Annotated in this window: 47 protein-coding genes (2 of these 47 only partly in view); 27 read left to right on the top strand and 20 right to left on the bottom strand. The window is 72.0% G+C overall.

Features of this window, described 5'->3' with window-relative positions; genetic code table 11:
* Window positions 1-649, top strand: the 3' portion of a protein-coding gene (locus tag AW270_RS06635) for a choice-of-anchor I family protein (RefSeq protein WP_157521740.1). 881 nt of this gene lie to the left of the window's left edge; only the last 649 of its 1,530 coding nucleotides appear in the window; its start codon lies off the left edge, out of view; it ends in the stop codon at window positions 647-649.
* A gap of 18 nt (window positions 650-667) precedes the next feature.
* Window positions 668-2,230, top strand: coding sequence for a serine/threonine-protein kinase (locus AW270_RS06630; protein ID WP_061291763.1), 1,563 nt, complete (start codon window positions 668-670; stop codon window positions 2,228-2,230).
* 1 nt (window position 2,231) lies between these two features.
* Here AW270_RS06630 and AW270_RS06625 read toward each other — a convergent pair whose 3' ends face one another.
* The 5 genes from AW270_RS06625 to AW270_RS41735 form a co-directional block, all read right to left on the bottom strand.
* The gene (locus tag AW270_RS06625; protein WP_169807264.1) at window positions 2,232-2,924 is read right to left on the bottom strand and encodes an RloB family protein; all 693 of its coding nucleotides are present in this window, start codon (window positions 2,922-2,924) and stop codon (window positions 2,232-2,234) included.
* Window positions 2,914-4,143, bottom strand: coding sequence for an AAA family ATPase (locus tag AW270_RS06620; RefSeq protein ID WP_063819136.1), 1,230 nt, complete (start codon window positions 4,141-4,143; stop codon window positions 2,914-2,916). Before AW270_RS06620 ends, AW270_RS06625 begins: the two co-directional genes overlap by 11 nt.
* A 66-nt stretch (window positions 4,144-4,209) precedes the next feature.
* A complete protein-coding gene (locus AW270_RS06615) occupies window positions 4,210-4,860 on the bottom strand; it encodes an HAD family hydrolase (RefSeq protein ID WP_061291757.1) in 651 nt (216 codons plus the stop codon).
* Entirely contained in the window at window positions 4,857-8,690 is a 3,834-nt protein-coding gene (gene hrpA, locus AW270_RS06610) for an ATP-dependent RNA helicase HrpA (RefSeq protein WP_061291755.1), read from the bottom strand. Before hrpA ends, AW270_RS06615 begins: the two co-directional genes overlap by 4 nt.
* Window positions 8,691-8,738: 48 nt before the next feature.
* Window positions 8,739-9,188 (bottom strand): winged helix-turn-helix domain-containing protein, encoded by a 450-nt coding sequence (locus AW270_RS41735; protein WP_061291753.1) that lies wholly within the window; start codon window positions 9,186-9,188, stop codon window positions 8,739-8,741.
* 102 nt (window positions 9,189-9,290) lie between these two features.
* Here AW270_RS41735 and AW270_RS06600 point away from each other — a divergent pair, with 102 nt between their 5' ends.
* Window positions 9,291-10,190 (top strand): diacylglycerol/lipid kinase family protein, encoded by a 900-nt coding sequence (locus AW270_RS06600; RefSeq protein WP_061291751.1) that lies wholly within the window; start codon window positions 9,291-9,293, stop codon window positions 10,188-10,190.
* An 83-nt stretch (window positions 10,191-10,273) separates the two neighbouring features.
* On the opposite strand, the gene ppgK is transcribed toward AW270_RS06600, so the two are convergent.
* Window positions 10,274-11,512, bottom strand: a complete 1,239-nt coding sequence (gene ppgK, locus AW270_RS42080) for a polyphosphate--glucose phosphotransferase (RefSeq protein WP_063819119.1) — start codon at window positions 11,510-11,512, stop codon at window positions 10,274-10,276.
* A 283-nt stretch (window positions 11,513-11,795) separates the two neighbouring features.
* The gene (locus tag AW270_RS06590) at window positions 11,796-15,191 is read right to left on the bottom strand and encodes a discoidin domain-containing protein (RefSeq protein ID WP_061291749.1); all 3,396 of its coding nucleotides are present in this window, start codon (window positions 15,189-15,191) and stop codon (window positions 11,796-11,798) included.
* Between the two features lie 524 nt (window positions 15,192-15,715).
* Between AW270_RS06590 and AW270_RS06585 the strand changes: the two genes are divergently transcribed.
* The 9 genes from AW270_RS06585 (at window position 15,716) to AW270_RS06545 (ending at window position 34,108) form a co-directional block, all read left to right on the top strand.
* Window positions 15,716-20,929, top strand: a complete 5,214-nt coding sequence (locus AW270_RS06585) for a non-ribosomal peptide synthetase/MFS transporter (RefSeq protein WP_245674591.1) — start codon at window positions 15,716-15,718, stop codon at window positions 20,927-20,929.
* Window positions 20,926-21,246, top strand: coding sequence for an acyl carrier protein (locus tag AW270_RS06580; protein WP_061291745.1), 321 nt, complete (start codon window positions 20,926-20,928; stop codon window positions 21,244-21,246). The genes AW270_RS06585 and AW270_RS06580 overlap by 4 nt, the downstream gene beginning before the upstream one ends.
* A complete protein-coding gene (locus AW270_RS06575; RefSeq protein ID WP_157521739.1) occupies window positions 21,234-22,472 on the top strand; it encodes a glycosyltransferase in 1,239 nt (412 codons plus the stop codon). The genes AW270_RS06580 and AW270_RS06575 overlap by 13 nt, the downstream gene beginning before the upstream one ends.
* Window positions 22,469-25,504 (top strand): non-ribosomal peptide synthetase, encoded by a 3,036-nt coding sequence (locus AW270_RS06570; RefSeq protein ID WP_061291741.1) that lies wholly within the window; start codon window positions 22,469-22,471, stop codon window positions 25,502-25,504. Before AW270_RS06575 ends, AW270_RS06570 begins: the two co-directional genes overlap by 4 nt.
* A gap of 76 nt (window positions 25,505-25,580) precedes the next feature.
* Window positions 25,581-28,076 (top strand): glycoside hydrolase family 3 C-terminal domain-containing protein, encoded by a 2,496-nt coding sequence (locus AW270_RS06565; RefSeq protein ID WP_061291739.1) that lies wholly within the window; start codon window positions 25,581-25,583, stop codon window positions 28,074-28,076.
* Between the two features lie 114 nt (window positions 28,077-28,190).
* On the top strand, window positions 28,191-29,078 hold the full coding sequence (locus tag AW270_RS06560; RefSeq protein WP_061291737.1) for a GNAT family N-acetyltransferase: 888 nt from the start codon (window positions 28,191-28,193) through the stop codon (window positions 29,076-29,078).
* A 101-nt stretch (window positions 29,079-29,179) separates the two neighbouring features.
* Entirely contained in the window at window positions 29,180-30,517 is a 1,338-nt protein-coding gene (locus AW270_RS06555; RefSeq protein WP_245674590.1) for a DUF1996 domain-containing protein, read from the top strand.
* A gap of 124 nt (window positions 30,518-30,641) precedes the next feature.
* Window positions 30,642-33,047, top strand: coding sequence for a helix-turn-helix transcriptional regulator (locus tag AW270_RS06550; RefSeq protein ID WP_061291735.1), 2,406 nt, complete (start codon window positions 30,642-30,644; stop codon window positions 33,045-33,047).
* Between the two features lie 41 nt (window positions 33,048-33,088).
* Window positions 33,089-34,108: a hypothetical protein gene (locus tag AW270_RS06545; RefSeq protein WP_061291733.1), complete on the top strand. Its 1,020-nt coding sequence runs from the start codon at window positions 33,089-33,091 to the stop codon at window positions 34,106-34,108.
* Here the strand turns inward: AW270_RS06545 and AW270_RS06540 are convergent.
* From AW270_RS06540 to AW270_RS06530, 4 genes are all read right to left on the bottom strand, one after another.
* The gene (locus tag AW270_RS06540) at window positions 34,081-34,752 is read right to left on the bottom strand and encodes a lasso peptide biosynthesis B2 protein (protein ID WP_061291731.1); all 672 of its coding nucleotides are present in this window, start codon (window positions 34,750-34,752) and stop codon (window positions 34,081-34,083) included. The two genes, AW270_RS06545 and AW270_RS06540, sit on opposite strands and share 28 nt — an antisense overlap.
* The gene (locus AW270_RS06535) at window positions 34,749-36,263 is read right to left on the bottom strand and encodes an asparagine synthase-related protein (protein ID WP_061291729.1); all 1,515 of its coding nucleotides are present in this window, start codon (window positions 36,261-36,263) and stop codon (window positions 34,749-34,751) included. The genes AW270_RS06540 and AW270_RS06535 overlap by 4 nt, the downstream gene beginning before the upstream one ends.
* 151 nt (window positions 36,264-36,414) lie before the next feature.
* Window positions 36,415-36,558, bottom strand: a complete 144-nt coding sequence (locus AW270_RS39445; RefSeq protein ID WP_169807263.1) for a hypothetical protein — start codon at window positions 36,556-36,558, stop codon at window positions 36,415-36,417.
* A 61-nt stretch (window positions 36,559-36,619) separates the two neighbouring features.
* Entirely contained in the window at window positions 36,620-37,747 is a 1,128-nt protein-coding gene (locus AW270_RS06530; protein ID WP_218009113.1) for an ROK family transcriptional regulator, read from the bottom strand.
* Between the two features lie 204 nt (window positions 37,748-37,951).
* Here AW270_RS06530 and AW270_RS39440 point away from each other — a divergent pair, with 204 nt between their 5' ends.
* From AW270_RS39440 to AW270_RS06490, 8 genes are all read left to right on the top strand, one after another.
* Entirely contained in the window at window positions 37,952-40,438 is a 2,487-nt protein-coding gene (locus AW270_RS39440; protein WP_061291726.1) for an ABC transporter substrate-binding protein, read from the top strand.
* Between the two features lie 93 nt (window positions 40,439-40,531).
* The gene (locus AW270_RS06520; RefSeq protein ID WP_061291724.1) at window positions 40,532-41,293 is read left to right on the top strand and encodes a DeoR/GlpR family DNA-binding transcription regulator; all 762 of its coding nucleotides are present in this window, start codon (window positions 40,532-40,534) and stop codon (window positions 41,291-41,293) included.
* The gene (gene pfkB, locus AW270_RS06515; protein ID WP_061291723.1) at window positions 41,290-42,228 is read left to right on the top strand and encodes a 1-phosphofructokinase; all 939 of its coding nucleotides are present in this window, start codon (window positions 41,290-41,292) and stop codon (window positions 42,226-42,228) included. Before AW270_RS06520 ends, pfkB begins: the two co-directional genes overlap by 4 nt.
* Before the next feature lie 56 nt (window positions 42,229-42,284).
* Window positions 42,285-43,382 (top strand): mannitol-specific PTS transporter subunit IIC, encoded by a 1,098-nt coding sequence (gene mtlA / locus AW270_RS06510; protein WP_061291721.1) that lies wholly within the window; start codon window positions 42,285-42,287, stop codon window positions 43,380-43,382.
* 5 nt (window positions 43,383-43,387) lie between these two features.
* Window positions 43,388-43,699: a PTS sugar transporter subunit IIBC family protein gene (locus AW270_RS06505; RefSeq protein WP_061291719.1), complete on the top strand. Its 312-nt coding sequence runs from the start codon at window positions 43,388-43,390 to the stop codon at window positions 43,697-43,699.
* Window positions 43,692-44,129 (top strand): PTS mannitol transporter subunit IIA, encoded by a 438-nt coding sequence (locus tag AW270_RS06500; protein WP_061291717.1) that lies wholly within the window; start codon window positions 43,692-43,694, stop codon window positions 44,127-44,129. Before AW270_RS06505 ends, AW270_RS06500 begins: the two co-directional genes overlap by 8 nt.
* Window positions 44,126-45,151 carry a zinc-dependent dehydrogenase gene (locus tag AW270_RS06495; protein ID WP_061291715.1) on the top strand — a complete coding sequence of 342 codons (1,026 nt, stop codon included), beginning with the start codon at window positions 44,126-44,128 and terminating at the stop codon, window positions 45,149-45,151. Before AW270_RS06500 ends, AW270_RS06495 begins: the two co-directional genes overlap by 4 nt.
* On the top strand, window positions 45,151-45,420 hold the full coding sequence (locus AW270_RS06490; RefSeq protein WP_061291713.1) for an HPr family phosphocarrier protein: 270 nt from the start codon (window positions 45,151-45,153) through the stop codon (window positions 45,418-45,420). The genes AW270_RS06495 and AW270_RS06490 overlap by 1 nt, the downstream gene beginning before the upstream one ends.
* A gap of 64 nt (window positions 45,421-45,484) precedes the next feature.
* Here AW270_RS06490 and AW270_RS06485 read toward each other — a convergent pair whose 3' ends face one another.
* From AW270_RS06485 to AW270_RS06475, 3 genes are read right to left on the bottom strand one after another with little or no spacing between them, the layout of a single operon-like run.
* Window positions 45,485-46,147, bottom strand: coding sequence for a hypothetical protein (locus AW270_RS06485; protein WP_061291711.1), 663 nt, complete (start codon window positions 46,145-46,147; stop codon window positions 45,485-45,487).
* A gap of 16 nt (window positions 46,148-46,163) precedes the next feature.
* Complete coding sequence (locus AW270_RS06480; protein WP_061291709.1) at window positions 46,164-46,532, bottom strand: MmcQ/YjbR family DNA-binding protein; 369 nt, start codon at window positions 46,530-46,532, stop codon at window positions 46,164-46,166.
* A 34-nt stretch (window positions 46,533-46,566) separates the two neighbouring features.
* Window positions 46,567-46,977: a MarR family winged helix-turn-helix transcriptional regulator gene (locus AW270_RS06475; RefSeq protein WP_245674589.1), complete on the bottom strand. Its 411-nt coding sequence runs from the start codon at window positions 46,975-46,977 to the stop codon at window positions 46,567-46,569.
* Window positions 46,978-47,029: 52 nt separating this feature from the next.
* On the opposite strand from AW270_RS06475, the gene AW270_RS06470 reads away from it, so the two are divergent.
* Complete coding sequence (locus AW270_RS06470; RefSeq protein ID WP_061291705.1) at window positions 47,030-48,778, top strand: ABC transporter ATP-binding protein; 1,749 nt, start codon at window positions 47,030-47,032, stop codon at window positions 48,776-48,778.
* Here AW270_RS06470 and AW270_RS37540 read toward each other — a convergent pair.
* Together AW270_RS37540 and AW270_RS06460 are read right to left on the bottom strand one after the other, a co-directional pair.
* Window positions 48,747-49,421, bottom strand: a complete 675-nt coding sequence (locus AW270_RS37540) for a DUF6518 family protein (protein ID WP_061291703.1) — start codon at window positions 49,419-49,421, stop codon at window positions 48,747-48,749. The two genes, AW270_RS06470 and AW270_RS37540, sit on opposite strands and share 32 nt — an antisense overlap.
* Before the next feature lie 23 nt (window positions 49,422-49,444).
* Entirely contained in the window at window positions 49,445-50,188 is a 744-nt protein-coding gene (locus AW270_RS06460) for an SDR family NAD(P)-dependent oxidoreductase (RefSeq protein ID WP_061291701.1), read from the bottom strand.
* A 71-nt stretch (window positions 50,189-50,259) separates the two neighbouring features.
* On the opposite strand from AW270_RS06460, the gene AW270_RS06455 reads away from it, so the two are divergent.
* The 3 genes from AW270_RS06455 to AW270_RS06445 are packed head-to-tail and all read left to right on the top strand — an operon-like array spanning window position 50,260 to window position 52,399.
* On the top strand, window positions 50,260-50,694 hold the full coding sequence (locus AW270_RS06455; RefSeq protein ID WP_061291700.1) for an Rrf2 family transcriptional regulator: 435 nt from the start codon (window positions 50,260-50,262) through the stop codon (window positions 50,692-50,694).
* An 8-nt stretch (window positions 50,695-50,702) separates the two neighbouring features.
* Entirely contained in the window at window positions 50,703-51,362 is a 660-nt protein-coding gene (locus tag AW270_RS06450; RefSeq protein WP_061291698.1) for a ThuA domain-containing protein, read from the top strand.
* Entirely contained in the window at window positions 51,347-52,399 is a 1,053-nt protein-coding gene (locus AW270_RS06445; RefSeq protein ID WP_061291696.1) for a Gfo/Idh/MocA family protein, read from the top strand. Before AW270_RS06450 ends, AW270_RS06445 begins: the two co-directional genes overlap by 16 nt.
* A 41-nt stretch (window positions 52,400-52,440) precedes the next feature.
* Here the strand turns inward: AW270_RS06445 and AW270_RS06440 are convergent, their stop codons facing one another.
* Genes AW270_RS06440 through AW270_RS06430 form a run of 3 tightly spaced genes read right to left on the bottom strand, consistent with a single transcriptional unit; the run spans window position 52,441 to window position 55,369 of the window.
* A complete protein-coding gene (locus tag AW270_RS06440; RefSeq protein WP_061291694.1) occupies window positions 52,441-53,154 on the bottom strand; it encodes a response regulator transcription factor in 714 nt (237 codons plus the stop codon).
* A complete protein-coding gene (locus AW270_RS06435) occupies window positions 53,124-54,239 on the bottom strand; it encodes a hypothetical protein (RefSeq protein ID WP_157521737.1) in 1,116 nt (371 codons plus the stop codon). Before AW270_RS06435 ends, AW270_RS06440 begins: the two co-directional genes overlap by 31 nt.
* Window positions 54,236-55,369: a sensor histidine kinase gene (locus AW270_RS06430; RefSeq protein WP_157521736.1), complete on the bottom strand. Its 1,134-nt coding sequence runs from the start codon at window positions 55,367-55,369 to the stop codon at window positions 54,236-54,238. The genes AW270_RS06435 and AW270_RS06430 overlap by 4 nt, the downstream gene beginning before the upstream one ends.
* A gap of 149 nt (window positions 55,370-55,518) precedes the next feature.
* Here AW270_RS06430 and AW270_RS06425 point away from each other — a divergent pair, with 149 nt between their 5' ends.
* The 3 genes from AW270_RS06425 to AW270_RS06415 all read left to right on the top strand — a co-directional run bounded on the left by AW270_RS06425 (window position 55,519) and on the right by AW270_RS06415 (window position 57,433).
* The gene (locus tag AW270_RS06425; RefSeq protein ID WP_061291688.1) at window positions 55,519-55,734 is read left to right on the top strand and encodes a hypothetical protein; all 216 of its coding nucleotides are present in this window, start codon (window positions 55,519-55,521) and stop codon (window positions 55,732-55,734) included.
* Between the two features lie 13 nt (window positions 55,735-55,747).
* Window positions 55,748-56,665, top strand: a complete 918-nt coding sequence (locus tag AW270_RS06420; RefSeq protein ID WP_061291686.1) for an alpha/beta hydrolase — start codon at window positions 55,748-55,750, stop codon at window positions 56,663-56,665.
* A 72-nt stretch (window positions 56,666-56,737) separates the two neighbouring features.
* A complete protein-coding gene (locus AW270_RS06415; RefSeq protein WP_061291684.1) occupies window positions 56,738-57,433 on the top strand; it encodes a helix-turn-helix transcriptional regulator in 696 nt (231 codons plus the stop codon).
* Here AW270_RS06415 and AW270_RS06410 read toward each other — a convergent pair.
* Window positions 57,415-57,671: the 3' portion of a VOC family protein gene (locus tag AW270_RS06410; RefSeq protein ID WP_061291682.1), read on the bottom strand. Its footprint extends 100 nt past the window's final position; only the last 257 of its 357 coding nucleotides appear in the window; the start codon falls outside the window, past its right edge — the gene reads right to left on this strand; the stop codon is at window positions 57,415-57,417. The two genes, AW270_RS06415 and AW270_RS06410, sit on opposite strands and share 19 nt — an antisense overlap.

The following is a 57,671-nucleotide window of genomic DNA, read 5'->3' as shown; positions in this document are numbered from 1 at the left end:
GGCCCGCGGCCGCACCTACGTCGTGGCCGCCAACGAGGGCGACGCCCGCGACTGGGAGTGCTTCGCCGAGGAGGCCCGCGTCAAGGACCTCAAGACCACGCTCCCCGACGCGCTCAAGGCCGACGCCGAGCTGGGCCGCCTCACGGTCACCTCGACCTCGCCGAAGAACGCCGAGGGCGTCACCACCGAGCTGCACGCCATCGGCGCCCGCTCGATCTCCGTCCGCGACGCCGACGGCCGCCTCGTGTGGGACTCCGGCGACCAGATCGAGAAGCTCGTGGCCAAGGAGCTCCCGGCCGAGTTCAACTCCGACCAGGAGAACACGTCCTTCGACAGCCGCAGCGACAACAAGGGCCCCGAGCCCGAGGGTGTGGCCGTCGGCGACGTCCGGGGCCGCACCTACGCCTTCGCCGGCCTGGAGCGCGTCGGCGGCGTCGTGGCCTTCGACGTGACCGACCCCCGCCGCCCGGCGATCGCCGACTACGTGAACAGCCGTGACTTCACGGGTTCGGTGGAGGGCGGCACCGGCGGCGACTCGGGCCCGGAGGGCGTCCTGTTCGTCCCCGCCTCCGACAGCCCGACCCGCAAGCCGCTCCTGGTGGTGGGTCACGAGATTTCCGGCACGACCGCCATTTACGAGATCCGCTGACGGTCTACGGTTTGGGGCATGGTGACCCCGCTTGACCCCGACGACCCGCGCTCCCTGGGCGACTACCGGCTGACCGGACGCCTCGGGGAGGGCGGGCAGGGGGTCGTCTACCTGGGCACGGCGCCGTCAGGACTCCCGGTGGCGGTGAAACTGCTGCGGGGCGCCGACGACGGCGTCCGCCACGCGCTCTCCCGCGAACTGTCCGCCCTGCGGAACGTGGCCCCCTTCTGCACGGCCCGGGTCCTGGCCGCCGACGTCGCCGGGCGGCGGCCCTACGTGGTGTCGGAGTACGTGGACGGACCGTCCCTCCAGGAGCGGGTGACCTCCGCCGGACCGTTGACCGGCGGGGAGCTGGAGCGCCTGGCCGTGGGGACCGCCACCGCCCTGGCGGCCATCCACGCGGCCGGGGTGGTGCACCGGGACCTCAAGCCCGGGAACGTCCTGCTGGGCCCGGACGGGCCCCGCGTGGTCGACTTCGGCATCGCCAGGCCCAGCGAGAGCGACACGATCACCGGCGGGCTCATCGGGACCCCCGCCTACATGGCCCCCGAGCAGATCGCCGGCCGACCCGCCTCGGCGGCCTCCGACGTGTTCGCGTGGGGGGTGACCATCATCTTCGCGGCGACCGGGCGCGCGGCGTTCGGCGCGAACTCGGTCGCCTCGGTGCTGCACCGCATCATGACCGTCGACCCCGACGTGAGCGACGTGCCGTCACCGCTGCGGGAGCTGGTCACCCGGTGCGTGGCCAAGGACCCCGCTTCCCGGCCGACGGCCCGGGACGTGCTGCTGACCCTGGTGGGCGCGGCCCCGGACCCGCTCAGAGCCGGCGAGGCGGCCGCCCATGGGGCGGCGGGCCCTCCGGGGGGTGGGCCTCACGATCCGGCGCAGGGGCGTTCGGGGGCCGGGCCCTACGATCCGGCGCCCGGGATATGGGCCGGTGATCCGGACCGGCGGCAGTTCACCCAGCCGCCCGAATGGGCGGGGCACGCCACTCATGGCTCCCCGGCCCCCGCTTCTACCGGTGCCCAGGCCCCTAACCGCAGGGCGCTCGCGTTCGTCCTCGCGGCGCTCGGCGCGGCCCTGTTCGCGGTCGGCGTCGTCGTCGTGCCGCCGCTGCTCGCGCCCGACCAGGAGACGAACACCACGTCGACCGCGTCGACGCTCACCCCGGAGAGCCCCGCCCAGGAGACTTCCAGCGAGGAGTCCCCCGCCGCCGGGTCTCCGACCGCTGAGCCTTCTGACGCCGAGACCGCGGGCCCGGCGGGTTCGGCGATCCCGAAGGCGTTCCACGGGACCTGGGAGGGACACATCGTGCCCTCCACCACGGCGATGAGCGAGCACGACATCGAGATCGGCCTCAAAGCGGGTGAGCCGAGCGGAACGTGGCGCGAGGACCCGTGCAAGGGCACCCTCACCCTTCTCAAGGCGTCGTCCACGATCGCCATGTTCCGGCTCGACGACCTCGGCGGTCAGTGCGTCCCGGGCAACGTCACACTGACCTCGAAGGGCGACACGATCGAGTACGTCTGGAACGACGACCTCGGCCTGCTCACCTACACCGGAACCCTGAAGCGCAAGTAGCTCAGCGGATGCCGGGACTCTCGATCAGCGCGCCCATGCCGCTTCCGGGGTCGCGCTCCAGAAGGCCACAGGCCATTCCTGCACGTACGTGGGTGCAGTCATCCGTGACGCACTTCTTCTCCAGGCTCACCGCCCGGTTGGCGGCCGTGACGATGTGCGGAGCCAGATCGGCCGCTCGCGCCTCGGTGATCCGTTTGTCGCGGCCGTACCTGACCCAGGCGTCCCGCTGGTTCAGCCGCCTGACGATCTCCTGACTCGAACCGTTCTGCGCCACGTCGTATGCGGCGAAATGGAGATGGAGCCAGAACTCGAAGGAGGGATGGGAGAAAGCCACCCTGACCTTGGGCGCCTGCCGTGCCAGGCGTTCGAGCGCCCGGGGGATGCCGACATGCTGGTCACGGTCGAAGACGGCCCAGATCTCCGTGTACTGGTCGCCGTCTGTTTCCGCGACCCGGAGAGCGAAGTCGGCGACCTGGTCGGGCGTCATGTCGTCGCGGCGGGAGCCGGGAGAGGGCATGTCGATCCGGAACGAGCAGGCCGCCCCATGGAGGTTCTGTAACAGCGTCAGGTAGTCGTATTCGGTGACCCGCCCCTCGCACACGGCGAAGAACACCCGATCGGCCACCCGCAACCGTCTGCCCGCCGCGAGGCTGGAGCCGCGCCGGTGCTTGCGGTCCGTTCTGTCAGGACTCACCGGCAGCCTCGGCGAATCCCCGCGCGAGTTCTCCGGGAGCGACCCGGGGAGTGCCGCCGTAGCGGCCCGTCAGATAGCCGCGTTCGAGGTTTTCATCCTTGCGTGGGGGCGGCTGGAGTCCGGAGACCGCATACAGCTCCGTGGCACCGGAAGCGTCCTTGTCGGTCATCCAGATCGCATCGCGGTCGAGAATCCGGTCGCCGCCGGGAAGCGGCCTCAGCAGGGTGGCGTCATGCGTCGTGAAGATGAGCTGGGCACCCGCCCGGTTCACCTCGGGGTCGTCGAACATGCGGATGATCTCAGCGACAAGCGTCGGATGGAGGCTGGCGTCGAGCTCGTCCACGACGAGAACCGCGCCGCGATCGAGGGCCCTGATGAGGTGGCCGAGCAGGGCGAACCAGGTCCGCGTTCCGAGCGATTCCTGATCGAACCGCAGCGGCTTACCGGCGTGGAGGAACTGGATCTCGCCATCCTCGAGTGCGTGCGAGTCGAATCCGGTGATCCCCTGATCGGCGACTGTCAGCAGCCGGGTGACCCGATCGCGGTAGTCCTTGTTTCGGACCAGCCTGAATGGGCTCACCGATGAGTGACGTCTGAAGTTCCGCAACTGCCGTGCCGGGCTCAGCACCCGGAGATTGATCCGGAACCATTCGAACACCGGGAGCAACTGCTCGTTGTTCCATTCAGCGGCAACCGTGAGGAAGAGCGCGTCGGGGCGGGTTTTGCGTACGAGATCCTGCCTGTCGCCTTTGAGGGAACCGGGAAATTGGAACTCGTCTTCGGCGCGGTCGAACCACACCTGCCGCCGGCCACGAGGGTAGGCGTGCAGCCACTCTCCCCGCACCCGATCGTCATCAATCTCGAATCCATAGGTGTAGCGGATGCCGTCGATCTCAAGGTCGACCTCAAAGTAGGACGGCATGGCGGCGACGGCGTCATCGAGCGCGAACGCGACCCGCCGATCCAGATCGCTCTCACTGAACCAGGACACGCTTTCCAGCACCGCTCGCCGCATGAGTTCCAGCCCGCTGAGGACGTTGGTCTTCCCCGAGGCGTTGGCGCCGTAGATGGCCACCACGGGCAGCGCGGCGAGCCGCTTCCCCGCATCTCGAATGGGGAGTGGGCGCGCGGAACCGCCGTTCAGATCGGTGGCGATCAGCGAGAGCTGCTGTTCGTCACGCAGCGATAGCACATTGGCCAGCCGGAAGTTAAGCAGCACGACGGACACCTCCCCAGCCAAAGAATAGCCCTCTCGTGCGGATTTCCCGCGCGAGAGGGCCTCAAATCATCGCGAGAGCCGCTCGGCCAGTTCGGTGAGGCTGTCGACGATCATGTCGGCCTTGGCCGCGTCGTCGCGGCGGGCGTGGAGGAAGCCCCAGGGCCCGCGGCGCAGCAAGGCCGTCTTCATGCCCGCCGCCAGCGCCGGGAGCACGTCGTTGTCGACCCGGTCGCCCACGTAGAGGATCTCGTCGGGCGCGTGGCCGGTGACGGCGAGGACTTTGGCGAAGAAGGCCGGGTCGGGCTTGGAGACGCCCCAGCCGGCGCTCGTGTAGATGCCGTCGTTCGGGAGGTCCATGGCCAGGAGCTGGTCGTAGGCCTGGATCGGCTGGTTCCCCGCGATGACGACCTGGAGGCCCGCCTCGCGCATCGCGGCCAGCGACGACCGGACGTCGGGGTAGAGGTCGTCGGCGTCGAAGTTCTCGCGCAGGCCGTCGGGGTCGTCCTTCTCCCAGGCGGCCAGTTCGGCGGAGATGTCGAAGCCGGGGCGGACCAGTTCGAAGGCCGCGCGGTAGGAGCCGTTGGTGGCGGCCATGGCTCCCAGGGCGCCCATCAGGGTCATGGGGGTGACGCCGATGCGTACCGCCCAGCGCCACCAGATGCGCGACTCGTCGATCAGGGTCTCGCCGACGTCGAGCACCACGGAGCGGATCGTCATAGCTGGGCCATCGCCTTTCTGATGCGTTTCTCCGACACCGGGGTGGGGGTGCCGAGGGTCTGGGCGAAGAAGCTCACCCGCAGTTCCTCCAGCATCCAGCGGATCTCTCCGGCCGCCGGGGCGTTGCGGCGCGCGGGGGGCAGGCCGGCGACCAGGTCGCGGTAGTCGTCTTCGAGGTCGTGGATCTGGTGCATCAGGGTGCGGTCGCGGTGGACGTCGTCGGCGAGCTTCTCCAGGCGGCGTTCGACGGCGCGCAGGTAGCGGTGGAGGTCCGGCAGGCGCCTGTAGCCCGTCTCCGTCACGAAGCCGGTGTGGATCAGCGCCTTGAGCTGGTCTTCGATGTCGGCCACGATGTCGGGCGGGCCGGACATCCTGTTCTGGACGGTGTGCCAGACGCCCAGCACCCGCTCGACGCGGGTGACCGTCTCCCAGGTCACCTCGTAGAGGTCGGCGCGGACCTGGTCGAGCAGGGCGGTGAAGGCCAGTTCGTCCCAGGCGGGGCCCTTGGCGTCGGCGATGAGCTTGTCGGCGGCGCAGGAGACGCAGTCGTCGAACAGGGCCGGGGCTCCCCCGTGGGGGCTGCGGGACAGCGACAGCTTCTCCGCGGTCGTCAGGCCGCGCAGGATCTGCTTCGCGGGGCTGACCACGTTGAGCAGGACCAGGCGGCGGGTGCCGGTCCACATGGCGCGTTCCTGCTCCTCCGCGGTCTCGTACATGCGGACGGAGACGGAGGTCCCCTGGTCGGTCAGGGCGGGATAGGCCTTGAGGCGGCCCTGTTCGAAGACCTTCGGGAGGGTGCCGATGGTCCACTTGGTCAGGCCCGACTGCTCCAGGGTGTCGGCCGCCTCCGACAGGGTCTCGCGGATCTTGGGGGCCAGGCGGCGCTTGAGGCCCTGGAGGTCCTTGTCCTCGGCGACGGTGTGGCGTTTGTCGTCGACGACCCGGTAGGTGACCCGCAGGTGGTCGGGCAGGGCGTCGAGGTTCCACGCCTCGCGGGGCACGCTCACGCCGGTCTGGCGGAGCAGTTCGCGCTCCAGGGCGTCGAGCAGCGGCTCGCTGCCGGGCTGGACCTGGGCCAGCACGGCCTTCGCGTAGTTGGGGGCGGGCACGAAGTTGCGCCGCAGGTGCTTGGGCAGCGACCGGATCAGCGCCGTGACCAGCTCTTCGCGCAGGCCCGGGATCTGCCAGTCGAGACCGGTGTCGGTGACCTGGTTGAGGACCGACAGCGGCACGTGGACGGTCACGCCGTCGGCCTCGGTGCCCGGCTCGAACTGGTAGGTGAGCCTCATCCGGTGGCCGCCCTGGCGGACGGCGTCGGGGTAGTCGCGCGCGGAGACGCCCGAGTTCTCGTTGACCAGCATCTCGGGCGTGAAGGTCAGCGACGACTTGTCGGGTTCCTTCTTCCACCACGCGTCGAAGTGGGCGCCCGACACGACGTGGGCGGGGATGCGCTGGTCGTAGAAGTCGAACAGGGTCTCGTCGTCGACGACGATGTCGCGCCGCCGCGCCTTCTCCTCCAGCTCGGCGGCCTCGGCGAGGAGCTTGCGGTTGTCGTGGAAGAAGCGGTGGTGGGTGCGCCAGTCGCCCTCGACCAGGGCGTTGCGGATGAACAGCTCGCGGGACAGGTCGGGGTCGATGCGGCCGTAGTTGACCTTGCGCTCGGTGACGATCGGGACCCCGTAGAGGGTGACCTTCTCGTAGGCCACCACGGCGGCCTGGTCCTTCTCCCAGTGGGGTTCGCTGTAGGTGCGTTTGACCAGGTGCTGGGCGAGCGGCTCGACCCACGACGGCTCGATCTTGGCGTTGACGCGGGCCCACAGGCGGGAGGTCTCCACCAGTTCGGCCGACATGACCCACTGGGGCTGCTGCTTGGCCAGGGCCGAGCCGGGGAAGATGGCGAACCGGGCGTTGCGGGCCCCGATGTACTCGGTCATCGGGCGGCGCCCGCCGGGCTGGTCCTTCTTGGCGACGTCCTTCACCCCGATGTGGGACAGCAGGCCGGCCAGCAGCGACAGGTGGATGCGCTGGGGGTCGGCGTCGGCGCTGTTGAGGACCACGCCGAGGGTGCGGGCGACCGAGCGGAGCTGGGCGTCGATGTCCTGCCACTCGCGCACGCGCAGGTAGTTGAGGTATTCGGCCTTGCACAGCCGCCGGAACGCGCCCGACGACAGCTCCTTCTGCTGCTCGCGCAGGTAGCGCCACAGGTTCAGGTAGGTCAGGAAGTCGGATTCCTTGTCGGCGAACCTGCGGTGCTTCTCGTCGGCGGCCTGCTGTTTCTCGGCCGGTCTCTCGCGCGGGTCCTGGATCGACAGCGCCGCTGTGATGATCATCACTTCGCGGGCACAGCCGTTGGTCTGGGCCTCCAGGATCATGCGGGCCAGGCGGGGGTCGACCGGGAGCTGGGCGAGCTTGCGCCCCATCGCGGTCAGGCCCTTGGCGTCGAGGGCGCCGAGCTCCTGGAGCAGGTTGACGCCGTCCTTGACCTGGCGCTGGTCGGGCGGCTCGACGAACGGGAAGGCCGAGATGTCGCCCAGGCCCAGGCTGGTCATCTGGAGGATGACGCTGGCCAGGTTGGTGCGCAGGATCTCCGGGTCGGTGAACTCCGGGCGTCCGATGAAGTCCTCTTCGCTGTAGAGGCGGATGCAGATCCCGTCGCTCGTACGGCCGCACCGCCCCTTCCGCTGGTTCGCCGACGCCTGGGAGATCGGTTCGATGGGCAGCCGCTGGACCTTCAGCCGGTGGCTGTAGCGGGAGACGCGGGCCGAGCCGGGGTCGATGACGTATTTGATGCCCGGGACGGTGAGGGAGGTCTCGGCGACGTTGGTCGACAGCACGATCCGGCGGCGGGTGTGCTGCTGGAAGACCAGATGCTGCTCGGCGGCCGACAGCCGGGCGTAGAGGGGCAGCACCTCCTCGCGGCGGCCCTTCAGCGCGTCGGCGGTGTCGCGGATCTCGCGTTCGCCGCTGAGGAAGACCAGGATGTCGCCCGGACCCTCGGCGACCAGTTCGTCGACGGCCTCGACGATGGCCTGGGTCTGGTCCTCCTGGTCGTCGTCGATCGGGCGGTAGCGGACCTCGACCGGGTAGGTGCGGCCGCTGACCTCGATGATCGGCGCGTCGTCGAAATGGCGCGAGAAGCGCTCGGGGTCGATGGTGGCCGAGGTGATGACGACCTTGAGGTCGGGGCGCTTGGGCAGGAGCTGTTTCAGGTAGCCGAGGATGAAGTCGATGTTGAGGCTGCGCTCGTGGGCCTCGTCGATGATGAGGGTGTCGTACTGGCTGAGAAAGCGGTCGGTCTGCATCTCGGCCAGCAGGATGCCGTCGGTCATCAGCTTGACCAGGGTGTTGTCGCTCGACTGGTCGGTGAACCTGACCTTGTAGCCGACCGCCTCGCCCAGTTCGATGTTCAGCTCGTCGGCGATGCGCTCGGCGACGGTGCGGGCGGCGAGGCGGCGGGGCTGGGTGTGGCCGATCTGGCCCTGCACGCCCCGCCCGAGTTCGAGGCAGATCTTGGGGAGCTGGGTGGTCTTGCCCGACCCCGTCTCGCCCGCGACGATCACGACCTGGTGGTCGCGGATCGCGTCGAGCAGGTCGTCCCGGCGCTGGCTGACGGGCAGTTGCGCGGGGTAGTCGATGGCGGGCAGCGCGGCCCGCCGGGCCGCCACCCGCGCCTCGGCTGCCTCGACCTCGCCGGACAGCTCGGTGAGGATCTTCTGGCGGGCCTTGGGGTCGCGGACCTTGCGCACGCCGTCGACACGGCGGCGCAACCGGCGCTGGTCGCGCAACGTGAGGCCGGACAGGCGGGTCTGGAGATCGGAGAGCGTGTTCATCCCATCCTCAAGGATAGGCAGGTCTCCTGGGCCTCCAGCCAATGGTTTTCAGCCTGCGTACTTGTACCCCACGTTGCGGACCGTGACAATGCGGGCCGCGTGCCGGCCCAGCTTGCGGCGGAGTCTCAGGATGTGGACGTCCACCGTCCGTGCCCCGGCGTCGTCGTAGCGGTCCCAGACGGCGGCGAGCAGCTGGCGGCGGTTGTAGACCCGGCCCGGGGCGGCGGCCAGGTAGTCGAGGAGCTCGAACTCCCGGTAGGTCAGGTCGATCTCGGCGCCGTCGGCGACGACGGTGCGGCTCTCGCGGTCGATCTGGACCTCGCGCCGGGGCGCGGGCGCCTTGGCGGCGTCGCCGACGAGGTAGCCGACGACGACGAGAGACGCGCCCGTCTCGGGAACGGGGATGACGCCCAGCACGGCGCCCTCGCCGGGCTCCGCCCCGGCTCCCGCGATGTCGCGCTGGCGAGCCATGAGATCGATGACAGTCGCATGGGTCATGGTCGTCCCCTTTCCTCGTAGTTACCGGAAACAATACCACCTATACAAGTAGGAATTAAGGGTTACGAATGACCGTCATCGGAAGGGGTAGCACGGGTCGCTGTGAAGACGATCGCTGTTGTCGCGCATCAGAAGAAGACGCTCGGCGCGGGTCTCGACCGGCTACGGTCGCTGCTGGCCGAGCACCACGACGGTGAACTGCTCTGGTATGAGGTCCCCAAGAGCAAGAAGGCGCCCAAGGCGGCCAAGGAAGCCCTCAAGAAGGGGGCGGAACTGGTGTTCGTCTGGGGCGGCGACGGGACCGTGCAGCGCTGCGTCGACGTGCTGGCCGGTTCGAAGGCCGAGGTCGCCATCCTGCCCGCCGGAACGGCCAACCTCCTCGCCCGCAACCTGGGCGTCCCCACCGACCTCGACGAGGCGGTCCGCATCGGGTTCCACGGCCGCCGCGAGCGGCTCGACCTCGGCAAGCTCAACGGGGAGCACTTCGCCGTCATGGCGGGGGCCGGGTTCGACGCCGAGATGATCGCGGACGCCGACCGGGGCCTCAAGGAGCGCATGGGCAAGCTCGCCTACTGGTGGACGGGCCTGCGCCACGCCGGTTCGAGCGTCGTCGCGACCCGCATCGACCTCGACGGCGAGCGCTGGTTCGAGGGCGACGCGAGCTGCGTGCTGTTCGGGAACGTCGGCACGGTCGGCGGCGGCATCGAGGCCTTCGACGACGCCAAGCCCGACGACGGGTGGCTGGAGGTCGGCGTGTCCACGGCCAAGGGGCCGATCGAGTGGGCGCGCACCCTCGGCCAGATGTCGGCGGGACGCTCGGACGAGTCGCCCTTCCTCCGCATCACCCGGGCCAGGAAGGTGACGGTCCGGTTCGCGGAGCCGACCACGTACGAGATGGACGGCGGCGCGCGGGGCCGGGCCGACAAGCTGAAGGTGAAGATCGTCCCCAAGGCGATCACCTTCTGCGTCCCGGAAGCGGCCCCGATCGCCAAGAGCGCCTGACATACAAGGGTCCCGGCCGGTCTCCCCGGCCGGGACCCTGAGTAATAACGGCCCCGCCGGTTCGGTCCGGCCGGGCCCTTCGGTCAGCCCTGCATGCGGCGCGAGCCGCCGGACGAGCGCCGCGTCGGCGTCGCCGCCCGGCGCGTGGTGCCCCCGGCGGAGCGGGTGGTGCGGCGCGCGCTCGAGTTGGTGCTGCCGCCGGCCCGCGTGGTGCCGGTCGAGCGGCCCGTGCCCGTGCGTGAGGTGCCCGTGCGGGAGGTGCCCGTCGACTTGCTCGCCGAGGTCCGGGAGGTCCCGGTGGTGGAGCGCGCCGACGGAGTCCGCGAGGTCCCTGACGTCGAGCGGCCCGTCGTGGCTCTCGCGGTGGTGGCCGAGCGGCCTGACGTGCTCCGGGACGTGCCGGATGTGGCCGCCTTGCGGGTGCCCGTCGTGGTGCTCGTGCGCGACGAGCTCCGGTTCGGGGTGGTCGCGGCGGAGCGGCGTGAGGCGCTGCGGGTGGCGCCGGTCGTGGCGCGGCCGGTGCGGGACCTCGTGGAGGTCGCAGTGCGGCTGGTGCGGCGCGGGGTGGTGGTGGCGCGGGCCGACGGCAGGGCCATCGTGTCCGCGGCCAGGGCGGCGCCGACGATGCCGGCCTCGTTCAGGAGTTTGGCCGGGACGACCGGGGTGCGGAGGTCGATCATCGGCAGGTACTTGTCGCTCTTCTTGCTGATGCCGCCGCCGAGGACCATCAGGGCGGGGCTGAAGAGCATTTCCATATGGCGCAGGTACTGGCCGATGCGCTTGGCGTATTTGTCCCATGACATGTCGCGTTTGTCGCGGGCGGCGTCGGACGCCCTCGACTCGGCTTCCTTACCCTTGAGTTCGAGGTGCCCGAACTCGGTGTTGGGCACCAGCCTGCCGCCCATGAAGAGCGCGCTGCCGATGCCGGTGCCGATGGTGAGGACCAGGACGACGCCCTGGTTGTTCTTGCCCGCGCCGAAAGCCATCTCCGCCAGCCCGGCGGCGTCGGCGTCGTTGATGACCATGACGCTCTTGAGTTTCTTGCCGAAGAGCTTCTGGGCGTCGACGCCGATCCACGACTTGTCGACGTTCGCGGCCGTACGGATCTCTCCGTCGACCACCACCCCCGGGAAGGTGATGCCCACCGGGCCTGACCACTCGAAGTGGTCGACGATTTCTGACACGACCTCCGCGATCGCCTTCGGCGTGGCCGGCTGCGGGGTCGGAATTCGGTGGCGCTCCGCCGTGAGTTCGCCCGTTTTCGTGTCAACGGGCGCGCCCTTGATTCCGGAGCCGCCGATGTCGATGCCGAGAACGTTCATACTCGGAGCGTTACCCGGAAGTAACACCCTCATGCCCCCATACCAGCGCCTCCGGCTCGGGTAACGGACACCGCGCGGCCGGTCACGTCCCTTTCCCCGGACAGGCGGGACGCGTGGTTTCCTCGCTGCGCACGAGGTTCCCGACGACGAGGCGGTTGGTCGCCCCACCTTCCCCCGCGGCGCGCTCCGCCCGGTCGGGGTCGGCCGATTCCGGGAACGGCCTTGACCGTTTCCAGGGGAACCGCCGGGCGCGGACCGGCGGTTCCCCTGGGTCGCGGGGCCGCTAGACGTACACTCCGAGCTCCCAGAGCGAGTAGCCCCACGCCGTGCCGCGCTGCGTCATCTCCACGCGGACGTACCTGGCGGTCGCGGTCAGGTTGACGCTGTCGAAGCCGCCGTCACCCGTCGTGGTGGCGAACGACTCGGTCCACGTGGTTCCGTTGGTGCTGGTCAGGATTTTGTACGACTTCCCGAACGCCCCTTCCCAGGCCAGCTGCACGTGCTTGACCGCCTGGCTGGAACCCAGGTCGACCTGAATCCACTGCGGGTCGGCCCACTCGCTGGCCCACCTCGAGGTGTAGCTGCCGTCGGTGGCCCGCGCGGGGTTGAACGGCCCGCCGTCGCCGGTCGCCTGGAAGGTGGAGGCGGTCGTGGTCTTGCCGACCGCCACGTTCGTGCCGGACACGACCGGCGGCACGACGCGGAACGACTTCGTCTCGATGCCGACGTTGCCGTGGCCGTCGTAGGCGTACACGTACACCTTCCAGACGCCCATGGCCTGCGGCGCGGTCACCGAGAAGCGGCCCGGGGCCGTCTCGGTGAAGCGCACGTGGTCGAAGCCGCGGTTCCCGTTGACGTGCTTGTTGGAGAACATCAGGGTGTAGCGGATCAGGTCGCCGTTGGGGTCGGTCGTGTTCGTCTCGACGACGAACTGCGAGCCCGCCGGGACGGCCGTCTGGTTCTGGACCGTCATGGAGTTGATCTCCGGCGGGGTGTTGGCCGAGGCCACGCCGGTGTAGGCCCGCTTCAGCGAGTGGTAGCCGTGCCGCCGCCAGCCGCCCGTGAGGGTGTTGAGCCAGACGCCGCCGAAGTCGTTCTCCAGGCCGTAGTGGAACTGGGTGGCGCCCAGCGCCACGCCGGTGTGGTTGTGGATGGCGTTGTAGCTGGCCGTGTACATGTCGCGCTTCTGCAGGTCGGTCGGCTCGGTCGGCACCCCGTTGACGTCGTCGGGAACCTCCCACTCGCCGTCGGGCCCGGCCTCGGTGACGATGTACGGCTTGGTGTAGCCGCCGGCGATCCAGTCGGTGCGGACGGTGTGGATCGCGCCGTAGGAGTTGACCGCCAGCAGGTCGAGCGCGGGCGAGTGGGCCTTGTAGTAGGTCCACGCGAAGGTGTACGCGTCGGTCGAGGTCACCGGGTGGTTGGGGTCGGCCGCCTTGATGGCGACCGCGACCTCGTTGACGAACTGGGCGTAGGCGATCCGGCGCGCCTCGACGGTGGCGGCCGGGAGGCCGTGGTCCTGCATCGTCAGGATGACCTCGTTGCCCACGTCCCACATCAAGACGCCCTGGCGGCCCTTCAGCGCGTTGACGCGGGCCACGATCTCGGCCTTCACGGCGGTCTTGTACGCCGTGTCGTTCACGTAGTCGGCGCCCTGGTTGAGCCAGTGGCCGACGATCACCTTGATGCCGTGCTGGGCGGCCTTGTCGAGCAGGGCCGGGGTGGCGTCGTCCACGCCCCAGATGCGGATCGTGTTGACGCCCATGTTCTTCAGGTCGCGCATGTAGCCGTCGCCGGCGCCCTGCGGCGGGCCGTAGGTGAGGCCCTTGACCTCCCACGGCTGGCCGTTCACCTGGAGCTGCCAGTTGCCCTGGGTGCCGGTCACCCGGACCACCGAGGGCCCGGCCGGGGTCGCCGGGTCGGTCATCGCGGCCGGGGTGGCGCCGGTCTGGCGGGCGACCTGGACCCAGTCGACGCTCAGCACGCCCCCCGGCGTGGTCGCGGCCGTCGGGGTCGTCTGACCGGCCAGCGCGTTCGGCAGCGAACCGCCGATGGCCAGGTCGAGGCGCAGGTAGAAGCCATGGTGGATGGCCGCCTGCCAGGCCGCCACGCCGACCTGGGACTCCCTGACGACCCAGGTCTGCCGGCCGTCGAGGTAGAAGCGGATCTCCTCGTCGGTCTTGGTGCGGTCGATGACCTGCGTGTACTCGTGGTAGCCGGTCTGGCAGCCGGTGCACGACGCGAAACCGCTGGTCCGGCCGTCGTACTCGTTGCAGACGCCCTGCGGGGCGGTGCCGCAGTGGAGGGTCTGGGCGAGCTGGCTCCGGCCGTTGACGTTGGTCATGATGTCGGTCTCGCCGACCCCGGGCCAGTTGGTGTGGTTGCCCCGGTAGGCGGCTCCGGTGGCACGGAAGCCGGGCCAGTAGCCGAGGGCGTTGGCCACGTCGGGCTGCTTGATGCGGGCGCTGAACCGGAGCATCTGGCCCGGCTGCGGGGCGAAGTCGGTGCGCTGGGTCTCGACGCGGCCCGAGGTCCAGTTCCCGGCGCCGTCGCGCAGCGCCTTGATCTCCAGGAAGCCCTGGCCGTTGAGCGCGACGTTGGCGGTGGAGGCGCTCATCGTCTCGACCTCGCCGGTGCCCCAGTTGGCGGCGCCGCCCGGGTACTGGGTGCCGGTGCGCAGCAGCCAGTTGGCGGCCGACGGGGAGGTGCCGGAGCCGCCGGTGAAGTCGTCGCGCCAGACCTCGGTCCAGGTGCCCGGGTCGGGGTCGGGATCCGGGTCAGGGTCGGTGCCGCCGCCGGAGTGGACGGCCATCTCCCACAGGCTGTAACCCCAGCCGGAGTTGCGCGCGGTGCCGTGCATGCGGATGTAGCGGCCGGTCCCGCTCACGTTGATCGTCTGGGTGCCGCCGGCGCCGGTCGTGGTGCTGTGGAGGTCGGTCCAGGTCGCGCCGTCGGTGCTCGACTGGATCTTGTACGCGGTGGCGTAGGCCCCCTCCCAGGTCAGCACGACCTTGCAGACCGGCAGCGCCGAGCCCAGGTCGACCTGGACCCACTGCGGGTCGCTGTAGGCGCTGGACCACCGGGTGGTCGCCGAGCCGTCGAACGCGGCGCTCGCGGGGGTCCCGGCGTTCTCGACGCTGGACGCGGTCGCGGTCTTGCCCTGGGCGACGTTGGCGGTGCCGCAGGCGCCGGTCCCGGGGTCGGTGGCGCCGGGGCCGAAGATCTGGAACTCCCACAGCGAGTAGCCGTAGCCGGTGCCGCGCTGGGTGCCGTAGAGGCGGACGTACCGCCCCGAACCGGTGACGTTCAGCGTCTGGACGCCGCCCGTGCCGGTCGTGGTCGAGTAGACGTTCGTCCAGGTCGTGCCGTTGTCGCTGGTCTGGATGCTGAAGGCGCGGCCGTAGGCGGACTCCCAGTTGAGCACGACCTGGCTGATCTGCCGGGTCGAGCCGAGGTCGGTCTGGATCCACTGCGGGTCGCTGAAGCCGGATGCCCAGCGGGTGGCCGGGTCGCCGTCGAAGGCCGCGCCGGGGCCGAAGGCGCCGCCCTCCGAGGAGGAGGCGGTCGCGGGTCTGCCCTGCGAGATCGGCGGGTCGGCGGCCGCCGCCGGTGAGGTGACGGCCAGCCCGGACGCGATGAGCGCGACCAGGGTGGCGATGAACAGGCCTAAGCGGTACACGGCCGCTCCTTGGGGGGTGTCAGGGGGCTATGCGAGTTGGAGAGCGCTCTCCAAATCAAGAGACTCGCGCGGGCGGCTGACAGGTGTCAAGGGCCCAATCCCTCGCCGGGAAACCTCGCGGAAACACCCGGAAGGGTCGCGAAAGGACGTCAACGCAGGTGGAGAGCGCTCTCCATCCTCCAATCGCCAGTCCGAAACCACCGCTTTGACCTGCAGTAAGACCAAATCTGACGAAGATCGGGCCGTGGGGAGGCTGTCAAGAGGGCGGCGGAAATCAGGCGCGAAACTGCAGGCCGTTACCTCGGCGTCATGAAACGTAATGAAATTTCGCCCGTTTCCTTGACCCCTCGGAAAACGCGTCCATAGCCTCGCTGAAGGGCGTAGTGGGAGCGCTCCCAAATCATCGCGGGGGGCGCGGATTCGTGCTGTCCGCAAAGCGCGGGACGCGGACGGCCGGAGGCCGGTCGTGATGCGTGTCGCGGATCTGCCCCGAAGCAGGGCCCCTACGAATGCGGAGTCATCTGTTGACCAGTCTTTCCCCGGCCAAACAGGCACTTCTGTCGCGACGGCTGCAACGCCGGGCCGTCGCCGGGACCATCGCTCCACGCTCCCCCGAGGTCAGCCCGCCCCTCTCCCACGCGCAGGAGCGCCTCTGGTTCCTGGAGCACTACCGGGCGGGGACGACGGCGTACACGATCCCCTTCACGGCCCGTCTCACCGGCGCCCTCGACGAGCACGCCTTCGCCGCCGCGGTGACCGAGGTGTCCCGGCGGCACGAGAGCCTGCGCATGCGCTTCCTCGCCTCCGACGACGGGCTGCCCGAGGTGGTGGTCGACGAGGACCCGGCGACCGAGTTCGTGTTCACCGAGGCCGCCGGCGAGGCGGCCGCCCGCGAGCTGATGGCCGCCACGCTGGACCGCCCCTTCGACCTGACGGCCGGGGGCCTGCTCCGCGTCCTGCTCGTCCGGCTCGCCCCCGACGACCACGTCATCCTGATGGCCGCCCACCACGCGGTCACCGACGGCTGGTCGGGCGAGATCCTGCTCCGCGAGCTGCTGACCCTGCACGCCGGGGAGGCGCTCGACCCGCTGCCGATCCAGTACGGCGACTACGCGCTGTGGGAACGCACCCGCGACCACGCCGGCGACCTCGCCTACTGGAGGGAGCGGCTGGCCGGGGTGCCGCCGCTGGAGCTGCCGCTCGACCTCCCCCGCCCGGCCGAGCAGACCACCACCGGGCGCGGCCACCGGTTCCGGGTGGACACCGCTCTGCTCAACAGGTTCGCCGACCAGGGCGTGACGCCCTACATGGCGATGCTGGCCGCGCTCCAGATCACCCTCGGCAAGTGGTCGGGCCAGCGCGACTTCGCGGTCGGCTCCCCGGTCAGCGGGCGTCCGCTCCCCGAGCTCGAACCGCTGGCGGGCATGTTCGTCAACACGCTCGCGATGCGGGCCGACCTGTCGGGCGACCCGACCTTCGGCGAGTACCTCGTCCGGGTCCGCGACTCCTGCCTCGACGCCTACGCCCACCAGGAGCTGCCGTTCGACAAGCTGGTCGGCGAGCTGCGGGTCGAGCGCGACGTCAGCCGCTCGGCGGTGTTCCAGGTTCTGCTGGCCCACCAGGGCTACCAGCCGCCGGGTGACCACGGGCTGAAGGTCTCCGCGTTCCACCCCGAGGTGACGGTCAGCCGCTTCGACCTGGCCTTCTACCTGTGGGACGACGACGGCCTGGTCATCTACAACCCCGACCTGTTCCACCCGGAGACCGTCGCGCGGCTGACGGAGTCGCTGACGGCCGTCCTGGCCACCGCGCCCGGGACCCGGCTGTCGGAGGTCGACTGGGTCCCGGACGAGGCCGGGGTGCTGGCCCTCGGCGTCGCGGCCCCGGCCGAGCCGCTGCCCGCCCGGCTGCTGCACGAGCTGCTGCCGGTCACCGACGCCACGGCGGTGGTGCTCGGGGGCGACGCGCTGACGTACCGGGAACTGGACGCGCGGGCCAACCGCCTGGCGCACCGGCTCCAGTCGCTGGGGGTGCGCCCCGGCGACCGCGTGGCCGTCTGCCTCGACCAGTCGACCGGCCTGGCGGTCGCGCTCCTCGGGGTGCTGAAGGCCGGGGCCGCCTACGTGCCGCTCGACCCGGAGCAGCCGGACGACCGGCTGGCCTACCTGATCGCCGACTCGGGGATCCGCGTCTCGGTCACCGAGCGCGCGCTGCCCGGCGGCACCACCGGGACCGCCCCCCTCGTCGACGGCCCGGACACGCCCGTGACCAGCGAGGTGACCCCCGGCGACCTCGCCTACGTGATCTACACCTCCGGCACGACCGGCCGTCCCAAGGGCGTGGCGGTGCAGCACCGGGAGGTGCTCACCTACCTGTCGGGCGTGCGGGAGCGGTTCGGGATCGAGGACGGCAAGGTCTTCGCGCTGCCGCAGTCGCTCGCCTTCGACTTCGGCGTGACGGTCTTCTACCTGTCGCTGATGACGGGCGGCACCCTGCACCTGATCCCGCCGAAGTCGACCGACCCGTGGCCGGTCCGCCCCGACTACCTGAAGATGACCCCCTCCCACCTGGCCGCCCTCGACGTGGAGCTCCCGAAGGAGCTGCTCATCCTGGGCGGCGAGGCCTCGGCGATCGGCTGGGCCGGCGAGCTGGCCCAGCACTGCCGGGTGGTGAACCACTACGGCCCCACCGAGGCCACCGTGGGCGTGACCACCTACGAGGTCCCGCCGGGCCAGACCGGTCAGACGACCGTCCCGATCGGCCGGCCGCTGCCGGGCGCGCGGGTCTACGTCCTCGACGAGCACATGCGGCCCGTCCCGGCCGGGGTGACGGGGGAGATCTATCTCGGCGGCGACCGGCTGGCCCGCGGCTACCTGGGCAAGCCCGCCCTGACGGCGGAGAAGTTCCTGCCCGACCCGTTCGGGCCGCCCGGATCCCGCGTCTACCGGACCGGTGACCTGGGCCGGTGGACCGCCGACGGGGTTCTCCAGTTCCTCGGGCGGCGCGACCTCCAGGTCAAGATCCGGGGCTACCGGGTCGAGCTGAGCGAGGTCGAGACGGTGCTCGCCGAGCATCCCTCCGTCATGCAGGCGGTGGTGGAGCTGCGCGACCAGCGGCTGGTCGCCTACCTGGTGGGCGACGACGTCCCGGCGGCCGACGTGCGGGCGTGGGTGAAGGAGCGGCTGCCCGACTACATGGTCCCGGCGCGGTGGGTGTGGCTCGATGCGCTGCCGCTCAAGTCCCACGGCAAGGTCGACCGCGCGGCGCTGCCCTCGGCCGACGAGCCCCCGCAGACCGGGCTGGCCGAGCCGGAGACCGAGGCCGAGGAGACGATCGCGGCGATCTGGGCGGCGGTGCTGGGCCTGGAGCGGGTCGGGGTGACCGACGACTTCTTCGACCTGGGCGGCCACTCGCTGCTGGCCATGCAGGTCGTGGCCCGGATGCGGAAGGCCGGGCACCCGATCACGCTGATGCAGTTGTTCACCCATCCGACCGTGCGCGACCTGGCCCGGTCGGATGCGGGGTCCGGCGGGCTGCTGCACCGGCTCACCCCGGCGCGCCCGGTCACCGCCTCGCTCGTCTGCGCGCCCTACGGCGGGGGCAGCGCGGTCGTCTACAAGCCGCTGGCCGACGCGATGCCGGCCGGCTGGGCGCTGCACTCGATCGCCGTCCCGGGCCACGAGCTCGGCGAGGAGCCGCGTCCCTTCGAGGAGGTCGCCGAGGAGGCCGCCGCCGAGATCCTCGCCACCGTCGAGGGCCGGATCGTCCTGTACGGCCACTGCGGCGCGGGCACCACTCTGGTCGCGTCCATCGCCCGCAGGCTGGAGGCGGCGGGCCGTCCGGCCGAGGCGATCTACCTGGGCGGGGTGTTCCCGTTCACCCGGCCCCGGGGGCTGTTCGCCCGGTTCGGCGAGTGGCTGGAGGACCACGGCAGCGACCAGTCCCGCATCAACGGCCTGGTCGCGGCGGGCCTGGACGTGGCCGAGTTCGAGCAGGCGGAGCTGGAGCTGATCGTCCAGAACCGGCGGCGGGGCACCCGGGAGGCCGAGCGCTACTTCGCCCGGCTCTTCGAGGAAGGCGCGCCGCCGCTGTCGGCGCCGGTGATCGCGGTGGCCGGTGAGCGCGACCCGGTCGTGGAGTTCTACCAGGAGCGCTACCGCGAGTGGCACTGCCTGTCCCAGGTGACCGCGTGCGTGGTCCTGGACGAGGCCGCGCACTACTTCGTGAAATACCGGGCCGAGGAGCTGGCCACCATCCTCACCACCGTCCACCCGGACCTGGACGTCGAGGACTCGGCGAGCCTCCAGAGGGCCAAGGGGTCGGACACGTGGTGGGTCGAGGGGGTCTCCCGGGTCACCCCCGGGCAGCCGGCCGGGCTGCCCGGCGCGGACGGGCCCGCGCCCAGCATGAAGCGGTTCCTGGTGCTGGCCGCCGGTCAGCTCGTGTCGATGACCGGTTCGGCGCTCACCGAGTTCGCCATCCCGCTCTGGATCTATCTGGAGACCGGCTCACTGGCCAACTTCGCGCTGTTCTCGGTGCTCGGGCTGCTGCCGGGCCTGCTCGCCGCGCCCCTCGCGGGGGCCGTCGTCGACCGGTTCAGCCGGCGGGCGGTGCTGATGGGCGCGGACATCGCGGCGGGCAGCAGTCAGCTCGCGCTGGGGCTGCTCGTCTGGACTGGAACCATACAGATCTGGCATGTCTACCCGCTCCTGGTGACGCTCTCGATCGCGCTCACCTTCCAGCGGGTCGCCTACGCGTCGGCGATCCCGCAGATCGTGCCGAAACGGTTCCTCGGGCACGCCAACGGCGTCGTCGGGATGGCCACCGGGGTCGCCCAGCTGGTGGTGCCGCTGGTCGCGGCGGGTCTGCTGGCCGTGGTCGGGCTCGGCGGGATCCTGGTGATCGACGTGGTCAGCTACGTCGTGGCGATCTCGGTGCTGGCCGTCATCCGGTTCCCCCGGACGATGGCGTGGCGGCGGCGCGAGACCGTGCTCAAGGAGATGGCCGAGGGGTTCCGCTACACGTGGGGGCATCTGGGGATCCGGCGGATGCTGCTGTTCTTCGCGGTGGTCAACCTTTTCATGTCGCCGCTGTTCCTGCTGGTCTCGCCGCTGGTGCTCAGCTTCGCCGAGCTGGGCGACGTGGGCCGGGTGACGTTCTTCGGCGGGCTCGGGGTGTTCCTCGGCGGGCTGGCGATGACGTTCTGGGGCGGTCCGCGCCGGCTGCGGCTGCGGGGGCAGCTCCTCGCGACGCTGTCGCTGTCGTGCTTCGCGCTGGTGATCGGGGCCAGGGAGAGCCTGGTCGTGATCGCGATCGGCGTGTTCGGGATGTTCGCCTCATTGACCGTGCTGAACGGGATCTACAACACGATCATTCAGGTCAAGGTTCCGCAGCGATTCCACGGCCGGGTCTTCGCTCTGAACCAGCTTGTGGCCTTTTCGACACTGCCCATTGGTTATGGGCTGATCGCCCCGTACGGGACTGCGCTATTTGAACCGTTGATGGCGGATCACGGGCCTCTGGCCTCTACGGTTGGCATGATCATCGGGACCGGGGAAGGGCGTGGGATCGCTCTCATGTACGTCCTCTTCGCCCTGGTCATGGCGGCCGCGGTCGTCGTCGGCACGCGGATGCGGCGGTTGTGGAATTTCGATCTGGAGGTTCCGGACGCCATCCCCGACGATGTCATCGGGTTCGCAGCACTTCATGCAAAAACGCGCAGCACGGAGGAAAAGTGAACGAAGAGCGGATCATGCGGCTCTGGAGCGACATTCTCGGTATTCCGGTCACGTCCCCGGACGACGACTTCTTCGACATGGGCGGCCAGTCGCTCGCGATGGTGCAGTTCCTGGCCCGGGTGGAGAGCGAGTTCGGCGTCGTGCTGCCGATCGAGGTGCTGTTCGCGGGCGACCTGACCGCGTCCGGGGCGGCACGGGCCATCCAGGAGATCCTCGACGAGGAGGGCGAGGACGTCGACGCGCTGCTCGCCGAGGTCGACGCCCTGCCGGCCGGGGACATCCGGGCGCTCACCGGAGACCGCACGTGGCACGAGTGATCATGTCCACGCACGGCAGCCACGGTGACGTGCTGCCGTTCGTGGCCCTCGGGCGGGCCCTGCGCGACCGGGGCCACGAGGTCGAACTGCTCTCCCACGCGCCGTTCCGCGACCTGGCCGAGCGCGAGGGGCTGGCGTTCACCGCCATCGACACGGCGGAGGCGTACGAGGCGAACCTCTCGGACACCCCCCCGCTGCTGGGGGCGGGGCTGCCGCGCTGGCGCGCGTACTACGAGGCCAACGGCCTGTTCGAGCAGATCGCGTTCGAGACGCGGCACACGATGGAACGATACGTTCCCGGCGAGACCGTCCTGGTGGGGCGGCACACCACCGCCGTGTCGACCCTGTTCGCGGCCGAGGCGCTCGACGCCCCGGCGGCGTGGGTGGCGGTGACGCCGATCCAGTACATGTCCGAACGCGGCATCGCGCACATGTACGCCCAGACGATGACCGACCACTTCGACCGGATCCGGGCCGGGATCGGGCTGCCACCCGTCAAGGACTGGGCGGCCTGGTTCGCCTCCGCCCACCTCGACGTGGCGCTCTGGCCGTCGTGGTTCGACCAGGCCGGGACGCCCGCCCCCAAGCGGGTCCGCCTGACCGGCGCGCCGCTCGGTGACGCCTCGGGTGAGCAGGTCCTGCCGCCCGAGGCGGAGGAGCTGCTCGACCGGGACGCCGTCCTGGTCACCGGCGGCACCGGCCGGATGCTGCACGACCGCTTCTACGAGGTCGCGGTCGAGGCCTGCCGGGCGGTCGGACGGCCCGCGCTGCTGGCCGTGCGGCACCGCGATCTGGTGCCCCAGACGCTGCCCGACGGGATGCGCTGGTTCCCCGGCCTGCCGTTCCCGCAGGTCGTCCCGAGAGTGGGGGCGATCCTGCACCACGGCGGGATCGGCACCCTGATCCGGGCGGCCACCTCGGGCACCCCGCAGGTCATCCTGGCCCACGGCTTCGACCGGGCCGAGAACGGCGCCCGCGTCGCGGCGGCCGGGCTCGGGTCGTGGCTGCCCGAGCAGCGGTGGTCCGCCGAGGAGGCGGCGGCGCTGCTGAAGGACGCCCTGACCGGGCCGCGCGTCCAGGTGCCCGCCGACGGCGGGCTCGGGGCGGCGGCCGAGGCCATCGAGGGGCTGGCCGGGAGCACCACGCCCTACTCGGCCCGACATCTACTCACCCGGGCGGAGCGCCTGGCGCTCGCCCGCCGACTGCGTTCAGGAGAGACGGCATGACGCCGGCCCAGTTACGCGCCTGGTTCCTCCAGCAGTTCGACCCCGAGGACGCCGCCTTCAACCTGCACCGGGTGCGGCTGCTGACCGGGCCGCTCGACCCGGTCGCGCTCGAAGGGGCGCTCACCTCGGTGGCCCGGCGGCACGAGACGCTCCGGACCCGTTTCCCCGCCGTCGACGGGCGGCCGGTGCTGGTCGTCGAACCCGCCGCGCCGGTCGAGGTGGAGTGGCTGCGGGCCTCCTCCGACGAGGAGGCCGAGCGGCTGGTCGCCGAGCGGACCAACCGGCCGTTCGACCTCGTCTCGGAGCTGCCGTTCCGGGTGTCGGTGGTCGGGCTCGCGCCCGAGCGGCACGTGCTGGTGCTGGTGGTCCACCACATCATCGCCGACGGCTGGTCGCTGGACGTCCTCATGGACGACCTGGCGGTCTTCTACGGCGGCGGCGAACCCGCCCCGCTGGAGATCACCGCCCGGGAGCACGCCGAGCAGACCCCGGAGGTCGACCCGAAGGAGCTGGCGTACTGGCAGGAGCGCCTGGCGAACCCGCCGACCCTGGAGCTGCCCGCCGACCGGCCCCGCCCGGCCGAACGGATCGGGCACGGCGACGAGATGGCGTTCCGGATCCCGGCGCCGCTGGTCTCCCGGCTCTCCGAGGTGGCCCGCACCTCGCGCTGCACCCTGTTCGCGCTGCTGCTGGCGGCCTACCAGGTGCTGCTGTCGCGGCACTCGGGCCAGGACGACGTGACCGTCGGCGTGCCCGACGGCGGGCGCGACACCGAGGAGGCCCACGCGCTGGTGGCGGGCCTGTCGGGGATGCTGGTGCTGCGCGGCGACCTGTCGGGCGACCCGCCGTTCCAGAAGTTCCTGCGCGGCACGATGGGCTCCCTGCTGGGGGCGCTGTCGCGGCGGCGGGTGCCGTTCGAGCGGCTCGTCGAGGAGCTCGACATCGGCCGCGACCTCAGCGTCACGCCGTTCTACCAGACCACGCTCACCCTGCACCCGGGCGAGCTGGAGCGCGTGCAGCACTTCTCCGGGCTGACGGCGACGCCGTTCCCGCACGGGTGGAAGTGGGTGCGCTGCGACGTCGCGGTCGACGTCTTCTGGGCCGGCGACGACAGCGGCGACCTGGTGACCGTGGTCCGCTACGACACCGACCTGTTCGACGAGCCGACCGTGAAGGCCCTGTTCGAACGCTTCCTGGTGCTGCTGGACGGCATCGCCGACGACCCGTCGCTGCCGCTCTCGCGGCTCCCCCTCATGACCGCCGACGAGCGGGACCGGCTCGTCGCCACCTGGAACGCCACCGGGCGGCCGATCCCGGTGCCGCTGCCCCGGCTGTTCGCCGCCCAGGTGGCCCGCACCCCCGACGCGGTCGCCTTCTCCGACGGCGAGACGTCGCTCACCTACCGGGAGCTCGACGAGGCCGCCGCGCGGATCGCGGGGCGGCTCGGCGACCGGCGCGGCTCGGTGGTCGCGGTCTGCGTCGACCGGTCGGTGCGGGTGCTGCCCGCGCTGCTGGGCGTGATGCGGTCGGGGGCGGCGTACCTGCCGATCGATCCCGACAACCCGCCGGCCCGCATCCAGTACATGCTGGAGGACTCCGGGGCCGTCCTGGTGCTGGCCGACGAGGGCCCGGCCGGGCGGTTGCCCGCCGGGGTCGAGGTCGTCCTGGTCTCCGAGGCGCTGCGGGCCGAGCCGGTGGGCGGGTTCCCGCCGGGGCCGGACGACCACGCGTACACGCTCTACACCTCCGGCTCCACCGGGCGGCCCAAGGGCGTCGTCATCCGCCACTCGGCGCTGGCCAACTTCCTGGCCGGGATGGCCGACCTGCTCGGGTCGGATCCCGGGCAGGTCTGGCTGGTGCTGTCGTCGGTGTCGTTCGACATCTCGGCGCTGGAGCTCTACCTGCCGCTCATCGGCGGGGGCCGGGCCGTCATCGCCGGACGCGACGTCGCGGTCGACGGCGCGGCCCAGATCAAGCTCATCGGCGACGCCGGGATCACCCACATCCAGTCGACGCCGTCCGGCTGGCGGGTGCTCATCGAGGCCGGGTTCACCGACCCCGGGATCACCGGGCTGGTCGGCGGCGAGGCGCTGCCCGAGGAACTGTCGCGCGAGCTGCGGCCCCGGCTCGGCCGCCTGGTCAACGTGTACGGCCCCACGGAGACCACCATCTGGTCGACGACCTGGGAGGTCCCGCCCGGCGGCGGGGAGCCCAGGATCGGGCGGCCGATCGCCAACACCACCTGCTACGTGGCCGACCGGGCGGGCGGGGTCGCGCCGACGTTCGTGGCCGGGGAGCTGCTGATCGGCGGGGCCGGGGTGGCCGACGGCTACCACGGCCGCCCGGAGCTGACCGCCGAGCGGTTCGTCGAGTTCGAGGGCGAGCGGGTCTACCGGACCGGCGACCGGGCCCGGTGGGGCTTCGACGGGAACCTGGAGTTCCTCGGGCGGATGGACAACCAGGTCAAGGTCCGCGGGTTCCGGGTCGAGCCGGGCGAGGTCGAGGCGGCGATCCTCACCTGCCCGGGGGTCGACCAGGCGGCGGTGACCGCGCGGGGCGACATCCTCGTCGGCTACATCGTCGGCGACGCCGACCTCGGCGACCTGCGCGACCACCTGGAGAAGATCCTTCCGGCGTACATGATGCCGGCGCTCTGGACCCGCCTGGCCGCGATGCCGATGACCATCAGCGGCAAGGTCGACCGCAAGGCGCTGCCCGACCCGGTGGCCGAGAGCGCGGCCGAGTTCGTCGAGCCGCGCACCGACGCCGAACGCCTGGTGGCCGACATCTGGCAGGAGGTCCTCGGGCTCGACCGGGTCGGCGCGCTCGACGACTTCTTCGCCGTCGGGGGCCACTCCCTGATCGCGGTACGGGTGGCGGCGCGCATCCGGGCGATCATCGATCTCGACGTGCCGATCCGTTACCTGTTCCTCCGCCGGACGGTCGAGGAGCTGGCCAGGACCATCGAGGACCTGCTGACGGAGGAGCTCGACGGGATGAGCGAGGAGGAGGCCGCGCGGCTGGTGGATTGACGCTGGTGGATTGACAGGGGAGGTCCCGGATCCCTTCAATGGAGAGCGCTCTCCAAACCTAGCCTCGGGGGGATCTGTGGACCTTGTCCGGCTGCTGTCCGGGTCGTCGGTGTGGCGGACCGCCGCGGAACCGCTGCTCGGGCTGCCCGAGCTCGTCATGTCCGACGGCCCGGTCGGGGTGCGCGGCCCCGGCTGGGACGAGCGGCGCACCTCGCTCGTCCTGCCCTCGCCGACCGCCCTGGCGGCGACCTGGGACCCCGGCCTCGTCCGCGACCTCGGCGCCCTCCTCGGCGCGGAGGCCCGCCGCAAGGGGGTCGACGTGCTGCTGGCCCCCAACCTCAACCTGCACCGGTCGGCGCTCGGGGGGCGGCACTTCGAGTGCTTCTCCGAGGATCCGCTGCTGACCGCGCTGATCGGGGCCTCCTACATCGCCGGGGTGCAGTCGCGGGGGGTCGCGGCGACCGCCAAGCACTACGTGGGCAACGAGGCCGAGACCGAGCGGATGAGCTACGACTCGGTCATCGGCCCCCGGGTCCTGCGGGAGGTGTATCTCGCGCCGTTCGAGGCGGCGGTGGCGGCCGGCGTGTGGGTGGTGATGTCGGCGTACAACCAGGTCAACGGGGCTCTGATGGCGGAGAACGCGCTGCTGCGCGACCCGCTGAAGACCGAATGGGGCTTCGACGGGGTGGTGGTGTCGGACTGGGGCGGCGTCCGCTCGACGGAGGCCTCGGCCCGGTCCGGCCAGGACCTCGCGATGCCGGGGCCCAACGACTTCTGGGGCGACCCGCTCCGCGAGGCCCTCCGCAACGGGACGGTCCCCGAGGCGGCCGTCCACGACAAGATCGCCCGCCTGAGGCTGCTGGCCGAACGCGTCCACCGCGCCGACACGCAGGCACGAACCGGTTCGCGGGCGGCGCGCTCGACCCGGAACGACGCGACATTCGAACCCTCCCCCGGATCAGCGGCGCAGACGGAAGGCGGTGCGCCGTGGGACGCGCCAGCGCCGCTACCGCTCAGCCAAGCCAACGGGACCTCGATGCCTCTCGCCGAGCGAGTGCAGCGGGCCCGGGGCGGGTTCTCTCCGGAGGTCACCGGGCCGGAGATTCCCAACCCACCGGCCGGAGATCCGGCGGAACTCGCGCTGCTGCGGCGGGCGGTGGCCGACTCGTGTGTGCTGCTCAAGAACGACGACGGGCTGCTGCCGCTGGCCACGCCCCGGGTCGCGGTCATCGGGGCCCACGCGGCGCGGACCCGGATCCAGGGCGGCGGGAGCGGCGGCGTCTATCCCTCCGGGGTCGTCTCGATCCTCGACGGGCTGCGGAAGGTCGTGCCGGACCTGGTCTACGCCCCCGGGGTCGACATCCAGGCCGGGCCGACCCCGGTCGGCGACGTGTGGGTGCGGATGCTGGGCGACGACGGCGAGGAACTGTCGGTCGAGGACCGGCGGACCGGGTGGCTGCCGGAGCCGTCGGTCGTCGAGGGCACCCGGACCGTCGAGGTCAGCTCCTTCCTCCGTCCCGAGATCTCGGGACACTGGCGGCTGTCCGTCGCCGGGTGGGGGCGGCTGACCCTGTCCGTCGACGGGCGGCGGGTCCTCGACGCGGACGTCCCGTGCGACAGCGACGACCCGGCCACCGTCCACCTGAAACCGCCGTTCCGGCACGCCTCCGTGTGGCTGGAGGAGGGCGTGGAGGTCCTGGTCACCGGCACGCGGGCGATCGAGCCGCACACCGGGCGCGCCTGCGTGCTGGCCGCCGACCCCCCGGCGGTGGACGACGACGACGCCATCCGGGAGGCCGTCGACGCCGCCCGGGACGCCGACGTCGCGATCGTCGTCGTGGGGACCACCGAGGAGATCGAGAGCGAGGCCTGCGACCGGACCTCGCTCGCCCTGTCCGGGCGGCAGGACGACCTGGTGAAGGCCGTGGCCGCCGTGCGCAGGACCGTGGTCGTGGTGAACTCGGGCGGGCCGGTCGCGATGCCGTGGCGGGACGAGGCCGCCGCGCTGCTGCTGTGCTGGTTCCCCGGCCAGCAGGGGGGCCACGGGGTCGCCGACGTGCTCACCGGGCGGCGGGAGCCGGGGGGCAGGCTGCCGACGACCTGGAGCGACGTCCCGCTGGTCCCGGCCGCGCCGGTGGACGGGCGGGTCGTCTACGCCGAGGGGCTGGACGTCGGCCACCGCGGCTGGCTGACCGCCGACCGGTCCCCGAGCTACTGGTTCGGCCACGGCCTGGGCTACACGACGTGGTCCTACGAGGACCTCGCCGCCGACGGCGACCACGTCAGGGTCAGGGTGCGGAACACCGGCGAGCGGCCGGGGCGGGAGGTCGTGCAGGTCTACCTCTCCAAGCCGGGTTCGGGGATCGGGCGGCCGGCCCGGTGGCTGGCCGGGTTCGGGGTCGCGCGGGCCGAGCCCGGAGAGGCGGTGGAGGTGGCCGTCGCGCTCCCCCCGAGGGCCTTCCAGCACTGGGAGGGGGACGGGTGGCGTACGGAGGAAGGGGAGTTCGTCGTGCACGCCGGACGGTCGGTGGTCGATCTGCGGCTTAAATGCGTTGCGTCCCCACCCTCGTGACCGATATTTCTAGGGGTCAACACAGAAAGGAGGAAACAATCATGTTCGCAATCTTTGTGCCCGTTTCCTCCCGACAGGGCGTGGTGTGACCGGGCACTTCCGTGAAGGAAGCCCATGCGTGAGATCCGGCCGCTCGAAGGCCGTCACGAGCTCGACCTGTTCCGTCGTTTCCCCTCGCCGCTGAACGCGGAGTTCGACGCCGACCTCCAAGCGGGCCGCCGCCGGCTCGACTGGATGTGGATCGCCCTCCGCGACGGCGAACCCGTCGCCCGCCTCGCCTGGTGGCGCCGCGACGCCACCGAGAAGCCCCTGCTCATGGACGTCTTCGACCTCGCCACTCCCGAAGACGGCCTGGCGCTGCTGGAACACGCGTTCCCGCAGGTCGTCGAGGGCACCCCGCCGCCGTTCCTGCGGTTCGTGCCGCCCGACTGGCGCGACCGTGACACGACGTGGCTGGAGACCCTGGAGAAGGCGGGGGCCCGGCCGCTGGTCGAACGCCTCCGCCTCGAATGGCGTCCCGGCACGCCCGTCGCCGCCACCACCCTGGAGTTCCGCGAGCCACGGGACCGCGAGGAGCTGGTCGGCCTGATGACCAGGGTCACCGAGGCCAGCCTCGACGCCCACACCCAGGCGGAACTGAAGACCATGACCCCGCGCGAGCAGGCCGAGGCGCAGTACGACGGGGAACTGGCCCTCTACCGTTCGCCCCGCGAGTGGTGGCGGGTCGTGATCGCCGACGGCGAGCCGGCCGGGTTCGTCATCCCGGCCAGGAACGCCTACAACCCGATCATCGCCTACATCGGCCTCGTGCCGGAGCACCGCGGCAGGGGGCTGGTCGGCGAGCTCCTCGCCGAGGGCACCCGGGTCCTGGCGGCAGAGGACGTTCCCAGGATCCGCGCCAGCACCGACGTCACCAACGTCCCGATGGCCCGCGCCTTCGCCAAGGCCGGCTACGTCACCATCGAGCACCAGGTCGACATGGTGTGGGGGGAACCTGTGTGAACTGCATGTTTCCGGCGTGGTCTTGACAAGGTGAGATGACACGGCCCACTCTCCTTTGGAGAGCGCTCTCCATCACCCCCCTTCTTGTCCGAGGAGACGCCGTGCATCCACGAATACGCCTGAGCCTGATCGTCGCCACCCTCGTGGCGACGATCGCGGCCGGGCTGGCCGTCATCGCGCCCGCGATGGCGGCCGACGCCCTCATCTCCCAGAACCGCCCCGCCACCGCCTCGTCGAACGAGGGCGACGGCTACGCCGCCGGGGCCGCCTTCGACGGCAACACCGGCACCCGCTGGGCCAGCTCCTTCAGCGACCCCCAGTGGATCCAGGTCGACCTGGGCGGCAGTGCCACGATCTCCCAGGTCGTGCTCCAGTGGGAGGGCGCCTACGGGAAGTCCTTCAAGATCCAGACCTCCGCCGCAGCAGGCGGGCCGTACACGGACGTCTACTCCACCACCACCGGCGCGGGCGGCACCCAGACGCTCAACGTGACCGGCTCGGGGCGGTACGTCCGCCTCTACGGCACCCAGCGCGGCACCGGCTACGGCTACTCGCTGTGGGAGTTCAAGGTCTACGGCACGGGCGGCTCCGGCCAGCAGCCGGTCCCGAGCCCGACGTTCACCGACCCGGTCACCCACCGCGAGTTCCAGGCCAACTGCTCACTCACCCAGCACCGCCCGGACGACCCGATCGTCTACCCGAACCTGCCGGGCGCCTCGCACATGCACACCTTCGTCGGCAACACCACGACGAACGCGGCCAGCACCTCGTCGTCGCTGCTCAACGGCTCGACGTCGTGCACCAACCCGCATGACAAGTCGGCTTACTGGTTCCCCAGCTTCTACAAGGGCGACCAGCTGATCGCCCCGACCGGCCACCAGGTCATCTACTACAAGTCCGGCATCCACGAGTACTGGCGCGTGGTGCCCTTCCCGCAGGGCCTGCGCTTCGTCGTCGGCAGCCCGACCGCCACGCTCGCCGAGTTCCGCGACTCCCCCGGCCGGGTCGAGGGCTTCGAGTGCGGCAACCTGTCCTTCCAGTGGGACATCCCGGCCAACTGCCCGGCGGGCAGCCAGGTCAACGTCCGCTACCAGGCCCCGAGCTGCTGGGATGGGGTGAACCTCGACAGCGCCAACCACAAGAGCCACATGGCCTACCCGGTCGGCGGCTACTGCCCGTCGTCCCACCCGGTGGCGGTCCCGATGCTCGAATTCAAGATCGCCTTCCCGGCGAGCGGAGACCTGTCGAACGCCAGGCTGTCGAGCGGCCGCGGCTACTCGTGGCACTACGACTTCTTCAACGCCTGGGACGACCCGGCCATCCTGGCCGCCCTGGTCCGCCACTGCATCAACGGCGGCCTCCAGTGCAACCCGCGCGGCTACGACCTCTACAAGCCCCACCGAGGCGCGGCCCTGACCGAGAACTTCGAACTGCCCTGACCGACAGCTCCCGGCCCGGCGCGGCCGGGAGCCTCCGTGAAACGTTCACCCGGTACTAGCCCCTTCTCCGTACGGCCACCGCCGAGATTGGGCGATCCGCCCCCGACGCCGTTGAATAGCCGGAATGCGGGAGATCTTCGTCGGGCGTGAGGCGGAACTCGCCTGGCTGGCGGCCACGAAGGCCCACGTGGTCGGGATCGACGGCGAACCGGGCGTCGGCAAGACGGCGCTGGCCCGCCGGTTCGCCGCGGCGCAGGAGCGGCCCGTCTTCTGGGCCGCCGCCGACGAACACGAACCGGAGCTCGCCTGGGAGGGCCCCGAACCAGTCTTCCACGACTGCGTGGTGGTGGTCGACGACGCCCACTGGGCCGACCGCGACCAGCTCACCGCGCTGCGGCTGGCGATCCGCCGGCGGCCGGACGTGCTCGTCGTCGTCATCGGCGACCTCGACGCCCTGGGCGACGCCTGGCGGCGGCTGCTCGGCGACCGCGTCGTGCTGACGGGGCTGCCGCCCGAGGACCTGATCCGGCTGGCCGCGCTCACCGGGCATCCGGAGCTGTCGGCCGCCGGGGCCGCCCGGCTGCACGACCACACCGGCGGCCATCCCCTGCACGCCCGCCACCTGCTCGACGAACTCGACCCGCACACCCTCGCCTACGGCTCGGGGCCGCTGCCCGCCCCCCGCTCGTTCGCGACGGCCGTGCGCGAACGGCTGCGGGAGTGCTCCCCCGAGGTCAGGACGCTGCTGGAGGACGGCGCGGTGCTCGGGCGCCGCTTCCCCGCCGACTGCGCCGAGGCGGTCGCCACCGGGCTGGTGCGGCGGACCGGGCAGGGGCTCGAGTTCACCAGCGCCCTGGTGCGCGGCGTCGTCTACCACGACATCCCCGCCGCCCGGCGGAAGTCGCTGCACGCCCGGCACTCCTCGCTGCGGCACCGGATCGCCGCCGCCGACCCGCCCGACGAGGCCCTCGCGGCCGAGATCGCCCTGGAGGCGGCCCGGTTGCAGGGCGACTCCCGCACCCAGGAGGCGGCCGTGCTGCTGGCCGGGTCGCTGCCGCTGACGCGGGACCGGCGGTTCCGGCTGGTCGCGCTGGAGGCGATGCTCGTGGCCGGCGACCTGGCCCGGACGCTGCCCCTGCGCGACTGGCTGGCCGCCGACCCCGGCAGATGGGCCCGTTACGTCCACGGCTACCAGACCCTCCTCATGGGCCAGGTGGCCGAGGCGCGGACCGTGCTCCTCGACGCGCTGGCCGCCGCCGAGGAGGGCCCGGACGACCTCGACGCCCGGATCAGCACCCAGCTCGCCATCATCGGCGTGATCACCGTCTCCTACGACGACATGATCACCTTCGGCGGCCGGGCGGTGGACGGCGCCAGGGAACCCTGGGTGGCCGCCTTCGCCTGGTTCGCCAGGGCGCTGGGCCTGGCCGTCGCCGGGCGGGCCCCCGAGGCGCTGGAGTTCCTGGCCTCCGCCGACGCCCCCGGCGCCCCGGCCGGGCTCGACGGCCTGGTGGCGCGCGGCATGATCCGCCTCTGGCGCGACGACCTCGACGGCGCCTGCGCCGACCTGCGGCTGGCCGTCCAGCGCGCGGCCGGCGGCGAGCCGCTGCGGGTCGGCCAGGCCCTCGGCTTCCTCGGCGAGGCCCTCTACCGGCGCGGGGAGCTGGCCGAGGCGGTGCTGCACAGCGAACTCGCCGTCGCCGACGCCCAGGACAACGGCCGGATCTGGGACTACGCCATGCTGCACGCCCAGGCCGCCTACCCGCTGGCCGCGATGGGCGAATGGGTCCGCGCGGGCGCCCACGCCGAGGAGTCGGCCCGCTGGGCGAGGGCCACCGGCATCCCCGCCGCCCGCGTGTACGCCGCCGCCGCGGCCATCGCCATCGCCCGCGCCCGCGACGACCCCTCCTGGGCGCTCCAGGCCTCCGGCGAGCTGGCCGGGATCTATCCCGCCGGGGAACCCGGCACCCACCTGCTCGGGCCGGTCCGCGAGGAGGCCCTCGCCCAGCTGGGCCAGCCCAGCGACGACCTGAAGTTCCCCGAGGGCCTGGGCCTGTTCCGGGCCCGGGGACGCATCGCGATGGCCCACGGCGACCACGAGCAGGCGCTCGCCTGTTTCGCCCAGGCCCGCGTCCACGCCGCCCCGTTCCCGCTGGAGCGGGCGGTCATCGACCTCCTCGTGGGCCGCTGCCAGCTGCTCCGGGGGCGGACGAAGGCGGCCGAGCGGGCGTTGCGGGGGGCGTACCGGGAGTTCGAGAGGATCGGCGCCCGCGCCTACCAGGACCTGGCGCGTGGCGCGGGCCTGGCCGTCGACGGACCCGAGCGCCCCTTCGACGACCTCACCCCGGCCGAGCGCGCGGTCGCCGACCTGGCCTGCGACGGCCTGACGAACCGGGAGATCGCCCAGCGGCTGTTCGTCAGCGTGAAGACGGTCGAGTTCCATCTCGGCCACGTGTTCCGGCGGCTCGACATCGCCTCGCGGCGGGAGCTGCGGGAGCTGGGGTCGGGGCCCGCGATCCCTGGGGTCTGACCCTGAAGCCCGGGGACGGCCCCGCCGCCTACCCTCGCGCCATGCTGCGCAAAGCGATCATCATGATCACCACGACGGTGCTGATCCTGACCCCGGTCTCCGCCGAGGCCCACCCCCGGCCGACCAACGGCTTCGCGAAGTGGGGCCCGTGGAACCAGAAGCTGCCCCGCGACGTGCCGCTGGCCCCCAACTCCCAGGCCATCGTGGACAACATCAAGCTCGACAAGGAGCAGAACTATGGCAGCTGGGCCATCAACACCGACGAGTACTCGGCGCCCATCTACACCGTCGGCCGGCACACCCCGCGCCAGCGGTGGCGCTTCTCCGACTGCCTCGGCCTCCCCCACCTGGCCCCGGTCATCGCCGATTCGCTGCGCTCGGTGCCGACGCCCCCGGACCTGATCGTCTCCAAGGGCACCGACGCGTCGGTGGCCATCTACCAGCCGTCGACCGACACCTACTGGGACTTCTGGCGCGCCGAGAAGGACGCGCAGGGGAACTGGTCGGCCTGCTGGGGCGGCAAGATCGAGAACTACTCGCGCAATCCCGGCATCTTCGACAACCCGCTGGGCGCGACGGCCACGGGCCTGCCCTTCGGGGCCTTCACCATCCGCATCGAGGAGCTCCAGCGGGGCCGCATCGACCACGCGCTCAACATCGTGACCGTCCGCACCCGGGCGAACTGCAACAGCTGGCCCGCCTCCCGCAACGACGGTTTCGTCGAGGGGGCCGACATCCCGTGCGAGGGCCAGCGCTTCCGGCTCGACCCGGCCTTCGACGTCTCCACCCTCACCTCACCGGCGGCCCGGACCATCGCCCGCGCGATGCAGGAGTACGGCCTGATCATGACCGACAAGGGCGGCGCGCTGGTGACGTACGCCGAGGACCCGCGTCCGTACATGGCCCGCAACGGCGGCGTGGACCCCTACTTCAAGCTGTTCGACCCGACGGACATCATCTCGCCGGACGGCCCGGAGAAGTACCTCGTCCTGTCGGAGATCCCGGTGGAACGCCTCCAGGCCCTGCCCATCGACTACGGCAAGGGCCACAGCCGGTGGTAGGACGGTTCGTCGCCGGTGGTGACGCGCTCGCCGTCGGCCTCGATCCAGGCGTGGAAGGTATACGGATCGGGCAGCACCCCGAAACACCAGTCGGCCCGGCGGCCCAGGAAACCCGCCCACAGCACCGTGGCCAGGGAGATCTGGAGGCAGGCCGCGCGGCCGGGGAACCACCCGGCGGCCCGGCTCACCTCGGCCACCATGCGCCGGGCCCGCATCGGGTCGAGCGGCCTGCGCCCCCGGCCCGCGACCGAGGCGACCCGGTGGGCGACCTTGAACGGGAGCAGCAGCAGGAGCGCGGCCACCACGAGGAAGCCCGCGGCCTTCACCCCGGGACGGCACGGCGCTTCGGCCGCCATCGGCACGGCCACCGGTCCGGGACCGTGAGATGAGGCGGGCCCGACGCCGCCGGGGACCAGGCCCGCCTGCCGCAGGTCGTTCAGCAGGGTGTCGACGTCGGCGCGCAGCCGGTCGCCGGGGACGGCCGGATAGCGGGAGGCCAGCGCGGTGACCGCGTCGTCGCGGCTGCCGCCGGTGCTGAGGACGCTCCAGGTCATCAGGCCGGGCGGGTTGAGGACGTGGCACTCACCGGAGCGGACGTCGACGAGCACGAGGCCCCGCTCGTCGTCGAGCAGGTGGTAGATCATCGCCGCAGCCACACCTCAAGGGCGACGAGCCTGCCGAGGGCGCTCAAGGGGACCTGCGCCCCCGCGTTGAGCCGGGTCAGCGTCGCCGTGACGGCGGCCGGGTCGATCACGCCCAGGTCGGCGAGCCGCGAGTCGCGCAGCAGCGCGGCGATCTCCGGCCGGGCGGCGCGGGCCCCCGCGTACTCCTCCGCCTGGTAGGCGCCCTTGGTGCGGCGGGTCAGCACGTCGGCCGGGACCAGCCCGGCCAGCGCGCCGGCCAACTGGGGCTTGGCGCGGGCCGGGTCGGGGCGCGGCTGCGGACCGGCGAGGACCGCGCCGACCACCGCGTCGTCCAGGTAGGGGGCGTGCACCGCGACGCCGAGCCGGTCGCCGAGCGTGCGGAGGAACCGCTGGGCGGCGGCGGCCGAGCGGACCGCCACGAGCCTGGCGTGGCGGGCGGGCGTGATGCCCTCGGGCATCCGCCGGGCCGTCTCCCGGTCGGCGGCGAGGTCGGCGAGCGCGGCCCGGGTCGGCGCGGTCAGCCAGCCCGCGGCCTCACCGGACACGCTCCACCAGCCGACCGCCTCCCCCGGCCGGGACGGGGCGGCGACCGGACGGGCGAGGAACCGGCTCAGCCCGCGCAGCGCCCGGCCGTGGGAGGTCACCGCGAGCCGGGCCGCCCGCGCCGCCAGGTCGAGCGCCGAGGCCTGCCGCATCCGCCCCAGCCGGGCGCTGTGCCCGGCCCAGTTCCGCAGGTCACCGCGTCTGAACAGGTCGGCGAGGGAGGAGGGCGGCGGCTGGAACAGCGCGTCGGCGCCCTCTCCGGTCAGGTGGGCGGGCGAGCCCTTCGCGCGGGCCCAGTCGAGCCGCAGCGCCGCCCGCCGCCGGGCGAGCAGGCCGGACGCGGGCCAGTCGAGCCGCAACTCCGGGTCTTCGGCGAGGCCCTGGTAGGGCAGCGTCCGGCGGTCCCCGGTCACCACGTCGAGGCTGATCCGGTCGCTCAGCCGGGCGGCCCGGCGGGCCTCCGCCAGGTCGGCAGTCGGCACGCCGGGATGGTGGTAGACGACCGCCTCCACCGGCCCGCGGGCGGCGGCGAGGAAGGCCAGCGAGGTCGAGTCGATCCCCCCGCTGAAGTCGGAGGTCACCCCGGCTCCGCGCCCGCGCACCGCCTCGACGAGCACCTCCCGCACCGGACGGCCCTCGGCGGGAGGCGGGGGCTCGTGCACCCCGACGCCGGTGAAGTAGGAGCGGCCGATCGTGAGCGGGAGCACGTGGGGGCAGGCGATCTGGACGGCCGCCGCCACGGGGTCGGGGGGCCGGGAGTGGAGCGCGGCCAGGAGGGTGGCGTGGTGGGCGACGAGGGTCTCCTCGCCGCGTACGGAGAAGAACAGGGGGAACTGGCCCGCGCGGTCGGAGCGGACCTCGACCCGGTCGGCGGTGACGGTCACGCAGGAGCAGGCGCCGGGCAGGTCCCGCACCGGGGCGGTCCGCAGTTCCCGTTCGGTGGCCAGGACATGGCCGAGGAGGAGCACCTTCTCCGGTCCCCGGTCGACGGCTCTGAACAGGGCGGGCGGCGGCGATCCGTAGACCCTGACCGCGTCGGAGCCGGGCCATACCGGCTCTCCGGGGAGGTGCGCGCCGCCGTCGAGGCGGCCCGCGACGGTCCGGATCAGCAGGCCGAAGTCACCAGTAGTAGTCGGAGTTGGCGTCGGCGTTGCCGCTGGAGGAGTTGCCGCCGAAGAGATCGGTGACCCGGCCGAGGCGGATGAGGGCAGGCGGCTCATAGTCGGGCTCCGGCGTCGGCAGTTCGGGCCCTTCTGCTGACATGAATGACCACCTGTGCCTGTGAAGTGGGATACGGATGAGACCAGAGTGATGCTACCGACACTCAGCGGAGATGGCCGATGAGCCCGAGAATCAGGGCGCCGTGGGCGGCGGCGTCCCGTTCGGCGAACCGGACCGTCAGGTGCCTCGTCCAGGTCGAGCGCCGGAGTTCGTCCTCGCAGGTCCCGGCGACCAGGCGCAGGCCCGGGGCGAGCGGGCCGCCGATGACGACGGCCTGCGTCTCCAGGGTCGTCGAGCTCGCGCGCAGGGCGCGGACCAGCCTCTTCGCGGCGACGGTGAGGGCCCAGAGGCAGTCGGGGTCCCCTCCGCCGGCCCGGTCGACGAGGTCGCCGATGGAGGCGGGCGGCTCCTCTCCCCGGCCCCGGGCGCTGACGTACATCCCCTCCAGCACCGCGGGAACGCTGATGTAACGTTCCAAACAGCCTCTCTCGCCACACCAGCAGTCGAGACCGCCCGGCTCGACCGGGTGGTGGCCGACGCCCCCGGCCCGGCCGAGGGCCCCGCGCAGCATCCTCGGCCCGACGACCAGCCCGCCGAGGACGTGCTCGGCGGCCTCGACGTAGAGCAGGGTCTCGTACGGGTGGTGGTAGGTCTGCTCGTGCAGGGCCCCCAGCCGGGCGTCCGTGTCGACGGCCACCTTGACCTGGCCGAATCGCGCCTCCAGGTGCCGGTGCAGGTCGGGGGCGGCGAACCACGGCGCGGGCGGCGAGGGGGACAGGTCGCGCGGGTCGACCGCCCACGGAACCGCCAGGCCCATGGTCGCGATGTCGCCCGGCCCCCGGCCGATCGAGCCGACGAGGTCGGCGACGGCGTCCGCCGCCGCGTCGAGCCAGCCCGCGCCGTCGCGCAGGCCCAGATCGAGGCGGCTCACCCGCGCCTGGTCGCTGCGCCAGTGAGGCAACCGGGCGGAGACCGTCGCGCGGCGGGTGCCGATCTGTATCCCGACGGCAACCCCGGCCGCGGGCAGCAGGACCACCGGTTCCTTCTTGCCGCCCTGGGCGACGCCGTCTCTCAGGAGGGTCTTCACCGCCGTGCTGACCGACGCGATCGACAGGCCGGTGCGGCGCGCGAGCTCGGTCCGCAGGCCGGAGCGGCACATCAGGGCCCTGATGACCTGGAGGACGCTGTCGCTCTTGGTCTCCGGGTCGAGTAGGTCACGCGTCTCGTGCACGGGCACCCCGCCGCCGATTTCGAAATACGAGTCGTGCCGCCTCGATCGTGACACAGCGGCTTCACATCGAAAAGCGATCACGGACCGTCGCCGAACCGTTACCGGAGATACGGAAATCCCATGACATCGAGGTTGGGACGGCCGATACCCTCCGTATTCACCACACCCCAATCAGTGACGCCTCCGACCCGAGGGGACTCCCCCGTGCCCGGCCGCCCCCACGCCCCGCTCCCACGCGGGGTCCACTACCTGCTCGCCCAGTTCACCGCCGCCATCGCCACCCGGCCCAGCGACCGGCCCGCCGTGCTGCTCGACGGCCCGGCGGCCGGACGGCTGATCGGCGAGCTCGCCACGGCGATGGGCGGCCGGGTCGTGCCGCACGCCCACGTGGGCGACGCCGACGCCGAGCCGAGGGTCGGCCTGGTCTCCGTCATCGCCGAGAAGCTGCGGAACTCGATGCCCGAGGGCGCGGGCACGCTGCGGCTGCCCCTGCTGGAGACGTGCCAGGACGTGGTGTCGCTGGACAAGGCCCGGCCCGGCCAGCGCGACCGGCGCGCGATCGTCCGGGACGAGCTCTACGCGAAGCTGCTGGAGCGCCGCCGCCGGCTGAGGACGGCGCTCGCCGTCGCCACCAGGACCGGCGAGCTGCCGTTCGTCGGTTTCCTGTCGGGGGTCGTCCTGGTGCTGGCCGAGACGTTCCCCCGCTGGGTCTACGGCGTCTGGCTGGCCCGGAACCGGTCGCTGCGCTGGGTCGGCGGGATGCTGGGGAGACAGGACCGGCGGCTCCTCGACGTCGCGACGGCGATCACCGAGCGGGGGGCCGAGACCGCCGAGGCGGCCGTGCAGCAGGTGCTGGTGACGGCGCTGCTGCGCGATCTCGACCGGGCCGCCCGGCCCTCCCGGCTGTGGGTGTACCGGAGGCGCCGCCGGTGGTCGTTCGTCGTGCTGCTCGACGCCGTCGGCGGCACGGGCTCGCCGTGCAAGCAGTTCCTCGACGACTACGCGCGCCTCGTCGGCGCGGGCGAGCCGTCCGCGGTGCTGGTGCTGGGCGCGCTCGCGGCCGAGGAGCCGTCGGTCGCGGTCCGGCTCGGCCCCGGCCACGTCGCCGACCGGGTCGAGGCGCTCTACGCGGGCTCGGTCCAGCGGGAGTCGGCCGTGTACGTCGCCCCGCTGTCCGGGGAGGCCGACGACGGCGCGGCCGAGCGGTGGATCGCCACCAGCCTCCGGGTGCCCGCCCGGAAGGCCGCCCGCCGCGACTACGTCTGGTCGCTCGCCCCCTGGATCGCGGTGGCGACGGTCGCGGCGCTGGTGACCGTGGTCCCGCGGGGCCCGCGCCCGTGCCGTCCGGTCGCGGGCGGCGAGATCGTCGGGGTCACCGACGGCATCGAGTGCAGCCTGGCCCCGCCCGGCGCCGGGGGTGACCGGCTGCGTGAGCTGGAGGCGGTGGCGGCGTCCGTCAACCGGGCCGTGGACCCGGGCAAGCCCCACCGCGCCGTGGTCTTCTACGCCCCGGTCACGGTCCGCGACGGTTCGGGGAACACCACGCTGAACGGAGTCCAGAGCCTGCGCGGGGCGCTGCTCGCGGTGGCCGAGCTCAACGCCCGCCCCGGCGCGCGCCACATGGCGCTGCGGATCCTCCTCGCCAACCCGGGCGACGCCTTCGGCCACGGGCCGGAGGTCACCAGGGCGATCCTCGACCGGGCCGGGCGCGACCGCGTCTCCGCCGTGGTCGGCGTCACCCAGAGCCGCCCGGCCTCCCTCGCCGCCGTGACGGAGCTCAGCGACGGGAAGATCCTGGTGGTCGGCAGCTCCGTGACGGGCAGCGCGATGGTGGAGGGACCGGCGGCCCCGCTGCGCTACTTCCAGGTGTCGCCGTCGAACGAGCCGATCGCGCGGATCATGACGGCCTACGCCCGCGACGTGCGGCGCGAACCCAAGGCGATCGTGGTGGCCCACCCCGACGACGAGATCTTCAGCGTGGACCTGGCCCGCAAGCTGGAGGCCCGCTACGGGGCAGCCCGCACCTACCGCGTCGACTACGCGGAGACCGGCCGGGGGCCCGGCGCGCGCGACGCCGCCCAGAACATCTGCGAGCGGGTGGCCCAGTCGGGCGGCCACGTGATCTACGCCGGCCGGTCCGGCCGCCTCCAGGAGCTGCTCGACGCCATGGGCGACCGGAAGGACTGCGTCCGGGACGACGGGACCAGGATCGGTTTCCTGACCGAGAGCATGCCGAGCGGGTTCCTCGACGACCCCGACGCGCTGACCTCGCGCTATCCCTTCGCGGAGTTCTCCTACCTGGGGTTCGACACCTCGGCGACGCGGCAGTCGGCCCAGCACCGCTTCGCCGCCGCCTTCACCCGCTTCCTCACCGGCCGAGGGCTGCCCGCCTACCCGCCCAACGGCGACGCGGCGGGCGCCTACGACGCCGTGCTGGTGGCGTCCCGGGCCACCGACGAGGCCTTCGCCCTCAACTTCCCCGACGAGGACTTCCCCGCCAACGACGTCTACAGCTGGCTGGCCAGCTCCGGCGTCGAGGGCGTGAACGGGGCCTCGGGCGACCTCACCCTCGACCGGGTCCGCCGGTTCCCGCCCGGCAAGGCCCTCTACATCCTCGGCGTCGACCCGGTCACCGGCGTCACCCGGGTGCTGCTCGAATGCGGCGCGGGAGCCTGCCCCGACCGCCGGTGAGTGTTTCGGGTTGGTTTCGACCTCTTGACCGTCCACACAAAACGGGTGTAATCACAGATAAAACAACAAACACCCAAGGACGAAACCAACATCATGTACGCCGAGGAGCGACAGCAGGAGATCCTGCGCCGGGCCCGCGCCGCCGGTCGGGTCGACGTGGTGACCCTGGCCGAGGAGTTCGCCGTCACCACCGAGACCGTGCGCCGTGACCTGACCGCCCTCGAGAAGGCCGGGGTGCTGCGGCGGGTGCACGGCGGCGCCATCCCCGTCGAACGGCTCGGCTTCGAGCCCGCCCTGGCGGCCCGCGACGAGGTCATGACGTCGGAGAAGGAACGCATCGCCAAGGCCGCCGTCGCCGAGCTCCCCCAGGACGGCGCGATCATCATCGACGCCGGTTCGACCACCCACCGGCTCGCCCAGGAGCTGCCCGCCGACCGCGAGCTGACGGTGATCGTCAACTCGCCGCCGCTGGCCACGATCCTGGCCGCGCGGGCCAACCTGAACGTCATCATGATCGGCGGCCGGGTCCGCGGCCGGACCCTCGCCACCGTCGACGACTGGGCCCTGCGCCCGCTGGCCGACATCCACGTCGACGTGGCGTTCATGGGCACCAACGGGATCTCCGTCGCCAAGGGGCTGACCACGCCCGACCCGGCCGAGGCCGCGATCAAGCGCGCCATGATCGCTTCCGCGCAGCGCAGCGTCGTGCTGGCCGACCACACCAAGTTCGCCGGCACCTACCTGGCCCGGTTCGCCACCCTGGCCGAGATCGACGTGGTGGTCACCGACACCGTCCTCGACCCCCAGCTGGCCGCCGACCTGGCGCTCCACGGCCCGGAGGTGGTCCGCGCGTGATCCTCACCCTGACCCTCAACCCGAGCCTCGACCGCACCGTGGAGATCCCCGCGCTGGGGCGCGGCGAGGTCATCCGGGCCGCCGCCGCCCACCTCGACCCGGGCGGCAAGGGCGTCAACGTCTCCCGGGCGCTGCTCGCCAACCACGTGCGCTCGTGCGCCGTGGTCCCCTACGGCGGCGAGGAGGGCCGGCGGCTCATCGAGCTGCTCGACGTCGAGGGCATCGACATGATCATGGTCCCGGTCGCCGGGGCCACCCGTTCCAACATCACCCTCGCCGAGCCCGACGGCACGGTCACCAAGGTCAACGAGCCCGGGGCCACGCTCAGCCCGGCCGAGCTCGACGAGATCGCCGACGCCGTCCTGGCCGCCGCGCACAGCGCCGACTGGGTGGTCGCCTCGGGCAGCCTGCCACCCCAGGTCCCCTCCGACGTGTACGCCACCCTCTGCCGCCGCTTCCGGCAGGCCGGGATCAACGTGGCGATCGACACCAGCGGCCCGGCGCTGCTGGCCGCCCTGCAGGCCGGGCCCCGGCTGGTCAAGCCCAACCGCGAGGAGCTGGCCGAGGCGACCGGCACGCCGATCGACACGGTCGGCGACGCCCTGGAGGCCGCCGCGAATCTGCGCGCGATGGGCGCGGAGACCGTGCTGGCGAGCCTCGGGCGTGACGGCGCGCTGCTGGTCGACGACGGGACCGTCTGGTTCGGCGAGAGCGCGGCGGAGGAGCCCCGCAGCTCCGTCGGGGCGGGCGACGCGTTACTGGCCGGGTTCCTCGCCGCCGGGGCGCGCGGGCGGGCGGCCCTCGTCGAGGGGCTGGCCTGGGCGACGGCGGCGGTGCAGCTGCCCGGCAGCCGCATGCCGGGGCCCGGCGACATCAGACGTGATCGGGTGACCGTGTGTGAACCCGATCCGACCCGGCCGCTGTCGGGGGGCTGATCGCGGCCCGCAGTCTCACCCTTTCCACCCCCCGAGCTCCCCGGAAAGGAGCACACATGACCACCGACTACACCCCGCCCGTGGAAGGCACCGGGGTCAAGGCCACCATTCAGCGATTCGGCGGCTATCTGGCCGGGATGATCATGCCGAACATCGGCGCGTTCATCGCCTGGGGTCTGATCACGGCGCTGTTCATCCCGACGGGCTGGATCCCGAACGAGATGTTCGCCGCCCTGGTCGACCCGATGATCAAGGTGCTGCTGCCGGTCCTGATCGGTTACACCGGCGGCCGGATGGTCCACGGCCAGCGCGGCGCCGTCGTCGGCGCGGTCGCCACCATGGGCGTCGTGGTCGGCGCCGAGGTGCCGATGTTCCTCGGCGCGATGATCATCGGCCCGCTGGCCGCGTTCCTGCTGAAGCTGTTCGACGACGCGGTGCGCGACCGCGTCAGGGCCGGCTTCGAGATGCTCGTCGACAACTTCTCGGCGGGCATCATCGGCGGCGCCGTGGCGCTGCTGGGCGTGTGGGGCATCGGCCCGATCATCCAGAAGGTCACCGAAGTGGCCGGCGACGCCGCCAACTGGCTGATCACCAACAACGTGCTGCCGCTGGCCTCGATCGTCATCGAGCCGGCCAAGGTGCTGTTCCTGAACAACGCGATCAACCACGGCGTGCTGACGCCGCTGGGCGCGGCCGACGTCACCGAGACCGGCAAGTCGATCCTGTTCATGCTGGAGACCAACCCCGGTCCGGGCCTGGGACTGCTGCTGGCCTACTTCTTCTTCGGCCCGCGCGCCCTGCGGCCGAGCGCCCCGGCGGCCATCATCATCCAGTTCTTCGGCGGCATCCACGAGATCTACTTCCCGTACGTGCTGATGAAGCCCCGCCTGATCCTCGCCATGATCGCGGGTGGCGCCTCCGGCATCCTCGTGTTCATCGCGACGGGCGCCGGGCTGCTGGCCTCACCGGCTCCGGGCAGCATCTTCGCCTACCTGGCCGTTACCCCTCCGGGCGGCTACTTCGGCGTACTCGCGGGCATCCTCGTCGCCACCGGCGTGACCTTCGTGGTCGCCGCGGCGCTCCTCGGCTTCGGCCGGGGCGAGAAGGAGGAGACCCAGGAAGAAGAGACATCCACCACTCCGCAGGAGGCGTGAGGCTCATGGCCGGCATCGAGAGCGCGGCAGTCAAGAAGATCGTCATCGCCTGCGACGCGGGCATGGGCAGCAGCGTGATGCTGGCCTCCACGCTCCGCAAGCAGCTCAAGGGCAACGGGATCGAGGTCGTCCACTCGCCGGTCGACCAGATCCCGGCCGACGCCGACGTGGTCGTCACCCACCAGGGCCTGGCGGCCCGCGCGCGGAAGACGACGCCGGAGGGGGCGGTCCTGATCCCGTTCCAGGTCTTCATCGGCGACCCGGCGGTGACCAAGCTGGTCAACGCGATCAAGAACGGCGGCGTGGTCGGTGGCTGACATCCCGCTCGACCCGCGCGCGATCAGGCTCGACTGCGTGGCGAAGGACCGCGACGACGCGATCCGCCAGTGCGGCGAGACGCTCGTGGCGGTCGGGGCGGCGGCCGAGCCGTACGTCGCGGCGATGCTGGAGCGCGAGCGCACGCTCTCCACCTACGTGGGGGAGGGCGTCGCGATCCCCCACGGCACGGTGCGGGCCAAGGAGGTCGTGCACCGCGACGCGGTGTGCGTGCTGCGCTTCCCCGGCGGCGTCGACTGGGACGGCGACCTGGTCAAACTGTGCGTCGGCATCGCCGCCAAGGGCGACGGCCACGTCCGCCTGCTGGCCGAGCTGGCCGACATTCTCATGGACCCCGACGCGGCCGCGGCTCTGCGCGAGACGGCCGACGAGGCGGAGGTCCGAAGGCTTCTCATGGAGGGAACAGCATGAAGGTCGCGCGTTTCCACGCGCCCGGCGACATCAGGGTCGAAGACGCCCCGGAGCCGGTGGCGGGTCCGGGCGAACTCCTGATCCGGGTGCGCAACTGCTCCACCTGCGGCACCGACGCCAAGATCCTGAAGTTCGGGCACCACCACATCCGGCCGCCCCGCGTCATGGGCCACGAGATCGCCGGAGAGGTCGTGACCGGGACCGGCTCGTTCGAGCCCGGAGAGAGGGTGCAGATCATCGCCGCCATCCCGTGCGGCGAGTGCGGGGAGTGCCGGCGGGGCCGGATGACGGTCTGCCCGAACCAGGAGTCGATGGGCTACCACTACGACGGCGGCTTCGCCGAGTACATGGTCGTCCCGGCGAAGGTCCTGGCCGTCGACGGCGTCAACCGCATCCCCGAGGGCGTCGGCTTCGCCGAGGCGTCCGTCGCCGAGCCGCTGGCCTGCGTGCTGAACGGCCAGGAGCTGGCCCGGGTCGGCCCCGGCGACGACGTGGTCGTGATCGGCTCGGGCCCGATCGGCTGCCTGCATGTGCGCCTGGCCCGCGCCCGGGGAGCCAGGAGGGTCATCCTGGCCGACCTGAACCCCGACCGCCTGGAGATGGCGGCCGTCCTGGTCAACCCCGACGCCGCCCTGCACGGCGACGACGTGACCGAGGCGGTGCTGAAGCTGACCGAGGACCGCGGCGCCGACGTGGTGATCACCGCCGCCGCCTCGGGCGTCGCCCAGGAGCAGGCGCTCGGCATGGTCGCCCGGCAGGGCCGGATCAGCTTCTTCGGCGGCCTGCCGAAGGACAACCCGATCATCAGGCTCGACTCGAACCTCGTCCACTACCGGGAACTGACCATCGTCGGCGCGAACGGTTCGAGCCCCGCCCACAACAAGCAGGCCCTCGAACTCATCGCCACGGGCGCGGTCCCGGTGGCCGACCTGATCACCCACCGCGTGCCGCTCACCGACGTCCTTGAGGGCATCGACATCGTGATGCGCGGCGAAGCCATCAAAGTCACCGTGGAGCCGTGATGCCGGAGAGAACAGTAGCCGTGGCCGCCGCGACCGGCCTGCACGCCCGCCCCGCCAAACTCTTCGTCCAGGCCGCGGCCGGGACCGGGGTGCCGGTGAAGATCCGCGTCGGCGACGGCAAGGCGGTCAGGGCCGACAGCATGCTGGGCGTGCTGTCCCTGGGCGCGACCCACGGGACCGAGGTGACACTCTCGGCCGAGGGCGAGGGCGCCGACGCGGCCCTGTCGACCCTGGTGGAACTGCTGGAGCGGGACCTCGACGCGGAGTAGGAAACGGCCGGGCGCCCATTCGGGGGGTGCCCGGCCGTCTTTCCCCATTGTCCGCCGGTTCGCCCTAGCGGGCGGCCAGCTGGTCGAGGTTCCACACCGTGATCTCGTATTGGTCGACCGCGCCCTCCCACATCGCGATGACCGCGTCGTTCCCCGGCTGGGGGCAGTAGGCCAGGTCGTCGGACCGCCGGTCGGAGAAGGCCTCCAGGTGGGCCAGCGCCGCCTGCTCACTGGGCTCGGCGGACGGCGGGATCAGGGTCGCCGGGGAGTCGCCGATGGCGGTGGCCGCCATGAGCGCCCCCAGAAGGCTGCCGTCGGAGGCGATGCACGCCTGCCAGAGCGTCCAGCCCGGCTCGCCGGGGTGCTTGTCGAGCAGCACGGCCAGGTCGGCGCCGCGCACGATGCCGGGCTTGGCGAACACCGAGACCGAGGCGACCAGGCCCTCGTCGAAGTCGGCGGGGTCGACCTCGAAGAGGGAGCGGCTCGCGTCGAAGACCAGGGGCGCGTAGCCGTCGAGCAGGATCAGCACCTCGGGGTGGCTGACCGTCTCCTGGCCGGAGAGGGCCTCGCGGCGCACCCACCCGGGATGGTGGTGCAGCTCGGTCTCGTAGAGCCAGTTGCCGCCGTAGAACGCGCCGTAGGTCGCGGCGGGGGCGAAGTCGGCGAGCGGCCGGCCGAGCAGCTGCCCGAAGGCGTGCGTCAGCGCGGTATCCCAGGCGGCGGTCACAGATGGAACTCCTCGGTCAGTGAGAGGGATAGAGGACGGGCCACGGCACGATCTCGTGGGCGTCGACCAGGGACTTCGGCGCGGTCATGCACCAGGCGTCGGTCACGAGCTCGAACAGTTCGTCGGCCTCGATCAGGTCGAGGTGGACCACCACCCACCCCGTCGACTCGGTGGTGAACTGTATCTCGAACACCTCGGGCCGCTCGCCCACCAGGGCCGCCTGCTCTTCGAGGGTGGTCTTGAGGCCGACCGTCGAGGTGCGCTCCCACAGGTAGCCGAAGCCCTTGTTGCGCACCTTGATGGAGACCCACTCGCCGCCGAAGCCCTGTTTCGTCTCGGGCAGATGGTCCAGCATCTTGAGGAACTCGTCCACGCTCACCGCCATGGCCCCAAGACCTACCAGACCCCACCGACATTTCTCATCCGTCGAGAAGACCGAGCAGGGAGGCCAACTGTTCGCGCTGTTCGTCCGAAAGAACCGAGAAGACCTCCGCGGCGGCCTCCCGCCGCGCCACCCGGGCCCTCTCGTGGACGGCCAGCCCCTCCGGGGTGACCGAGACCAGCGTGGAGCGCCGGTTGGAGGGGTCGACGGAACGCGCGACCAGGCCGGACGCCTCCAGGGCGTCGACGACCGAGGTGAGGGAGCGAGGGACGATGCCCAGGAGCTCGGCCAGGCGGGTCATCCGCAGGGGTTCGCCGGCCGCGATGAGCGCGCGCAGGGCGCGGGACTGGCCGGGGTTGACGCCCAGGGGTTCGAGGCGCTCGCGGAAGCCCCGCCGGATGCGGTGGTCGACGCGGTGGACCAGCTCGAAGAGTTCTCCGTCGGACACAGCACTCGCCTCGTGGAATGAATGTGAGGTAACCTCCGTTTGAGTGTACATCATGGACAATGAACCCCGGGCGCCGTTGCGGCGCGTCATCCGTCTGTTCCGGCCCTACCGCCGCATGCTGGGCGCGGTCGGGGCCCTGATCGTGCTGTCGTCGGTGGTGTCGCTGGCCTCGCCGTTCCTGCTGCGGGAGATCCTCGACGTCGCCCTGCCCGCCCGCGACGCGCGGCTGCTGTCGATGCTGGCCCTGGGCATGATCGTGATCGCCGTCGTGACCAGCGTGTTCGACGTGCTGCAGACGTTCATCTCGACCACGGTCGGCCAGCGGGTCATGCACGACCTGCGCAAGTCCGTCTACAACCACCTCCAGCGGATGTCGCTGGCGTTCTTCACCCGCACCAAGACCGGTGAGGTCCAGTCGCGCATCGCCAACGACATCGGGGCCATGCAGGCCGTCGTGACGACCACCGCGACCTCGTTCATCTCCTACCTGACCTCGGTGATCGCCACCATCGCGGCCATGCTGGCGCTCGACTGGCGGCTCACGCTGATCTCCCTGGCGCTGCTGCCGCTGTTCGTGTGGATCAGCCGCAAGGTCGGCAAGGAGCGGCGGCGGATCACCACGCAGCGCCAGGTCACCATGGCGTCGATGGCCTCGATGGTGCAGGAGTCGCTGTCGATCAGCGGGATCCTGCTGGGGCGGACGATGGGGCGCACCGGCGCGCTCACCGACCGGTTCGCCGCGTCCTCCGACGACCTCGCCGACCTAGAGGTGCGGTCGTCGATGGCGGGGCGGTGGCGGCAGTCGTCGATCCAGATCGTGATGGCGGCCATGCCTGCGGTGATCTACTGGGCGGTCGGCTGGACGGGGGCCGTCTCGGTCGGCACGCTGGTGGCCTTCACCACGCTCCAGACGTCGATGTTCCGGCCGTCGGTGCAGCTCTTGCAACTGGGGGTCGAGGTGCAGAGCTCGATGTCGCTGTTCGGGCGGATCTTCGAATACCTCGACCTCAAGGTCGACATCCACCCCGGCGACCGCGCGCTCGACCGGGTCAAGGGCGACGTGCGGTTCGAGCAGGTCGACTTCTCGTACGGCGACACCCCCACCCTCACCGGCATCGACATCGAGGTCCCGCCGGGCAGCCGGCTGGCCATCGTGGGCGAGACCGGGTCGGGCAAGACCACCCTCAGCTACCTGCTCCCCCGCCTCTACGACGTCGGCGGCGGCCGGATCACCATCGACGGCGTCGACGTCAGGGAGCTGACCTTCGAGTCACTGGCCGAGACGGTCGGCGTGGTCTCCCAGGAGACCTACCTCTTCCACGCCTCGGTCGCCGACAACCTGCGCTTCGCCAAGCCCGACGCGACCGAAGAGGAGTTGCACGCCGCAGCAAGGGCCGCCCGCATCCACGACCACCTCATGTCGCTGCCCGAGGGCTACGACACCCTGGTCGGCGAGCGCGGCTACCGCTTCTCCGGCGGCGAGAAGCAGCGCCTGGCCATCGCCCGGACCCTGCTGCGCAACCCGCCGGTGCTGATCCTCGACGAGGCCACCAGCGCCCTCGACACCCAGACCGAGCGGGCCGTCCAGGAGGCCCTCGACGAACTGGCCGAAGGCCGCACCACCCTGACGATCGCCCACCGGCTCTCCACCGTCCGCGACGCCGACCAGATCATCGTGCTGGACAGGGGCCGGATCGTGGAGCGCGGCACCCACGACGAGCTGATCGCCCTGGGCGGCCACTACGCCGCCCTGGTCAACCGCGACGAGCTCACCCTGACAGCAGCCGAAGCGGCAGGGTGATCACCACATAGGCGGCGACCGCGAACGGCACCGCCGCCAGCAGCGTCCAGAAGATCTCCCTCACGGCGTTGGCCAGCAGCGGGACCAGCAGGAACACCGCCAGGCAGGCCCAGGCCTGCGGGGCGTAGCCCAGGCCGAACGCGTAGTGGGCGGCCTCCATCCCGAAGACCCCCGACAGGGCGGCCAGCCCGGCCACCCGCTGCCACCGGGCCACCCCGCGCCGCCACCACAGCCCCGCGACCCCGAACACCGGCCCGGCCACGCACGCGATGACCACCCAGACGAGCGGCCAGAAGAAGTCCCCCATCCCGTCGCGGCCGAACTCGGCGTAGCCGTAGTAGCCCACGACGAGCCCGATCTCGGCGGCGAGCCCGGCCAGCAGCGCGCGGGGGAAGGCCGAATGCTCCGGCGGGGCCATGCCGAGGAGCTCCACCCCTCGCGGACCTGGCCCGTAGGAGGTGAAGCCGCGCGGCGGACCGCCCGCGACCACCGCTCCGGCGACGAACGCCACCACCGACCACACGGCCCCCGAGTTGGCGATCTGGTTCCACGCCCCCGGCAGCCACCCCTGGGCCAGGTTGGTCAAAATCCCTGCGGCGAGCCCCGCCGCCAGGGCGATCGGCACCGCCCGCCATCCGTTCATGGTCCGGCACTGTATCGGCGGATTCAGATCTGGTTGAGGCCCCCGTCCACATAGAGCTCCGAGCCGGTGATGAAGCTGCTCTGGTCCGACGCCAGGAACGCGACCGCCCCGGCGACCTCCTCGGGCCGCCCCATCCGCCCGATCGGGACCGACTCCGTCAGGTAGCCCTTCAGCTGCGCGGCCCCGGCCTCGTCGGCGGCAAGGCCGTCGATGCCGGGGGTGGCGATGGGGCCGGGGACGATTGCGTTGACCCGGACGCCCCGGCCCTTGAGCTCGTTGGCCCAGGTCCGGGCGAAGGAGCGGATGGCCGCCTTGGACGCGGCGTACACCCCGAAGGCCTCGGCGCCCGAGCCGGCCGCGGTGGAGCCGGTGAGGATCACCGAGGCGCCCTCGTTGAGGTGGGGCAGCGCCTTCTGGACGGTGAAGAGGGTGCCCTTCACGTTGGCGTCGAAGGTCTGGTCGAAGTGCTTCTCGGTCACGTCCTCCAGGCGGGTGAACTCGCCGCCGCCCGCGTTGGCGAACAGCACGTCGACGCCGTGCTCCTCGACCGCGGCGAAGAGCCGGTCGAGGTCGGCGAGGTCGGCCACGTCGCCGCGCACCCCCACCGCGCCGTGGCCGATCTCGTCCACGGCCTGCTTCAGTTCCGCCTCGCGGCGACCCATGACGTAGACCCGCGCCCCGTCGTCGGCGAGCCGCCGCGCGGTGGCCAGGCCGATCCCGCTGGTGCCGCCGGTGACCACGGCCACCTTGCCGTCGAACGTTCCCATGATCCGCCTCCCTTGTCGTAACCGATCTGGTTACGACAGCGATGTAACCATGCCTGTTACACTGGCGTCAAATGAGCGCGAACAGCAGGCTGACCATCGCCGCACACGTCCTGACCTGGATGGCCATGGACCAGGAGAGCGGCCGGGTCGCGACCTCCGACCGCATCGCCGAGAGCGTCCAGACCAACCCCGTCGTGATCCGCCGCTACCTGGGCGAGCTGCGCGCCGCCGGGCTGGTGGAGGCCAGACGGGGCGCGGGCGCGGGCTGGCGGCTGACCCGGGAGCCCGCCGAGGTGACCCTCCTCGACGTCTACCGCGCGGTCGAGGACGGGCCCCTGTTCGCGATGCACGCCACCCCGCCCAACCTGGGCTGCCCGGTGGGGTCGGGCATCCGGCCCGCGCTCGGCGAGGTCTACGCCGGGGTCGAGGAGCGTCTGCGGGCCCAACTGGCCGCCACCACGATCGCCGATCTCCTTAATGACATAAGGGGCAGCAAAAACGGATAATTCGCACCGTGAAATCTCGTCGCGCGCTTGTCGTCCGAGGCGGCTGGGAAGGTCACCAGCCCGAGGCCGCCACCGATCTCTTCCTCCCCTACCTGTCCGGTCAGGGATTCACCGTCACGATCGCCGACTCCCCCGCCGCCTACGAGGACCCCGGCCTGATGGCCGCGACCGACCTCGTCGTCCAGTGCTTCACGATGGGCGACATCACCCGCGAGCAGAGCGCCGGCCTGACCTCGGCGGTCGCGGCGGGCACCGGGTTAGCCGGGTGGCACGGCGGCATCGTCGACGCCTTCCGCTCCGACCCCGACTACCTCCACCTGACCGGCGGGCAGTTCGCCTGCCATCCCGAGATCGGCGGGGAGACCTTCGTCCCCCACCGGATCGAGATCACCGGCGACGACCACCCGATCACCGCGGGCATCGCCGACTTCGACCTGGTCACCGAGCAGTACTGGGTGCTGACCGACCCGTACAGCACCGTTCTCGCCACCACCACCCACGTCGCCCAGGGGCCGTGGAACCGGCCGGTCACGGTCCCCGCCGTGTGGGTCCGCGAATGGGGCCGGGGCCGCGTCTTCGTCGCCACGCCCGGCCATGACCTCGACACCCTCCGGAACGGCAGCGTCCGCACCATCGTCGAGAGGGGGATGGCATGGGCGAGCCGGTGAAGATCGGGATGATCGGCTGCGGGAAGGTGTCGATCCAGTACACGACCACCCTGCGGACCCTTCCGGGCCTGGTCCTGCACGCCGTCGCGGACCTCGACCCGGCCCGCGCCCAGGCCACCGCCGCCGAGACCGGCGCCCGCGCGATGGCCGTCGACGACCTCATCGACGCCTGCGACCTGGTGCTCAACCTGACCGTCCCGGCCGCGCACACCGAGGTCGCGCTGCGCGCCATCGCCGCCGGGAAGGACGTCTACGGCGAGAAACCGCTGGCCGCGACGCTCGCCGAGGCTGCGACGGTCGTCGAGGCGGCGCGCGCGGTCAAGCTGGGCTGCGCCCCCGACACCGTGCTCGGCACCGGCTTCCAGACCGCCCGTCACCACCTCGACGCGGGCCTCATCGGCCGCCCGGCCGCCGCCGTGGCCACCATGATCACCTCAGGTCCCGAACCGTGGCACCCCGACCCCGACTTCTACTACGTGCCCGGCGGCGGGCCGCTACTGGACATGGGTCCCTATTACGTGACGGCCCTGGTGACGCTCCTCGGCCCGGTCGTCTCGGCGATCGGGGCGAGCAGCCGCACCCGCCAGGAGCGGGTGATCGGCAGCGGCTACCGAGCCGGCGAGCGGATCCCCGTCACCACCGACACCCACGTCACCGGGGTGCTCACGCACGCCTCCGGCGCGCTGTCCACGCTGATCATGTCGTTCGACGGCGCGACGAGCCGGGCGCCCAACATCGAGGTCCACGGCGACCTCGGCACGCTCGTCGTGCCCGACCCGAACCGCTTCGACGGCGACGCGCTCGTCCACCGCGTCGGCGGGGCGTGGGAGACGCTGCCGGTCGCGGCAGGTTACCGGGACACCGGCCGCGGCATCGGCGTGTACGACCTGGTCACCGCCCCCCGCCCGCGCGCCTCCGGGGAGCTGGCCCTGCACGTCCTGGACGTGATGGAGTCGCTCCTCCGGTCGGCCGTCACCGGGCAGGCGGAGACGGTGAGGAGCACCTGCGACAGACCCGACCCGGTGCCCCTTCTTTAGGGCAGATTCACGGCGCGAGCCGCGGCCGTCCGCGGCTCGCTTCAGTCCCTCACATGACCCTCGGCGGCCAGTGACTGGTATTCGATGATGTCGTCCGCCGTGATCAGGCCGTCTTGGATCGCGCGGGCCAGCAGGGTCGTCTTCGTCGGGGCGGCCCTGCCGGTGCTGGCGTACTTCACCCGGGCGCGTTCGATGTACTGCTTCACGGTCGCCTCGGAGATGCCCATCCGGAGCGCGACCGACTGCTTGTTCATGCCCTGGAACCACAGCAGCAGCGCCTCGCGCTCCCGGCCCGACAGCATCGGCCGGGACGTCTGCCCGTCGGCCGCCACCAGCGCCCCGGCCATGACCGGCGGCACGTAGGGCCGGTCGCGGGCGACGGCCACGATCGTGTCGACGCAGTGTTCCTTGGTCTCGTTCTTGGCGATGAAGGTCGAGGCCCCGGCCTGGAGCACCGCCATCACGGTCGCGTCGTCCTCGTGCACCGAGTAGACGACCACCCGGCGCCCGGCCGCGACCAGCTCGGGGATGCGCGGCAGCGAGTTGACGCCGTTGTCGAGCTCCAGGTCGAGCAGCAGCACGTCGGCGTGCGCGCCGGCGCCGTCGAGGACCGAGTCGACGGTGTTCCCGCTGGCCACGATCTCCACGCGGTTCCCGGGGTCGGCGGCGACCCACGACCGGATGCCCTCCAGCACGACCGGCGTGTCCTCCACCACCGCCAGGGTCACGGGGCGGTCCAGCGGCTCTCGATCCACAGTTGTGTCCCTCCGTTCTCGGCTTCGACGCGGGTGGCGACGTTGTCGGCCCGGACGGCCCCCGGCGCGAGCAGCGACGGCGCGTCGGTGAGCACGCTGACGATGACCTCGCGCGGGGTCGCGACGAGGGTGACCCTGGCCTGGCGGCGGGCCCGCGCCATGCCCTCGATGGGCGACTCGGTGAGCGCCCGGCGCACGTCGAGGGGCAGCGGCGGCACCGTCCCGGCGGTCAGGAACAGCACCACGACGCCCCGGCGCTCGACGTCGAACGCGCAGGCCCGCAGGGTGTGCAGCAGCGGGTCGGGGGCGTCGTCGGTCTCGGCGATCAGGCGGCGCAGCCGGGCCGCGCCGACCGCGCTCTCGTGGCGGACGTCGGGATTGGCCGGATCGGCGCCGTCGGCCAGCAGGTTCAGCACCGGCGCGACGGCCGAGCGCACCTCGGCGTAGCGGGCCAGGCGGTCGGCGTGGACCTGGTCGGCGGCCTTGCGGTCGGCCTCGGCGCGGGCGGTGCGGTTGGAGTTCTCCACCGCCCACCGGGCGGCCAGGTCGAGGGCGTGGCCACCGGCGCTCGCGCCCGCCTGCAGGGTGATCGCGCCGACGCTGACGACGAGGAACTTGCTCAGCGACAGCGGGTCGAACGCCCCGGCGACGGCCAGCCCGCCCAGCGTGACGACCACGTTGGCCAGCAGGAAGAGGCTCAGGTCGCGCAGCCAGGTCGGGCGCGGCCAGAACAGGATCATGGCCAGCCAGCCGACCGACCCCCAGGCCCAGTTTGCGGCGTTCACGACGTCGCCCGGCTGGCACGCGGCCATCACCATCGCCGACACGGCCAGCGCCCCGGCCGCGTAGGGCCAGACGTTGAATCGGAGCGACGATTCGCTCAGAAGGGCGACGGCGGCGACCGCGCCGATCACGGTGTAGAGGACCCAGGCGAGCCCGGCCAGCCACGGGTAGCGGTAGGAGTCCCACAGGCCGACCGTGCTGACCAGGTCGAAGCCGAAGTGCCAGAGGGCGACGACCGACACGGCGGCGCGGCGGGCGCCCAGGCTGTAGTTGCGGCGGACACTCGTCTCGGTTGCGGTCACCGCGTCCACCTCAGGGTGACCCGGGTGCCCTGCGGGCCCGACTCGACCACGCCCCGGCCGCCGACCATCTCCATGCGGGCCAGGATCGACACCCGCAGGCCGTAGCGGTGGTCGGGCACGCCCGCCACGTCGAAGCCCATCCCCCGGTCGCGGACCTCGACGGCGACCAGGCCGTCGTCCTCGGTCAGCGTGACGGTCGCGGTGGTCACGTTGGCGTGGCGCAGGACGTTCGCGAGCGCCTCGGCGACCGCTTCGAGGAACGCCTCGCCGACCTCCCACGGCACCGACACCGGCACCAGCCGGGTGTGGACGACCAGGCCCGACCGGGCGGCCCCGGCGGCCAGCCGGTCGTGCAGCGGCACGTGGTCGGGGCCGGTGCCGCCGCCCTCGGACATGCGGTCGAGGTCGGCCAGGTGGCGCGCGGCGGTCTCGCGCAGCATGGGCGAGGTCGCGCCGATGCCGCCCGCGCCGATCATCATGAGGGTGGCCAGCACGCTGCCGTGCATGCGGCTGTTCTGGGCGCGTTCGTCCCGGCGGCGCTCGCGTTCGACGGTGGCCTTCTCCTCGGCGTCGCGGGCGGCGGCCAGTTCGGCGTCGGCGTCGGCCGCGCCCTTCCTGAGCAGGCTCATCAGCAGGGCCGTCGCCACCACCTGGAGCACGTGGATCCCGGCCACCGCGAACGCGCCGGAACCGATCAGGTGCGCGGCGACCACCACGAGCCCGGCCGGGACGGCCGGACCGGCCCGCCAGGTCAGGTTGATCACCACGATCGTCATGGTGACCAGCCCGCCGACCCAGCTCGCGCTGTCGCCGATGAGCGTGCCCGCGACCAGGTCCCTCTGGAAGACGCACAGCGCGGAGGTGATGAGCACCTCGAAGACGACCACCTGCGGCAGCAGGCCGCGGGTCCAGCCCGCCCAGAGGAAGAAGACGCTCCAGCACAGCAGCCCGGCCACGACCGGGACCAGCACCCCGGCCTCGACCGGCGGGGCGAGCGCCAGCAGCGCGGCGGCGGCGGCCACGACCCCGGCGACCCCGCGCATCACGGCCGCGCAGCGGGCGGTCACCCGGTCGAGCGCGGCGGTCGCGGGCATGCGCCCACCCGCGTCGAGCCGAACACCCAATGCCATCAGAGGCCCCACTCAGCAAGGCTGGATCATGACCGCGCCCTGCGAGTGTAGAGCCGTTTGTCCGGCTGTCGGTCGAATGGCCGTCATAGGTACGCGTCTGTAACCCGGTCTAATTGAGACGGTAATCGTCACGGTGGAGGGGACGGGCAATGCAGTACGCGACGGAGAGCGAGATCCGCTCGACGATCACCTCGGCGCGCGTCACGGATCCGGGGATCGCGATCCAGTTCGACGACCGGGTGAACCGCGGCGACCTGCCCGCCCTGGTCAGCCTGATCGCCAGCATCGTCCGGCTGTTCCTGGGCCTGGCCAAGAAGATCGACGACGAGACGGCCTCCCGGGTGGCGCGCTCCTACCTGGCCTGATACGCATGAGTCCATGACGCTTCATCCCCATCTGGACCCCGACCTGCGCGCCGCGCTCGAAGCGACCCCCGTGGCCCCTTACGACCTGAGCAGCGCCGATCTGGACGAGATCCGCCGCGCCAGGGCGGCCACCTGCCTGCCGCCGGGGCCCGGGACCAAGGTGACCGACGTCGACGCCGACGGCCTGCGGCTGCGCGTCTACCGCCCGGCCGGCGCGGGCGACGGACCGCTCCCCTGCCTCTACTGGATCCACGGCGGCGGCATGGTGTTCGGGCTGCCCGAGATGGACGACGCCCGGGTCTCCCGCTGGGTCGAGGCCCTCGGCTGCGCCGTGGTGTCGGTCGACTACCGGCTGGCGCCGGAGCACCCCTATCCGATCCCCCTGGACGACGCCTACCGGGGCCTGGTGTGGACCGCCGACAACGCCGCCTTCCTCGGGGTGGACGCCGGGCGGCTGGCCATCGGCGGGAACTCGGCGGGCGGCGGCCTCGCGGCGGGATGCGCCCTGATGGCCCGCGACCGGGGCGGCCCGGCGCTGCGGCTGCAGATGCTGCTGTGCCCGATGCTCGACGACCGCGACGACACCCCCTCGAAGACCCAGCACGCCGAGTCCCTCTGGCCGCGCGCCAACAACCGCTGGGCCTGGAATGCCTACCTGGGCGACCTCGCCGACGTGCCCGTCTACGCCGCCCCCGCCCGCGCCGCCGACCTGTCCGGCCTGCCCCCGGCCTACGTCGACGTCGGCGACCTGGAGCTCTTCCGCGACGAGGACGCCCACTACGCGCTGCGCCTGGCGGCGGCCGGGGTGCCGGTCGAGTTCCACCTGTGGCCCGGCGCCGTCCACGGCTTCGCCGGCGCCTACCCGGACACCCCGATCGGGCGACGGTCGACCGCCGAGCAGATCGAGGCACTCAGACGCGGCTTCGCCTGAACCTCCGGGTGCTTCCCATGGCGCACGGCCGCTGAGCCGAAAATGTCGGTGGCCGTATCTAGGCTGCCGCGTGTGAACCGTACGGATCGGCTTTACGCCCTCGTCGAGGAACTGCGGGCCGCCTCGCCCCGGCCCCGGTCTGCCCGGGAGCTGGCCGAGAGGTTCGAGGTCAGCGTGCGCACCATCGAGCGCGACGTGGCCGCGCTCCAGGAGGCCCACGTCCCCATCTACGCCGAGTTCGGCCGCCGCGGCGGCTACGTGCTCGACACCCGCCTGTCGCTTCCCCCGCTCAACTTCACCCCGGAGGAGGCGGTCGCCATCGCGGTCGCCCTCAGCCACGAGGAGTCGCCGTTCGCCGAGCAGGCCAGGAGCGCCCTGCGCAAGGTGATGGCGGCGATGCCCGACGGCGAGGGCGAGCGCGCCAAGGCGCTGGCCGACCGGGTCCAGCTCCTCCGCGACGACGACCGTCCCGCCGACCCGATCGCGAGCGTCATCGACAAGGCCGTCCTGGCGGGCGGGGTGCTCCGGATCGGCTACGCCGACGCCAAGGGCGTGCCGACCGAGCGCGAGGTCGAACCGGGCGTGTTCGTCGGCAACCGCCGCGGCGAGTGGTATCTGGTCGGCTGGTGCCGCTTACGCGAGGCCGTCCGGGTGTTCCGCCTCGACCGCATCGCCGGCGCCGAACCCACGGGCGAACGCGCCCCGGCCCGCCACCCGGCCACCTTCACCTCAGAGGCCGGCGTCCTGCGTCAGCCCGTGCTGAGCTGATCCGGGGCGCCGCCGAAGCCGATCTCGTTGCCGTCGGGGTCGCGGTAGGTCACCTTGCGGACGCCGTTGTCGTAGGTCTCGCGCTGGGCCGGTTCCAGCCCCCGGGCGGTGATGCCGTCGACCAGGGTGTCGAGGTCGCCGGTGAAGATCGTGGCCATCGAGTGACCGGCGCGCGCCGGGAGGAGTTCGATGTAGAGGTAGCGGTGCCCGGCCAGTTCCCAGACGGCCTCCCGATCGT

The sequence above is a fragment of the Herbidospora cretacea genome (assembly GCF_001570605.1).
In the GTDB taxonomy this organism is placed as follows: Bacteria; Actinomycetota; Actinomycetes; order Streptosporangiales; family Streptosporangiaceae; genus Herbidospora; species Herbidospora cretacea.
The sequence above is the reverse complement of the archived record's forward strand: the minus strand, read 5'-3'. Positions and strand labels throughout refer to the sequence as shown.

Coding starts and splice junctions, on each gene's coding strand:
- AW270_RS06615 (WP_061291757.1), bottom strand. CDS start 4,860: ATGACGATCCGCTCCGTGGTGCTCGACGTCGGCGAGACCCTGATCGAC.
- AW270_RS06470 (WP_061291705.1), top strand. CDS start 47,030: ATGGACAATGAACCCCGGGCGCCGTTGCGGCGCGTCATCCGTCTGTTC.
- AW270_RS06445 (WP_061291696.1), top strand. CDS start 51,347: ATGGGCGAGCCGGTGAAGATCGGGATGATCGGCTGCGGGAAGGTGTCG.
- AW270_RS06460 (WP_061291701.1), bottom strand. CDS start 50,188: ATGGGAACGTTCGACGGCAAGGTGGCCGTGGTCACCGGCGGCACCAGC.
- AW270_RS06630 (WP_061291763.1), top strand. CDS start 668: ATGGTGACCCCGCTTGACCCCGACGACCCGCGCTCCCTGGGCGACTAC.
- AW270_RS06550 (WP_061291735.1), top strand. CDS start 30,642: ATGCGGGAGATCTTCGTCGGGCGTGAGGCGGAACTCGCCTGGCTGGCG.
- ppgK (WP_063819119.1), bottom strand. CDS start 11,512: ATGAACGTTCTCGGCATCGACATCGGCGGCTCCGGAATCAAGGGCGCG.
- AW270_RS06425 (WP_061291688.1), top strand. CDS start 55,519: ATGCAGTACGCGACGGAGAGCGAGATCCGCTCGACGATCACCTCGGCG.
- AW270_RS06545 (WP_061291733.1), top strand. CDS start 33,089: ATGCTGCGCAAAGCGATCATCATGATCACCACGACGGTGCTGATCCTG.
- AW270_RS06520 (WP_061291724.1), top strand. CDS start 40,532: ATGTACGCCGAGGAGCGACAGCAGGAGATCCTGCGCCGGGCCCGCGCC.
- AW270_RS06570 (WP_061291741.1), top strand. CDS start 22,469: ATGACGCCGGCCCAGTTACGCGCCTGGTTCCTCCAGCAGTTCGACCCC.
- AW270_RS06430 (WP_157521736.1), bottom strand. CDS start 55,369: ATGGCATTGGGTGTTCGGCTCGACGCGGGTGGGCGCATGCCCGCGACC.
- hrpA (WP_061291755.1), bottom strand. CDS start 8,690: ATGAACACGCTCTCCGATCTCCAGACCCGCCTGTCCGGCCTCACGTTG.
- mtlA (WP_061291721.1), top strand. CDS start 42,285: ATGACCACCGACTACACCCCGCCCGTGGAAGGCACCGGGGTCAAGGCC.
- AW270_RS41735 (WP_061291753.1), bottom strand. CDS start 9,188: ATGACCCATGCGACTGTCATCGATCTCATGGCTCGCCAGCGCGACATC.
- AW270_RS39445 (WP_169807263.1), bottom strand. CDS start 36,558: ATGTCAGCAGAAGGGCCCGAACTGCCGACGCCGGAGCCCGACTATGAG.
- AW270_RS37540 (WP_061291703.1), bottom strand. CDS start 49,421: ATGAACGGATGGCGGGCGGTGCCGATCGCCCTGGCGGCGGGGCTCGCC.
- AW270_RS06560 (WP_061291737.1), top strand. CDS start 28,191: ATGCGTGAGATCCGGCCGCTCGAAGGCCGTCACGAGCTCGACCTGTTC.
- AW270_RS06495 (WP_061291715.1), top strand. CDS start 44,126: ATGAAGGTCGCGCGTTTCCACGCGCCCGGCGACATCAGGGTCGAAGAC.
- AW270_RS06505 (WP_061291719.1), top strand. CDS start 43,388: ATGGCCGGCATCGAGAGCGCGGCAGTCAAGAAGATCGTCATCGCCTGC.
- AW270_RS06455 (WP_061291700.1), top strand. CDS start 50,260: ATGAGCGCGAACAGCAGGCTGACCATCGCCGCACACGTCCTGACCTGG.
- AW270_RS06540 (WP_061291731.1), bottom strand. CDS start 34,752: ATGATCTACCACCTGCTCGACGACGAGCGGGGCCTCGTGCTCGTCGAC.
- AW270_RS06480 (WP_061291709.1), bottom strand. CDS start 46,532: ATGGCGGTGAGCGTGGACGAGTTCCTCAAGATGCTGGACCATCTGCCC.
- AW270_RS06490 (WP_061291713.1), top strand. CDS start 45,151: ATGCCGGAGAGAACAGTAGCCGTGGCCGCCGCGACCGGCCTGCACGCC.
- AW270_RS06420 (WP_061291686.1), top strand. CDS start 55,748: ATGACGCTTCATCCCCATCTGGACCCCGACCTGCGCGCCGCGCTCGAA.